At 42.1% G+C, this 57671-nt stretch carries 45 protein-coding genes (2 of these 45 running past the window's edge); 34 read left to right on the top strand and 11 right to left on the bottom strand.

Annotation, left to right across the window (positions count from 1 at the left end; genetic code table 11):
• The 3 genes in view from CK503_RS00720 to CK503_RS00710 are tightly spaced (at most 36 nt apart) and all read right to left on the bottom strand, a layout consistent with a single transcriptional unit that may run on beyond the window.
• On the bottom strand, positions 1-151 hold the start of the coding sequence (locus CK503_RS00720) for a SusE domain-containing protein (RefSeq protein ID WP_095604865.1). 920 nt of this gene lie to the left of the window's left edge; the window shows 151 of its 1071 coding nt (coding positions 1-151); its start codon is at positions 149-151; its stop codon lies beyond the left edge, outside the window.
• Between the two features lie 36 nt (positions 152-187).
• On the bottom strand, positions 188-1753 hold the full coding sequence (locus tag CK503_RS00715) for a RagB/SusD family nutrient uptake outer membrane protein (protein WP_217988288.1): 1566 nt from the start codon (positions 1751-1753) through the stop codon (positions 188-190).
• 26 nt (positions 1754-1779) lie between these two features.
• Positions 1780-4746: a SusC/RagA family TonB-linked outer membrane protein gene (locus CK503_RS00710; protein WP_095604863.1), complete on the bottom strand. Its 2967-nt coding sequence runs from the start codon at positions 4744-4746 to the stop codon at positions 1780-1782.
• Positions 4747-5094: 348 nt separating this feature from the next.
• Here CK503_RS00710 and CK503_RS00705 point away from each other — a divergent pair, with 348 nt between their 5' ends.
• The 3 genes from CK503_RS00705 (at position 5095) to CK503_RS00695 (ending at position 7755) form a co-directional block, all read left to right on the top strand.
• Entirely contained in the window at positions 5095-6591 is a 1497-nt protein-coding gene (locus CK503_RS00705; protein ID WP_095604862.1) for a sigma 54-interacting transcriptional regulator, read from the top strand.
• Positions 6592-6668: 77 nt separating this feature from the next.
• A complete protein-coding gene (rpmE, locus tag CK503_RS00700) occupies positions 6669-6887 on the top strand; it encodes a 50S ribosomal protein L31 (RefSeq protein ID WP_095604861.1) in 219 nt (72 codons plus the stop codon).
• A 232-nt stretch (positions 6888-7119) separates the two neighbouring features.
• Positions 7120-7755, top strand: a complete 636-nt coding sequence (locus CK503_RS00695; protein WP_095604860.1) for an MBL fold metallo-hydrolase — start codon at positions 7120-7122, stop codon at positions 7753-7755.
• A gap of 8 nt (positions 7756-7763) precedes the next feature.
• Here the strand turns inward: CK503_RS00695 and CK503_RS00690 are convergent, their stop codons facing one another.
• The 7 genes from CK503_RS00690 to CK503_RS00660 all read right to left on the bottom strand — a co-directional run bounded on the left by CK503_RS00690 (position 7764) and on the right by CK503_RS00660 (position 13834).
• Entirely contained in the window at positions 7764-8402 is a 639-nt protein-coding gene (locus tag CK503_RS00690) for a tetratricopeptide repeat protein (RefSeq protein WP_095604859.1), read from the bottom strand.
• Between the two features lie 85 nt (positions 8403-8487).
• Positions 8488-9006 (bottom strand): LPS assembly lipoprotein LptE, encoded by a 519-nt coding sequence (gene lptE, locus CK503_RS00685; RefSeq protein WP_095604858.1) that lies wholly within the window; start codon positions 9004-9006, stop codon positions 8488-8490.
• The gene (locus CK503_RS00680) at positions 8993-10297 is read right to left on the bottom strand and encodes a sigma-54 interaction domain-containing protein (protein WP_095604857.1); all 1305 of its coding nucleotides are present in this window, start codon (positions 10295-10297) and stop codon (positions 8993-8995) included. Before CK503_RS00680 ends, lptE begins: the two co-directional genes overlap by 14 nt.
• A 192-nt stretch (positions 10298-10489) precedes the next feature.
• Complete coding sequence (miaB, locus tag CK503_RS00675; protein WP_255233296.1) at positions 10490-11857, bottom strand: tRNA (N6-isopentenyl adenosine(37)-C2)-methylthiotransferase MiaB; 1368 nt, start codon at positions 11855-11857, stop codon at positions 10490-10492.
• Between the two features lie 200 nt (positions 11858-12057).
• On the bottom strand, positions 12058-12699 hold the full coding sequence (gene pyrE / locus CK503_RS00670; protein ID WP_095604856.1) for an orotate phosphoribosyltransferase: 642 nt from the start codon (positions 12697-12699) through the stop codon (positions 12058-12060).
• Positions 12700-12777: 78 nt separating this feature from the next.
• Positions 12778-13251 (bottom strand): phosphatidylglycerophosphatase A family protein, encoded by a 474-nt coding sequence (locus CK503_RS00665; protein ID WP_095605167.1) that lies wholly within the window; start codon positions 13249-13251, stop codon positions 12778-12780.
• Complete coding sequence (locus CK503_RS00660) at positions 13223-13834, bottom strand: CDP-alcohol phosphatidyltransferase family protein (RefSeq protein ID WP_255233295.1); 612 nt, start codon at positions 13832-13834, stop codon at positions 13223-13225. Before CK503_RS00660 ends, CK503_RS00665 begins: the two co-directional genes overlap by 29 nt.
• 127 nt (positions 13835-13961) lie before the next feature.
• On the opposite strand from CK503_RS00660, the gene CK503_RS00655 reads away from it, so the two are divergent.
• Genes CK503_RS00655 through CK503_RS00645 form a run of 3 tightly spaced genes read left to right on the top strand, consistent with a single transcriptional unit; the run spans position 13962 to position 18232 of the window.
• Positions 13962-15248, top strand: a complete 1287-nt coding sequence (locus CK503_RS00655) for a competence/damage-inducible protein A (protein WP_095604855.1) — start codon at positions 13962-13964, stop codon at positions 15246-15248.
• On the top strand, positions 15245-17332 hold the full coding sequence (locus tag CK503_RS00650; protein ID WP_141239845.1) for a putative porin: 2088 nt from the start codon (positions 15245-15247) through the stop codon (positions 17330-17332). The genes CK503_RS00655 and CK503_RS00650 overlap by 4 nt, the downstream gene beginning before the upstream one ends.
• Positions 17333-17347: 15 nt before the next feature.
• Complete coding sequence (locus CK503_RS00645; RefSeq protein WP_095604853.1) at positions 17348-18232, top strand: cell division protein FtsX; 885 nt, start codon at positions 17348-17350, stop codon at positions 18230-18232.
• Between the two features lie 415 nt (positions 18233-18647).
• Here the strand turns inward: CK503_RS00645 and CK503_RS00640 are convergent, their stop codons facing one another.
• The gene (locus CK503_RS00640) at positions 18648-19391 is read right to left on the bottom strand and encodes an NYN domain-containing protein (RefSeq protein ID WP_095604852.1); all 744 of its coding nucleotides are present in this window, start codon (positions 19389-19391) and stop codon (positions 18648-18650) included.
• A 314-nt stretch (positions 19392-19705) separates the two neighbouring features.
• Between CK503_RS00640 and CK503_RS00635 the strand changes: the two genes are divergently transcribed.
• The 28 genes from CK503_RS00635 to CK503_RS00505 form a co-directional block, all read left to right on the top strand.
• Positions 19706-20635, top strand: coding sequence for a PstS family phosphate ABC transporter substrate-binding protein (locus CK503_RS00635; protein ID WP_095604851.1), 930 nt, complete (start codon positions 19706-19708; stop codon positions 20633-20635).
• 67 nt (positions 20636-20702) lie between these two features.
• Positions 20703-21578, top strand: coding sequence for a phosphate ABC transporter permease subunit PstC (gene pstC / locus CK503_RS00630; protein ID WP_095604850.1), 876 nt, complete (start codon positions 20703-20705; stop codon positions 21576-21578).
• Positions 21571-22428 (top strand): phosphate ABC transporter permease PstA, encoded by an 858-nt coding sequence (pstA, locus tag CK503_RS00625; protein ID WP_095604849.1) that lies wholly within the window; start codon positions 21571-21573, stop codon positions 22426-22428. Before pstC ends, pstA begins: the two co-directional genes overlap by 8 nt.
• Positions 22429-22461: 33 nt before the next feature.
• Positions 22462-23292 (top strand): phosphate ABC transporter ATP-binding protein PstB, encoded by an 831-nt coding sequence (gene pstB / locus CK503_RS00620; protein WP_095604848.1) that lies wholly within the window; start codon positions 22462-22464, stop codon positions 23290-23292.
• Positions 23293-23331: 39 nt separating this feature from the next.
• A complete protein-coding gene (gene phoU, locus CK503_RS00615; protein ID WP_095604847.1) occupies positions 23332-24027 on the top strand; it encodes a phosphate signaling complex protein PhoU in 696 nt (231 codons plus the stop codon).
• Between the two features lie 132 nt (positions 24028-24159).
• The gene (locus tag CK503_RS00610) at positions 24160-25194 is read left to right on the top strand and encodes a hypothetical protein (RefSeq protein ID WP_141239844.1); all 1035 of its coding nucleotides are present in this window, start codon (positions 24160-24162) and stop codon (positions 25192-25194) included.
• 233 nt (positions 25195-25427) lie between these two features.
• The gene (locus CK503_RS00605; protein ID WP_141239843.1) at positions 25428-26447 is read left to right on the top strand and encodes a LacI family DNA-binding transcriptional regulator; all 1020 of its coding nucleotides are present in this window, start codon (positions 25428-25430) and stop codon (positions 26445-26447) included.
• A gap of 159 nt (positions 26448-26606) precedes the next feature.
• Entirely contained in the window at positions 26607-27827 is a 1221-nt protein-coding gene (locus tag CK503_RS00600) for a glycoside hydrolase family 53 protein (protein WP_095604844.1), read from the top strand.
• A 27-nt stretch (positions 27828-27854) separates the two neighbouring features.
• The gene (locus tag CK503_RS00595) at positions 27855-30461 is read left to right on the top strand and encodes a glycoside hydrolase 5 family protein (RefSeq protein ID WP_095604843.1); all 2607 of its coding nucleotides are present in this window, start codon (positions 27855-27857) and stop codon (positions 30459-30461) included.
• 13 nt (positions 30462-30474) lie between these two features.
• A complete protein-coding gene (locus CK503_RS00590) occupies positions 30475-32661 on the top strand; it encodes a glycoside hydrolase family 2 protein (RefSeq protein WP_217988287.1) in 2187 nt (728 codons plus the stop codon).
• Complete coding sequence (locus tag CK503_RS16210; protein WP_217988286.1) at positions 32654-32866, top strand: hypothetical protein; 213 nt, start codon at positions 32654-32656, stop codon at positions 32864-32866. Before CK503_RS00590 ends, CK503_RS16210 begins: the two co-directional genes overlap by 8 nt.
• A 226-nt stretch (positions 32867-33092) precedes the next feature.
• The gene (locus tag CK503_RS00585; protein WP_095604842.1) at positions 33093-34052 is read left to right on the top strand and encodes a glycoside hydrolase family 53 protein; all 960 of its coding nucleotides are present in this window, start codon (positions 33093-33095) and stop codon (positions 34050-34052) included.
• A 430-nt stretch (positions 34053-34482) separates the two neighbouring features.
• Complete coding sequence (locus CK503_RS00580) at positions 34483-37443, top strand: SusC/RagA family TonB-linked outer membrane protein (protein WP_217988285.1); 2961 nt, start codon at positions 34483-34485, stop codon at positions 37441-37443.
• A gap of 20 nt (positions 37444-37463) precedes the next feature.
• The gene (locus CK503_RS00575; RefSeq protein WP_095604840.1) at positions 37464-39017 is read left to right on the top strand and encodes a RagB/SusD family nutrient uptake outer membrane protein; all 1554 of its coding nucleotides are present in this window, start codon (positions 37464-37466) and stop codon (positions 39015-39017) included.
• An 82-nt stretch (positions 39018-39099) separates the two neighbouring features.
• Positions 39100-40089 carry a glycoside hydrolase family 43 protein gene (locus tag CK503_RS00570; RefSeq protein ID WP_095604839.1) on the top strand — a complete coding sequence of 330 codons (990 nt, stop codon included), beginning with the start codon at positions 39100-39102 and terminating at the stop codon, positions 40087-40089.
• A gap of 142 nt (positions 40090-40231) precedes the next feature.
• The gene (locus tag CK503_RS00565; protein ID WP_217988284.1) at positions 40232-41932 is read left to right on the top strand and encodes a glycoside hydrolase family 2 protein; all 1701 of its coding nucleotides are present in this window, start codon (positions 40232-40234) and stop codon (positions 41930-41932) included.
• A 51-nt stretch (positions 41933-41983) separates the two neighbouring features.
• A complete protein-coding gene (locus CK503_RS00560) occupies positions 41984-43051 on the top strand; it encodes a glycoside hydrolase family 43 protein (RefSeq protein WP_095604837.1) in 1068 nt (355 codons plus the stop codon).
• On the top strand, positions 43042-44817 hold the full coding sequence (locus CK503_RS00555) for an exo-alpha-sialidase (protein ID WP_095604836.1): 1776 nt from the start codon (positions 43042-43044) through the stop codon (positions 44815-44817). The genes CK503_RS00560 and CK503_RS00555 overlap by 10 nt, the downstream gene beginning before the upstream one ends.
• A complete protein-coding gene (locus tag CK503_RS00550; RefSeq protein WP_217988283.1) occupies positions 44790-46424 on the top strand; it encodes a glycoside hydrolase family 43 protein in 1635 nt (544 codons plus the stop codon). The genes CK503_RS00555 and CK503_RS00550 overlap by 28 nt, the downstream gene beginning before the upstream one ends.
• A gap of 15 nt (positions 46425-46439) precedes the next feature.
• On the top strand, positions 46440-47573 hold the full coding sequence (locus CK503_RS00545; RefSeq protein ID WP_095604835.1) for an endo-1,4-beta-xylanase: 1134 nt from the start codon (positions 46440-46442) through the stop codon (positions 47571-47573).
• A gap of 75 nt (positions 47574-47648) precedes the next feature.
• Complete coding sequence (locus CK503_RS00540; RefSeq protein ID WP_176466171.1) at positions 47649-49694, top strand: glycoside hydrolase family 172 protein; 2046 nt, start codon at positions 47649-47651, stop codon at positions 49692-49694.
• A gap of 105 nt (positions 49695-49799) precedes the next feature.
• On the top strand, positions 49800-50900 hold the full coding sequence (locus tag CK503_RS00535) for an aldose epimerase family protein (RefSeq protein WP_217988282.1): 1101 nt from the start codon (positions 49800-49802) through the stop codon (positions 50898-50900).
• Between the two features lie 32 nt (positions 50901-50932).
• The gene (locus CK503_RS00530; protein ID WP_095604832.1) at positions 50933-52570 is read left to right on the top strand and encodes a sodium/sugar symporter; all 1638 of its coding nucleotides are present in this window, start codon (positions 50933-50935) and stop codon (positions 52568-52570) included.
• A gap of 27 nt (positions 52571-52597) precedes the next feature.
• On the top strand, positions 52598-53779 hold the full coding sequence (locus tag CK503_RS00525) for a galactokinase (protein ID WP_095604831.1): 1182 nt from the start codon (positions 52598-52600) through the stop codon (positions 53777-53779).
• Between the two features lie 24 nt (positions 53780-53803).
• Positions 53804-54847, top strand: coding sequence for a UDP-glucose--hexose-1-phosphate uridylyltransferase (locus CK503_RS00520; RefSeq protein WP_095604830.1), 1044 nt, complete (start codon positions 53804-53806; stop codon positions 54845-54847).
• 132 nt (positions 54848-54979) lie between these two features.
• Positions 54980-55426, top strand: coding sequence for a MarR family winged helix-turn-helix transcriptional regulator (locus CK503_RS00515; RefSeq protein ID WP_141239842.1), 447 nt, complete (start codon positions 54980-54982; stop codon positions 55424-55426).
• 54 nt (positions 55427-55480) lie between these two features.
• Positions 55481-56668 carry an efflux RND transporter periplasmic adaptor subunit gene (locus tag CK503_RS00510; RefSeq protein ID WP_176466169.1) on the top strand — a complete coding sequence of 396 codons (1188 nt, stop codon included), beginning with the start codon at positions 55481-55483 and terminating at the stop codon, positions 56666-56668.
• A gap of 44 nt (positions 56669-56712) precedes the next feature.
• Positions 56713-57671 carry the start of an efflux RND transporter permease subunit gene (locus CK503_RS00505; protein ID WP_095604827.1) on the top strand. 2194 nt of this gene lie beyond the right edge of the window, so only the first 959 of its 3153 coding nucleotides appear in the window; its start codon is at positions 56713-56715; its stop codon lies beyond the right edge, outside the window.

Genomic DNA, 57671 nt, shown 5'->3' with positions numbered 1-57671 from the left:
CCAGCAACGTATAACTTTGTCCAGATTCTGGGGCAGTAATAGAGGGAGACCCTGGATCAGTTGTATTTGCTACTGGCCCCAATTCACCTTTGTCACAGGATACAAAGGTGAACAAACCGAGTATCGATAGTATTATAGTTAAATTCTTCATTGTCTTAGTCCTTTAAAATTCGAATTGTGTATTAATTTAGTAACCCGGATTCTGTGTTAAATTTGGATTTGCATTTATATCAGAAGATGGGATTGGGTAGAGGTTGTATATTGCATCTGTAGCGGTACCATCTTTTTGTTCACCTTTCCAGGACCAGATATAGTCAGAACCAGTAAACATTCCGAATCTAATAAGGTCTGTTCTCCGGTGATTTTCCCAATAGAGTTCTCTAGCTCGCTCATTAATTAAAAACTCGAGGTCGAGCTCTGAAGATGTAATATTTCCTGAAGCGTCACCATAAGCTCTTTCTCTGATATCATTAACCAAGCTTAATGCTTCGCTATTATCACCACCTTGCCCACCTCTTTCGATGGCTTCTGCATACATGAGATAGACATCCGCCAATCGGAACATGGGAAAGTCAGTGTCTACAAATGCAGGGCGACTACCAGGTTCGCCATTAGAAGTTATATTCTGCCATTTGGTTACAGCATATCCATGCTGAAAGTTAATAGGATCTTCGATATCCAAAGTTTGACCATCTGTAAAGAACATAGCTCTTGAATCATTATCCAGATCAAACTTATTAACAAATTCTGGAGTAACCCGATTGCCAGCCCAAGGGCCATCAATTCCGAAGTTACTTGCACTCATATTACCGCCTACTGAAGCATGTATAATGTAGTTAGTATTACCGTATGATTGCATGTTTTCACCGTCACTAGGAACCGCGAAAATTATACCATTTGCAGTATGGTTGTCTGCCAAGAATAAATCTTGGTAATTATCTTCCAATTGGTATCCACCTTGGTCAATGACCCGCTTGGCATAAGTAATAGCCTCAGTGTAGTGGGGTTCGCCAATATATACTTCAGCATTTAAGTAAAGCTTAGTAAGGAGAGTCCATGCTGCTGCACGATTAGCACGACCATATTCACCTTGACCAGGTGCTGAAAGTTGATCTTCAATAGCAAGTAATTCATTTTCGATATAATTAAATAAGGAATCACTGCTAATTGAAGGAGGATTGTAAGCTCCTACACCGTCATTTTCAGTTACGAAAGGTACTCCACCACCATATAGGTCAAGTGCATGCCAATAACTTAAGGCCCTTAAAAACCGTGCTTCGGCATTATAAGTTTGAATGGTTGGATCATTATTACCTTTAGCATTGCGAATAAATTCATTGGCAAGTGCAATCTCATAATATACACGACTGTACATCATGAACACAAAGCTGTTTGAAGCACTCCAGCTTTGAAAATTGTAGGGTTGAAAGTTTGGATTATCCCAAGCCACAACCACCTCATCGGTAGACACGACTTGTGCTGCAAATAATTGTCGCATATAGTTTGAAAACCCCTCGTCATCACTTTGAATGTCAGGAGCTCCTGAACCTCCTGACTGACCAGTGAGAGCAAGGCCAGCATACAATTTTGCTAATACTTGCTCATAGTCTCCTTGGGTTTCATAAACTGATACCGAAGTTTGTACATCATTATCCAACGGCGTAGTACTTAAGTCACCTGTACATGATGACATAAAAGCCATCAAAGAGGTGAATACAAGTATTGATAGAATTTGGTTTTTTATATTAAACATAATCTTCACCATTTAAGAAATTCCGATTAGAAATTGAGACTTGCACTCAGAACAAATGTTCGTGGGCGTGGATAGATATTACTATCAATTCCCCCAAATATCTCTGGATCAAGTCCATCATAATTTGTGATTACAAAAGCATTTTGAACTGTTGCTGCAAGACGCAATGATTTTACAATGTCTGGCAGCTGGCTGAATGTATATCCTACTGTGATGTTATCCATACGGAGGAAGGATGCATTTTCAACAAAATGATCAGATAAGAAACGAGAACTCCAAAACTCAGTATTTTCGAGTTGAGTACTAGTATTACTTAGATACCCAGTAGAGTTGTATAATCCTATATATGAGGCTCCTGCAGCAACATTGTTGAATACATAATTCCCAATTTCTGCACGAGCAGAGAAGGATGCATCCCAATTTTTATATTCATATCGAGATGAGAACCCAAAACTTACATCTGGATCAGGATTTTTATGACGGTATAGATCACTACTATTAATAACGCCATCATTGTTTTGGTCCACATACACTCCCTCGATTGGTTCTCCATTCTCATTATATACTTGCTCATAAACAAAGAATGAACTTCGGGGATGTCCGACACTATGAACTTGGATAGTATTACCTAAGGAAATACCACCGTGCCTTACACCAAGATAATCTGGGTTACTACCAGTAGTTAATTTTGTAATCTCATTAACACTGTGAGTAGCATTAAAGCTAACCTCCCAATAGGAATCTTTAGTAGATAGTGGAATGCCTGTTATATTAAACTCAAGGCCTTTAACTTCAAGAGATCCAATATTGGAAAGTATACTGTTAGTAAGGTTAGTACCAGCAGGTGGAGTGACAAGATTTAAAAGGTCTGTAGTCTTACGATAGTAACCTTCCACTGTACCACTAAGTCTACCATCGTATAATCCATAATCTAAACCAATATTATATGTGGTCGTTTCTTCCCACTTAAGGTTTTGATTATATCCTTCAGGTCTCAATGTTTGGATATACTCATCACCGAATAAGTAAGCTGCATTTGGCTGGCTTTGAGTATATGTTCCCAAATAAGGATAGTCACCTTGATTAATACGTTGTTGCCCAGTTACACCATATCCAACTCGAAACTTGAGTTGACTTAGTTTTTCAAACTCTGAAAGAAACGGTTCTTCATGGACTTTCCATGCCAAAGCAAGAGAAGGGAAAAGCCCCCATCGATTGTCTTCTGAAAAGCGTGAAGTTCCGTCATAGCGGATGGTACCAGTAAGAAGATACTTATCTCTGTAGCTGTAATTTAACCTCCCAAAGGTAGAAAGTAGATAATTTTCAGTAGCGAAATCAGTATCTGAATAAACTACGGTTGTGTCTTGTCTTAGTCGGTTGGTGGAATAATTGGAACTCTCCTCTAAATGATGCTCCCACGAATATCCAGCTGTGAAATCGATTGAACTCTCAATTGAAGGAAAGTCATTTTGATATTTGACATAAAAATCTAAGAGTTCATTTTCTTTTCGCTGATTATAATCAGTCCACAGTCCACCTATTCCACTACCATCATATTGGAAAGCTGCATTTTCCTGTACTCTTACTTGGCCTTCTCCTGTATCAGAATAGTCATAGCCAAGATTTAGAGTAGCAGTTATATTGGAAAAAAAGTCTGGAGTATAGTCCAGTTTTAGCTTGCCGATAGACCTGTAAATCGTAGAAATATCATTTTGTTGTTCAAGCATTGCTACAGGATTTGCTGGTGCAATTGGGATAGGATTTCCCTGTGAATTTGTCCAAGTATAGTAACCGCCCCACGGATCATCTTCATTTCCTACCATAACTGGTTGTGTAGGATCGAAGTAAACGGCTGAACCGATAGCACCTCTGTTGGCAAAGAAGTTGTCAACACGCATACCCTTAAGATTTAGGTTGACTTCCAGATTGTCATCAAAAAAGGAAGGGTTAAGTGTTACGGACCCTGTTAGACGTTCCATATCAGAAGTCTTGAGAATACCTGAATTGCCACTAAAACCTAATGAAACTCTGTATGGGAGGAATCCAGTGGATCCCGCTAAGCTTAAATTTTGATCTTGACTGAAGGCCGGATTATAGATTTGGTCTTGCCACTTAGTATTTGAGTCTCCAAGTAAGTCAACAGCATTCTGTCCGTGTTGTTGCCCTATAATGTTTTTGAATTCATCAGCCGAGTAAACATCTAACATTTTAGGGATTGTTTGATAGGAAGCTTTACCTGTATAGCTAACTTGTAAATCCTGCCCCTGTTCGGCAGTCTTTGTTTCGATAAGTACTACACCGTTGGAGGCTCGAGAACCATATATTGCGGTTGCAGAGGCATCTTTTAAGATAGTGATTGACTCAATGTCATTCGGGTTAATTGTATTGAGTGGGTTTCTCATTCCTGCGACGCCTCCACCGTCGAGCGGTACACCATCTATTACGTATAATGGGTCATTACTGGCTGATAGGGAAGAACCGCCGCGAATACGGATAGTAGCTCCGCTACCGGGTGCACCGTCTCCTGAGGTGACGGAAACTCCCGAAGCCTTGCCTTGGAACAACTCTTGGGCAGAGGTGATAGCACCTTCATTAAAATCTTCTGTACTTACAGAAGTTATAGAGCCAGTTTGATCTTCTCTCTGCTGCGTTCCATAACCGATTACAACTACATCTTCAAGTTGTTGCACATCGGGAGAGAGCGATACATCGATTGTTGTGCGTCCATTAATGGGAACTTCTTGTTTAACGAAGCCTACGAAAGAAAATACCAACGTATCTTGCAACGAGGGTACATTTAAATTATAGGTTCCGTTTGCATTGGTAGCAGTTCCGCGTTCGGGCATGTTTTTAACAGTAATATTAACGCCCGGCAGTGTTTCTCCGCTTTGAGCGTCCGTTACCGTTCCCGATACGGAAGTCTGTGCTAATCCCGGGAACGAGAGTCCCAGTACCAGACATGACGTAATGAGTATCTTTTTGAGTGGTATCATAGAGGTTGGTTTAGATTATTGTGGGTATGTCTGAACATTTTTTTAGTAAAATAGAATGCGTTGATCATTACTTTTCTTGTGGATGAAAGCGCTTACATTGAGTGTTAAAAAATTTAGATCGCTGTTGGGTATGTAAGCGCTTTCATCACACCTGATATCTAACAATTTATGAGGAGAGATTCAAGTAAATACATACTGCTTTCGGAATTTTTTTTATACTATAGTTGAGCTGTTTGTTTTAGCAACGTATGTATACACAAATGATATTCTATGTCGTTGAAATGAAATGATTCTGCTTGTGAATGGGTTATTAATTATTCTGAATTGCAAAAACTATTTATGAGATCAATGGAAAAGCTGAAAAATACTGTTCACACATTAGGCGCATTAAAGGAGTCAGGTTGGGAATCCATTCCAGTTAAAGAGGAATTACGACAAAATGTAATTGAGAAGATAAAGTCTGGTGAAACACTTTTTCCCGACATCATGGGATACGATAAATCGGTGATTCCCCAGCTGCAGCATGCCTTGCTGGCTAAGCACGATATTATATTGTTGGGCTTGCGGGGACAAGCAAAGACCAAAATACTGCGTCAGCTGAGCTCTTTTCTGGATGAGTATATGCCTGTTATTGCGGGATCGGAAATTAATGATGATCCGTTTAATCCCGTATCAAAACACGCGAGAGAATTAGTAGAAGAAAAGGGGGATGATACTCCTATCCAATGGGTGCACCGAAGTGAGCGGTATGGTGAAAAGCTGGCAACGCCTGATACGGCTGTGGCTGATCTTATTGGAGATATTGATCCCATTAAGGCGGCAGCTAAAAAGCTTACGCTGGCCGATGAGAATGTGATAAACTTCGGGTTGATTCCACGTACAAATAGAGGGGTTTTTGCCATAAACGAACTGCCCGATCTGCAGCCACGTATTCAGGTGGCTTTGTTGAATATTATGCAGGAGCGTGATATTCAGATTCGCGGCTTTAATATTCGCATTCCGTTGGACGTGCTGATGGTGTTCTCTGCCAACCCGGAGGATTATACGAACCGGGGAAGTATTATTACACCGCTGAAAGATCGTATCGATTCACAAATTTTAACGCACTATCCCAAAGAGTTGGAAACGGGAATGAAAATAACCCAGCAGGAAGCCTGGATTTCGCGCGATGGGGCTGTGGAGGTGACGATTCCACCGGTAATTAAGGAGCTGCTGGAGCAGATTGCTTTTGAAGCCAGAGAATCAGAGTACATCGATCAAAAGAGTGGTGTTTCTACCCGGATGACCATTACAGCGATGGAGCAGCTCATCTCTGCTGCTGAACGTCGGGCGCTTGTGAATAATGAATCGGATACGGTGGCTCGCATCACAGATCTGTTTCATATTGTTCCTGCACTAACCGGCAAGTTGGAGCTGGTGTACGAAGGCGAACAGGAGGGAGCTACAAATGTTGCAAAACATCTTATTGGACAGGGGATAAAGAAAACCTTTGCTCAGTATTTTCCCGATCCCGCCGAGCAAAAGAAAAGTGACGAAAATATATATCAACCGGTGCTTGATTGGTTTGCTGATGGTAATACTTTGAATATCAGTGACGAAATGAGTCAAGAGGAGTATGAAAAACTGCTTAATGACGTTGACGGACTCTCATCATTAGTAGCGAAAAATTCGTTGCTTGATGAAGATAACGATCAATATGTAGTTATGGATTTTGTTGTTGAGGCCCTTCATCAACATTCAATGGTAGGTAAAGAGGATTTAGATGATGCTCGCAGCTATTCCGATATGCTGGGAAGTATGCTCGGTTCTATCGATGATCTGGACGATTTCGAGGATTTTGAGTAATGATTTAGATTGCAAGTAGGCTCCTAAGCCCTTATATTTACCGACCGAATTAAGCAATAAAGAAATTTAAAGATCCCATGAAAGACGGAATTCACCCAGAGTACGAAGAGATTACGGTTGTAATGAGCGATGGTACGGAATTTAAAACTCGTAGCACGATAGATACCAAAGACGGTGTGTATCGCAGCGAGGTTGATTCTAAAAATCATCCTTTCTATACCGGCAATATGAACTTCCAGAAGAAAGCTGGTCGTATCGATCGCTTTAAGAAGCGTTACGGAAAACAAGACGACTAACATTTTTTGGAAGGCTAAGGAATCTGGGGATGCATTTCGTAAGGAGATGCATCCCTTTTTTGTTTAGATGTATGACTGACCCGCTTGATGGCGAAACCAATCGTCAGGTAGGTTTTTAATTTAAATTATAGCTTCGTGTCATTCTGAAACAAGTTCAGAATGACCCTTGCTTATAACATAGCTGAAGAGTCATTTTCTGAGATTGCTAATTTTGATTATTACAGAGTTATTTATGCAGGTTAATCAATATACTGTCGGTCCGTTCGCTGAAAACACTTATCTGCTTATCGAAGAAGGGCAAGCTTTGATTATCGATCCGGGTTTCTTTGATGATCCGGAATATCAAAAAGTGAAAAGACAGATTGATAATCAGAATATAGATTTGATTGCTGTTGTTTTAACGCACGCTCATGTAGATCATGTGCTGGGATTACAAAAGGTTGTTGATGACTTTGATATTCCTGTATATTTGAGCGACAAAGATCGGTACTTATGGAATAACTTTAGTTCCCAAGCAGCTATGTTTGGATTTCAGTCCGATGGCTTTGCTTTTGATCCCGATGTTTTGCCGGTTAGCAATGAGTGGACCATTGGTAATTTTTCTTTTGATGTGCAATACACACCGGGACATGCGCCCGATCATATATCTCTCTACAGTAAATCTGATGGGATTGTGATTGCGGGGGATGCACTTTTTAGAGAGGGCATAGGTCGTACTGATCTGTATAAAGGAGATTTCAAGGTGCTGGAACAATCCATTCAGGAGCAGTTATATTCGCTACCTGATGATACGATAGTATATCCCGGTCACGGAGAACAGACAACGGTCGGTCATGAAAAGAAGGCTAATCCTTTTGTAAAGGGGTAGGCAGGGAATTACTCTTCTTCGCTGTTGTTTTGCTCCTTTAAGGCTTTGAGTCGAATAATCTCGTCCTGATACTCTTCTCTTTTCTGTGGTCTCAATTCTTTAAGTCGTTCATAGGTATGAATGGCAGCATCCAGCTTGCCCTGTTTTTCGTGTATTTCTGCAAGTGTCTTAGATACAATATCATCAACACTATCTGCCGAGACCTTCTTTTTCTTTTGGTCCTTGGATCCTTCTTTCTGGTCGGGACGTATCCGTTTTGATTCAACCGAAGAAAGCTTTTGGATCAGTGAATCCAGATTTAAAACAGGTCCGGGTTCATCGATCGACTGGGTACTTTTTTGAGAGGATCCCATTTCAGATTCGGGGGTCCAGGCTTCAAGCGTATTGGGATGGCTCAGATAATAATGCAGCTTCTCAAAAAAGGGGCTGCCGGGCGCAAAAATACGGGCTTTGAGAGCTTCATCAACAGCTTGGTCATCCATATCCTCCAGGTGATAAAACCATGCGAGCAGAAAATGCCCCACGGCATCGGGGCCGCGTTTTTTGAGTTGCTTTTTTAATCGTTTGGTAGCTTCGATCGGCTCCTTATCAAAATGTTCGGCGTAAGAAGCCAACGATTTTGGAATTTTAAACGGTAACTGAGGCATCTGTTAATTTTTACTGATTCCCGGCCAATTTTTTACGCTTATTATATAAATAGATTTGTGCTGCCCATCAAAATATTATTCAATACTACCAACCACTTACCGCATCGTTAAACATGTTGTCGGCTACTTGACTGAGTGCTGCGGTAGCTGCGTTTGTTTCTCCTTCGATAGGGTTTTCGTTGGTATCGTATGTTTCTGATCCGCTGAAAGTACTGCTCCACTCGGCCTGCTCTTTATCGGTATATTGAAAGGTTGCCCGTACCGATATAGACACTTCATTTAAACTGCTTTGCCCTTCGCCGGTTACACTAAACGGTTCATTGGCATAATTGACGATGGATCCTTCTAAAACGGCATCGGCGTCAGTACGGGAATTAGAAAGCTGTAGTCTTGTTTGATTGATAAATCGGTCAACGAGGGCCGTATTAAGGTGATCACTTAAATTTCCAACACCGCCCGAGGATTGATCGGCAAAGAAAGGGATATAAATGGAGTTTACATCATCGGGGATCGAAGTACCTGTAAAGCTGTATCGAAAGCAACCGCTCAGGACAAAAGCAATAAGCAGTATAGCAAGTATTCCCTTTTTTTTATTGCAGATCATATTGGTCCAACTTGCGATAAAGAGTTCGTTCACTAACGCCCAGTGCTTCGGATGCCTTCCGTCTATTGCCGTCGAACTTTCTGAGTGCTTGTTCAATTAGAAACTGCTCTGCTTTTTCTATAGATGGAACTTCATCCTCATTAAAAAATTGATAAAAGATATTGTCATCATCGGATTCCTCTTCCGAAATATCGGCTTCAGCGAATGATTCTACACCGCCGATTTCCTCATCGGCAGCGTTACCGATATCGACATCCATATCCACGTCAGACATATTACTCTGGCTAAACTCATCCTGGATATTTTGGGGAAGGGCCTTCATGTTTTTTTGCGAAAATGTTGAATAGAGGAAGGTCCCCAACATCTTTTTTAAATCCCCGATATCGCTTTGCAGCTCAACAAGAGCCCGGTAAATAAGTCGTTGATCGTCATTCCCGAACGCTCCGTTTGAGCCCCCTTGGGAATTCTGGTCAGCAAGTACAGGCAGATTATCGGCCGAGCCTTCGTGTTGTCGCCCCTTGAGATATTTCTGAAGCTTTTCGGTATCGATAAACTGAGATTTTTCGAGCACTACCAGTTGCTCCGCAACATTGCGGAGTTCTCGAACATTACCCGGCCAGCGATACGAAATCAAAAGTTCTTTGGCATCATCAGAAAACCCCTTGAACACAGAATCATATTTGGCTGAAAATTCAGTAACAAACTTCCTGAAAATAGGGATGATGTCATCGGGACGCTCGCGGAGCGGAGGAAGTTTAACTTTTACGGTATCAAGCCGGTAATACAGATCCTCGCGAAAATCATCGTCCTGAACCAGCTGCCATAAATCTTTATTGGTAGCAGCTAACACCCGAACATCAGTTTTCCGGACATCACTTGATCCTACCCGAAAGTATTCCCCCGTTTCGAGCACCCGAAGCAGTTTTACCTGGATGTTAGGAGGGGTATCGCCAATTTCATCCAGAAAAATAGTGCCTCCGTCGGCTTTCTCAAAATATCCTTCGCGCGCTTCGTGGGCCCCAGTAAAGGCTCCTCTTTCGTGTCCAAAAAGTTCGCTTTCAATAATACCTTCCGGGATGGCACCGCAGTTGACGATCACCATGTTGTTCTTGCTGCGATGGCTTATTTCGTGGATGGCTTTGGCTGTTACATCTTTACCTACACCGCTTTCGCCTTCCAAAAGCACCGTAATATCGGTATCTGCCACCTGTATAACTTTGTCAACAACCTGCTTGAGCGCGGCAGATTCTCCAATAAGTCCAAATCGTTCTTGAAATGCTTCACGATCCATAGGGGAGAAGCTCGGTTAAAAAAATTTGTGTTAAAACTGTTTTATATAAGTATAAGGTAATAATTACTGCTTTAGATACATAAAGATTCAGCAGTAATTATTATAACGGGAGCAGCTTTACAAGTGTTTCTCAGGGTTTATGTAATGCTACCTATGTGACCCGGTTAATTGAAAGTGGTTCGGTCAAGAAAACTATGCAGCAACTGTTTCCCGGCTATACTCCTGAATGCTACTTTTTTTGATGAGATCTCCCATCAAGGTAGCAGAAGTACAATCGGTGATTGTTACTTCAACGTAATCGCCTTTTTCGATATGTTCTTCGCGATCAAAGACAACCATTTTATTGGTATCGGTACGTCCGCACAGCTGCTCATCAGACCGCTTGCTGGTGCCTTCAACGAGTACCAGGTGGCGACGCCCAATTTCTTTCTTGTTGAGTTCTTCCTGTATATTCATCTGCTGTTCAATGATCTCAGAAAGACGACGTTTTTTTACGTCTTCCGGCACATCGTCTTCGTATTTTCGCTGTGCCAGCGTACGTCCCCGTTCGGAATAGGCGAACATATAGGCCAGATCATACTTCACTTTAGCCATCAGTGACATCGTATCCTCATGTTCTTCTTCTGTTTCGCCACAGAAACCGGTAATAATATCAGTCGAAAGTGTAACACCGGGAATGATCTCTCGCATCTTTTCAACGAGTTCTAAATACTGCTCACGGGTATAGGGGCGTCGCATGCGTTCCAGTACCTCATTGTTACCCGATTGCGCAGGAATGTGAATATAATTGCAGAGATTCGGTTGCTCGGCAATGATTTCCAGCAGCTCTTCAGGGAAATCTTTGGGATGGGGAGAAGAGAAACGAATACGCATCTCCGGATCAACCTGACTGGCTTTATACATCAGGTCGGCAAATGAATGTTCCCCGTCATCATAAGAATTTACATTTTGGCCCAGCAGGGTAACTTCTTTATAGCCCTGATCGCTGAGCTCTTGCAGTTCTTCGATAATACTTTCGGCCGTTCGGCTTCGCTCACGTCCACGGGTAAATGGTACTACACAAAACGCACACATATTGTCGCAGCCCCGCATGATGGTAACAAATGCGCTAACACCGTTGTCATTACGACGCACCGGTTTGATGTCGGCATATGTTTCTTCGAGTGAAAGAATAGTGTTTGCAGCCTTTTGTCCATCATCAACATCAGAAAGTAACTTGGGCAGATCACGATAGGCATCAGGTCCCACAACGAGATCAACAAGTTCTTCTTTTTCCATGATCTGCTCGCGGATACGCTCAGCCATACAGCCCAGCACACCTACCGTCATATCACGATCCTTTCGTTCTCTTTTGAGTGCTTTAAATTCCTTAAGGCGATTCCAGACGCGTTCTTCGGCATTTTCACGAATGGAACAAGTGTTGATAAAAATAACTTCGGCCTCTTCGGGCTCGTTGACCGGTTGCATGCCTTCCTCCATCAAAATGGAGTTGACGATCTCTGTATCAGAGACGTTCATCTGGCAGCCGTAAGTCTCAATGTAAAAATTGCGTAGATCCACTGTGGACAATGTTTTATTCCTGATTATTTAGACTGATGAATATAAGGAGAGTTTCGCTCTTTATGAAAGATTTGAAGTTGCAAGTTGAATGTTTAAAAGTTGGATATGAATCTAAAGGACAATTATTCGATTTTACGATGTACCGCTAAACATCCCAAAAACCACAACCTGCAACTTTCAACCTACAAACTTTAACCAACCTAATTAGGCCAGGTATCAGGCGTTTTGCGCCATTCGGCCAGTGTTTCGAGATCCGATTTATTCACATAATCGTTTTCACTGGCTACATCGATAAGCGTAGTATAATCAGTGAGCGTAAATATGGGGACCCCCGCTTTGTCAAAGCGCTTGTTGGCTTTATCGAACCCATAGGTAAAAATACTCAGTACGGCTTCTATTTCTGCGCCAATAAATTGAAGGGCTTCAACTACCGAAATAGCGGAACCGCCGGTAGAAATCAAATCCTCAACTACAACTGTTGTTTCTCCTTTCTGGATGCCGCCCTCAATCTGGTTTCCAAGTCCGTATGCTTTGGCTTTGGCGCGAACGTACGAGAGGGGTTTGTCCATATTTTCGGCCACCCAGGCAGCATGGGGAATACCGGCTGTGGCCGTACCCGTAATAACATCAGTATTGGGATATTCCTTAGCAATAAATTCTACAAAATTCTTGGCGATCTTCTTGCGTATTTTAGGGTATCGCATCGTCAGGCGGTTATCACAATAGATAGGTGAATTCCAACCCGATGACCATGTAAACGGGTCGTTGGGGCGGAGGATAACTGCATTGATATCCAGTAAGTCGAGTGCAATTTCTTTTGAGAATGTTTGATCAATAATCATATACAACAATTTAATAGTTCATGTGCTGATCAACGTCAATAATAATAAAAATGTAGTTACTGATTGATTAGCATATTGTTAAATAATATCCAAAATATATAAAAGTCCCTGCATACATATCAGGGCGTATACCCCGGCCAGCAGGTCATCAACAAGAATTCCCCACCCACCGGGAATTTCCTGCAATTTATTAACGCCAAGCGGTTTTTGTATATCAAAAAACCGAAAGAAGATAAATCCAACGAGTAGCAAAAGCAGATCTTGTGAAAGAATTCCGCTAAAGGGAATAGCAATGAACGTTACGGCCTGTCCGGCAAATTCATCCATTACCAGTGGAGAGGGGTCGCCTCCCCATTCTTTTTCGCACTCCTCGGATACCCAGACGGTGATATAGGAAAATAGTATTGCTAATAAGACCATCCCGTACCACGGGCTATATAATCCCACAAAGTAGATAGGGAAAAGTGCAAAAAAGCTGCCCCATGTTCCCGGGGCGTTTGGTAAAAAACCGGCGTTAAAGAAACTACCGAGTATCGGTTTCAGTTTTGCCATTTTTCTGTTTTGAAAATATTGTTCTGTTGATAAAAATGTATTCTATTCCCGAGTAAACGGTTATGGCTACAATAAGCATCATCAGCCAGCCTAAAATTCCAGATTGAAGGAGTTGTATACAGTAGCTGCTGAGCCATACATCGGTTTCGATAAAAACCCCGACTAAAAGTACTAAATAAAGAAAAAACATCTGGCTCAGGGTTTTTGCCTTGGCTGTCAGGCGGGTATCCATTGTGATATTACGATAATCGGCCAGGATACGCATTCCTGTGACTAAAATATCCCTGAAAACGACAACAGCAATAGCCCACCATGGGAATTGCGCGGGATCAATAAAGGGCAAACAGATAAAACCTGCAAAGGTTAAAAACTTGTCGGCCAGGGGATCTAAAAACACCCCGTATTCTGTTTCGGCGCTGTACATACGGGCGATGTATCCGTCAAAAAAATCGGTAACCACTGCCACGGCAAAAATCCCCACGCTCAGGGCACGCCATACCACTTCATCCTGCACATACAGGATTAAGAAGATGGGAGCCAGGATAATACGGATAGTACTTAATATGTTAGGTATTTGACTCACGACCCAAAGATAGTAATTGTTAAAGAGAATTAAATGTTTTTTGTAGTTCAATAAATAGCTTCGAAAAGCTGCCAGAGTTTGATATTTTGATCAACTATTTTTGCTGAATATTAAATATCGATGCTACATGCAGTGCCGCGTTATATCCATTGGAAATGAATTACTTATTGGTGATACGGTGAACACCAATGCCAGCTGGTTGGCTGATTTGCTTACCGAAGCGGGGATCGATGTGACCCATATTTATACCATCGGCGATGATTTGGATACGATGAAGGAGATTTTATCAGAAGCTTTGTCATCAACGGATCTTATTATAACGACCGGCGGACTTGGTCCCACCCACGACGATATAACAAAACGAGCAGTGACCGAGATTTTTGATTGCGAACTGGTGCTCGAAGATTCGGTGCTGGAGTTTATCAAAAAGGTATTTAAGAAGCGTAATATCCCTTTTAGCAAGTCCAATTACCATCAAGCCGAGGTGCCGGATTGTTGCGAAGTGCTATTTAATACGCAGGGTACGGCCCCGGGCATGTGGTTTGATCGCGGATCGGTTAAGCTGGCGGTGTTGCCGGGGGTGCCACACGAGATGAAACACCTGATGAACGAAAAGGTAATGGCTAAAGTGAAGGCTATTAATGGCGACACGGAATTTCGACGTTCGTACTACATTACCACTGCTGGGATTGGTGAAAGTACGCTCAGCGATGAAGTGATTGGCCGACTGGATAATATATTGCCTGAAGGCGTAAGCGTAGCCTATCTTCCGAGTCCACAGGGGACCAAAATAAGAATTAGTGCATACGGCAGCTCGAATAAAGAAATTGATGAGCGAATAGATCTTGTTCGAAATCACATCAAAAGGAAGGCCGAAACATATATTATCGGAGAAGGTAAAGATCTCAACCTGGCGAAAGCGGTCGGAGAATTATTGGCCGAGCGTGATTTATCATTAAGTGTTGCCGAAAGTTGTACTGGCGGTTACCTGGCAAATGCGATCACGGACATCCCCGGTAGTAGTCGCTATATGATGGGCGGCCTTATTGCGTATGCAAATAAGGTTAAAGAAAATCAGCTTGGGGTTTTGCCGGATGATCTGAATGGCCATGGTGCCGTAAGTAAACCGGTAGCGCTGCAAATGGCCAAGGGCGTTGCAAATAATTTTGGAGCTGACATCGGCGTATCAACAACGGGGATTGCTGGTCCGGGCGGGGGAACTGAAGAAAAACCAGTGGGTACGGTTTGGATTGGATTCTGGAGCCGGGATGAACATTTTGCGCTGAAAGCTCGCTTTACGAATGATCGCCTTATCAATAAAGAGCGTTCGGCAGCCGTTGCCTTAGAAATTGTTAGACGATCGATTCTGGGAATTGCAGAAATGCCATACGGACTCAAAAAATATCCGGCTTGAAATTATTACGCATTACATACTTGCTTTTACTAATGTTTGCGGCTTGTCAGTCTGCGGCTCTTGCACAGGTTGACTCAACCACAGTCGATTCTGTAGCCCTCGATTCTGCTACAACGGATACGCTCTTTCTATATCCGCCGGAGTTGCCGGACGTAGCTGTTGATATCACTTCGTTAAATACTGGGGCAACAGACACGCTTTTTCGTTTTTCATTGAGTTTAACTGCGTTTCAAGATACGACTGTTCAATCTGCCAGGGGAGAAAAGAAAAAGGAACTTTTTAAAGTGAATCCCTGGGAGTTTCATGCGCCACTGGGAGCTGAGCGTACGGCAACCGACAGCACGTTGCGATGGCAATATTGGTCGGATTGGACCTATAAACTCAATCGAGAGCCGGGTGTTATCAGCTATCGGCTGGGGACAAACATCCGTTCAAATGCCGTACAGCGAAATGCTCACGAGCCGCGTCACCAGCAACTGTACTGGGAGGATATTTCGTTAAATGATCCGGTATCCGGAATTGTCAACTGGGAGCTGATTCCTCAAAATAAAATTGCCGATTTTTATACTGATGATTTGGGCACGGTGCACGAGTCAAGATTTTACCATCACCAATATTACATAAACAAGCCACTTTCAAGGCTTATATACAGTGAAAGTCAGTTTAACTATCGCAACCTGGAATTTGAAATCAGCCATAATTTATCGCAGCGAACGAATATAGAGTTGAGTTACTGGGATCGGCGCTCCGGCGGAGAATACAAGAACTCTGAAATTACTGGGCGCCAAATTTATCTAAAGGCCAGTCATCATTTAGACCAAAACAAATACCTGAAGCTCAACTATATCACGAACAATTATGATATCGGTCAGCCTTTTGGTTACAGCATGAACAATATGTTGGCCTTTAATTTTGATCGATATTCAGCTTCGCCCGTTCAATCTTCGGCTACAACAGAGCAAAAGAATAATATACTGACTTTAAATTATTATCAGCGTAATCCCGACAGCACACAAACAGAAGACAATTTCAGGGCAGGTCTTTTCCAAAGAAGCGATGAGCGACTAATGACATCTACGAGTGATAGTACGGGTTATAGTTTGAAGTCAGTAGGAGCCAACGCCCGCAAATGGTGGCAGTGGGGAGGCCTGCATTTGGAGACCGGGGCGAAGGCCGAATATTCATTCAATCAAACGCCGGAGAACAACACTTTGCCTGCTGAAAATTGGGCAACTGCAAAAGCCGACGGGAGTATAGTAATAGATTTTGTACCGCTTATCGATTTAATGGGAGATGCTGAACTGCAGATGCGATCAGATGGATTTCAGTCGTATCAAATGAATGCCGAGGGTAAAATTCCCATTGGTGATTTTAGCGTAACGGTGGGGGCATCGTCAGGAACTATTATGCCGACACCGCAACAGCTGTATTGGGATTCAGACCAGTTTAAAGGAAACTCAGATCTCGAAAATGAAAAGGTACAGGACATTCGTGGAACACTGAGCTATCATTTTAATCCCGATACAGAAATTGGAATTCGGGGGCAGCACAAAGAGGTGACCGATGGCATTATGGTGGCAGACAGCCTTTTTACCAATGTAAATAATTATGCGTCGCAATCCGCCACCGCCTTTTTTGAATGGGATTTGACAAACTTCGAATTTGAGGGATCGGCTGTATTTCATCGTTTTGCAGATAGTTATGTATCTCCATCCGGCACCATCCCGATGTCGCCTCAGGAGCGGGTTTGGCTTAAGGGAAGCGCCTATTGGAAGGGGTACCTGTTTGATCGCGCAACCTATGTGAAGGCCGGTGTTTCAGGAATGGCGGCCCCGTTTCGTTATCAGCCTGATCACTATAATCCCGAGCTAAATTACTGGCAGCCAATGAGCGCTGATCAACAGCTGCCGAGGTTTAACAGGCTGGATGTGGATATTTCCGCAAGAGTGCGTTCGATTATGTTTATTTTGCGATGGGAAAATGTGCTTGACGATGTTAGTCAACTCGGCTACTTTGAGACTGCTCAGTATCCCATGGCGCAGCGCCGGTTTATTTTTAGCGTGCGGGCACTTTTTAGAAATTAAAAAAATAAGAAAAGGATGAGTTTAGGTTACGTCGTTAAGGAAGGTATGGCCGGAATCGGCCGAGCAAAACTTGCTGCATTCACCTCAATGTTCTCATTGTTTATTGCGGTATTACTGTTGGGATTACTGGCTCGTTTGGGATACAACGGTTACGAGGTGGCTCAATCTCTCAAAAAGTCGATTGATGTGGAAGTGTTTTTGATGGATTTGGATGAGCGGACGACGAATGAGCTTTCGGATCGGCTGAAAGAGGAGAAGCTTGTTCAGGAGGTTTCTTATATATCTAAAGACAGTGCGGCAGCTGTTTTTGAAAAGGAGTTTGGCTCTACCGGAAGCTCACTTGCAGATCTCAAATTTTTACCCGCTTCTTTTAAACTTAATATTGATCCCGATGCCCAGATTTCGCAGGTTGATTCGCTGGTTAATCAGATACAATCTTATCGAGGGGTAGACGAAGTACGGTTTAATCAGCAACTGTTGAAGCGAATAGAGGCTAATTTCGAGACTGCGGCAATGATGGGCGGGGGATTGGGTATTCTTATTTTGCTGGCTTCTATGATTCTGGTATTTAATACTATTCGTCTGACAATCTACGCCAAGCGGGACCTCATTAAAGCGATGAAACTTGTTGGAGCTACCAATGGATTTATCCGTCGCCCGTTTGTTGTAGAGGGGATTATTCAGGGATTAATTGCCGGGTTACTCTCGGTAGGGGTGATGTTTGTTACATTCCATTATTTACTTCCTGAATATATTTCTGAACTGGGTATTTTGGAATGGCCATTCGGTCGTTGGTATTATCTCTCTGGAGCGATGGTATTGCTGGCTGTATTTATGGGATTCTGGGGAAGCCAGTGGGCCGCACGCAAGTTTATCAAGAAGACATCCATATCTGAATAATTTCCCCATCGTATAGCTGTAGTTGGCTGCCTTCGCCGAAACTTTTAAGCGGGCATTGTACAAATATGAAAAGCTACGTGCAGGTAGGCTATCTGATGGATAAAACTTAGACCTTAACTTGTGAGAGGGTTAATCCCCTGAATAACAGGTGGTTGGATTGCTCAGGAGTACAACTCCTTCGCAACTTGGATGTTAAATGGGTTATCAGATAGGTAAACAAGTAGGTCTCTAAAGCTGTTCTAAAGTGGACGACGCAGAGCATCGTCACAAGAGATTACGTTAGATACTTGGATGTCATTTCGAACAAGCGTAGCTCCGAGAGAAAACATGGCTTGATGTTGGATAAAAACGATGGTCACTCACTTTACTTGAGGTAACATCATTTGAGTTCATAATAATTAGTAAAACCAGTGTCCTATTTCCGTTTATCTTTTACATAAATAGCTTTTGATTGTCCTTCGCCCGTTGAGCGTTCTTCAATCTCAAACAGTTCAATAGCTTTAACGAGATTGCCCAGTTTTCCGTATCCGTAATTTCGGGGATCAAATTCGGGGGACTGTTTGGCGATATAACTGCCCACCTGGCCGAGATGTGCCCAGCCGCTTTCGTCAGATGAGGCTTCTATGGCGTTACGTGTCAAATTGACCAGCTTAGTATCTTGCTTTAGCTCATTTGTTGACATACGTTGGATCGAGGAATCTTCGTCCGCTTCTTCCTCGCTGCGCAGTACCTCCGTATAGATAAACTTGTCACAAGCCGCCACAAAAGGGTCCGGGGTTTTTTGCTCTCCGAATCCATAAACGTATAAACCCTCTTCACGAATACGGGCTGCTAACTTAGTAAAATCGCTGTCGCTTGAGACAATGCAAAAACCATCAAACTGGCCAGTGTAAAGCAGGTCCATGGCATCGATAATCATGGCGCTGTCAGTAGCATTCTTACCGGTCGTATAGCCAAACTGTTGTATCGGTTGGATAGAGTGATCTAATAGATGATCTTTCCATCCGCGCAGTTTTGTGGAAGTCCAGTCGCCGTAAATGCGCTTTACGTTGGCGGTTCCATACTTCGCTATCTCTGCCAAAAGACCTTCCACAATAGAAGGTTGGGCGTTATCAGCATCGATTAAGACTGCTAATTTATTTGATGTATCCTGATCCATAAATTGAAATAATTCGAATTAAGTTTAATACAAATCTTAAAAAAAGATAAATAATAAGTTACGATATTCACGCATAACTTCAAGAAAGAGGGGAGGATACAGATTTACAAAATATATGAGGTTTGATAATCCAAATTAGCACAGGAATTTATCATGCGATTAAAGCAAAAGGCTTATTTGTAGTAATGGGAAAGGATTGGTACTCAAGAATTAACATTGAGTTAACAAAAGACTCTGATTTTTAAAATACCTTGATACATCGAATTTCAGCACACTAATCACATAGAAACAACCAATTCAAAATTACTGAGATAATGGTAAAAAAAATATTTGCACTATTCCTTTTTAGTGGTGTCTTCTTGTATTCATGTGGCTCAGGGGGATCTCAGAATGAAATAAAAATTGATGGATCCGGTACCGTATATCCCATAACCGAAGCCGTAGCCGAGGAATTCCGTAAGATAGAACCGAATATCAGGGTTTCGGTAGGATCATCCGGATCAGGTGCTGGTTTCAAAAAGTTTGTACGGGGAGAAACTGACATATCGAACTCATCTCGGAAAATATCCGAAGAGGAAAAAGCGTTGGCAGAAGAAAATGGCATTGAGTATCAGCAATTTTCTATTGCATTAGATGGGATTTCAATCGTTGCTCATCCTGATAACGATTGGGTTAAAACACTTACCCCTGAAGAACTTAATGAAATTTGGAAGGCCGACAGTGAGGTGCAGCAGTGGAGTGATATACGCGAAGGGTGGCCGGATGAAGATATTCGTCTTTATGGTCCAAATACTGCTCATGGTACCTATGACTTTTTTACCGAAACAATAAATGGAGAATCGGGAGCCAGCCGGACTGATTATAATGCGGTGGCTGATTATAACGTAGCTGTACAAGGGATTTCGTCAGATAAATATTCGCTCGGATATTTTGGATTGGCTTATTATGAAGAAAATGCTGATCAGCTGAAGCTCATAGGTATTGATACCGGGGAAGGTGTTGTTGAACCTTCTCTCGAAACCGTAAAAGACGGTTCATATAAACCGTTGTCACGATCACTTTATATTTATGTTACCAAGAAGGCAGCACAGCGTTCTGCTGTTCAAAAATTTGTTGAATTTTACTTTGATAACGCCGGTGAACTGGCAAAGGATGTGGGATATGTGCCTATGCCCGAAGAGGATTATGAGGAGCAAAAATCCGCATTCCACAGCTTTGCATTCGATACGTTAGAAGCTAATTAACTAACCTATTTTCTCCACTTGCCGGATGATTATAGGTAAGTGGAGAAAACTACCATTATCCTCTTTCATGAATATTAAAGAGAAAATAATTGAGAAGGTACTGGCCTTCTGCGCTCTTCTAACCATTCTGACCACTGTTGGTATTATTGCCGTCCTATTGTTTGAGGCGATCGGATTTTTCAGGGAAGTATCTATTGTCGATTTTCTGACAGGTACCGAATGGACCCCGCTTTTTGCAGATAAAAACTATGGGATTCTGCCGTTGGTATCAGGAACACTGCTTACCACATTCATCGCCATTGCCGTTGCACTGCCCGTTGGGCTTACCATTGCAATCTATTTGAATGAATACGCCCCCAAGCGCTTTCGTAAGGTTTTGAAGCCATTGCTGGAAGTCTTGGCGGTTGTTCCTACGGTGGTGTACGGTTTTTTTGCTCTGATGATTGTAACTCCTTTTTTAAAAGTGTTCATACCGGATTTGGCTGGATTTAATGCGCTTTCGCCAGGTATTGTGATGGGAATAATGATTATTCCATTTGTCTCCTCACTTAGCGAAGATGCGTTGGCGGCTGTCCCCGATTCGCTGCGAAAAGCGTCATACGGAATGGGTTCAACACGATTTCAAACAGCTTTTCGGGTAATGGTTCCCGCTGCCTCGTCAGGTATCATGGTTTCCATAATATTAGCGCTTTCACGGGCGATTGGGGAGACCATGATTGTAGCAATCGCTGCGGGACAGACGCCCGTATTTACATTTGATCCTACTGTGCCTATCGAAACGATCACCGCTTATATTGTAAAAGTAAGTTCGGGAGATGTTCCGCAGGGCACTATTGCATACAAAACGATATTTGCGGCGGGTATCACCCTGTTTGTGGTGACATTCATTCTGAATAACATCAGCTTTTGGATAAAAAACAGGTATCAGGAAAAATATGAATAGAGCAAAGATAAATAGGTTAAAAGACAAGGCTTTTAAATACTTCGGGATCTTTGCCAGCGTGATAGGAATTGTAATCCTGGCTATTTTTATTGGTTTTGTCATCTATATGGGTATTCAACGTCTCAGCTGGGATTTCATGGTTGAACTGCCATCAAGATTTGCCGAAAATTCAGGTATCTATACGGCCTGGATGGGTACGGTTTGGATTATGGTTTTTACCACATTAATCTCCTTTCCGCTGGGAGTAGGGGCAGGAATTTATTTAGAAGAATATGGCAAGAAAAACCGGTGGAGTTCTTTTCTTGAAATCAATATTTCCAATCTGGCCAGTGTGCCATCCATTATTTATGGTCTGCTGGGATTGGGAGTATTTGTAAGGATGATGCAGATGGGGAATAGTATTTTGGCTGGTGCTTTAACACTTTCACTGTTGATATTACCCATTATTATTGTTTCTACACGAGAAGCCATTAAGGCAGTTCCAAGTTCTATTCGGGATGCTTCCAATGCGCTCGGTGCCTCAAAATGGCAAACGATATGGCATCAGGTATTGCCGGCATCGTTTGGGGGAATTCTAACGGGTGTTATACTGGCTCTTTCACGGGCTATTGGAGAAACGGCGCCTCTGATTGTAGTAGGAGCTTTGGTATATGTGCCTTTTGCTCCCCAAAGTCCCCTGGATGAATTTACAGTATTGCCGGTACAAATTTATAATTGGGTGTCACGTCCACAGGAAGAGTTTGTTATCAATGCGGCGGCAGCTATTATTGTACTGTTAGGAATTACCTTTATTATGAATGGGATAGCGGTGTACTTTCGTAATAAATGGCAAAATAAAATGCAGTGGTAGGCAAAAATTTTCATTAATCAGTTAGTACTAAGAATGGATTCACAAACTAAAAGCAACCAACCGAAGACTTCACAAGTGAAAACCAAGCCGAAGCTTAATTCTAAGAATCAATCATTTAAGCTGCAGGCTAATAATGTGGATGTTTTCTATGATGATTTTCAGGCTATCGAAAATATCAGCTTGGATATTGTAGAACAATCCATCACTGCTTTCATTGGTCCTTCGGGATGCGGGAAGTCAACATTTTTGCGATTGTTTAACCGTATGAATGATTACATAGATGGATTTCTTATGAATGGAAGTATATTATTGGATGGCAATGATATATATGATTCATCTATAAATGTTGAAGAGCTACGTAAAACGGTGGGAATGGTTTTTCAAAAACCCAATCCGTTTCCAAAATCAGTTTATGAAAATGTAGCTTATGGTCTGCGTATTCAAGGGATTAAGGACGAAGAATATATTGAAAACCGAGTTGTTGAATCCTTAAAGCAGGCAACACTTTACAATGAGATTGAAGGAAACCTGGAGAAACAGGCGCTGGCCCTTTCGGGCGGACAACAGCAGCGGCTTTGTATTGCCCGGGCACTGGCTGTAAAACCGTCGATACTATTGATGGACGAACCTACCTCGGCACTTGATCCCATCTCATCAGGTAAGATTGAAGATTTGATTCATGAGCTTAAAAAAGAATTCACGATCGTTATTGTAACTCACAATATGCAGCAGGCGGCACGCGTAAGTGATAATACCGCGTTCTTGTATATGGGAAAATTGATTGAATACGGTGATACCCAAAAAATATTTACCAATCCGGAAAAAGATCGCACGCAAAACTATATTACCGGACGGTTTGGATAAAAATTCATCAGTAAGTAAACTATTTAAAATTCTGTAAAAATGGCACCACAACACTTGGACAGCGAACTTAAGCTATTAAAAGATAACGTTTTGGAGCTGATGTTTTTGGTTAAAAATCAGCTCGAAAAGGGACAAAAAGCGCTTGATGATTTTGATGAGGAGTTGGCTCACGAGATCATGGCCAACGAGAAAAGGGTGGATAGCCTTGAACTTACCATCGATCGGGATTGTGAGAACCTGTTGGCGCTTTATAACCCGGTAGCTGTAGATTTGCGTTTTGTAATGGCTGCTTTTAAGATAAATTCTGATCTGGAACGCATCGGGGATCACGCTAACAGCATTGCCAAGTATATTGCTGATTTTGGTCGTAAAATTGATGAGGATACATTAGAAACCATGCGGCTGGACAAAATGTATAATACGGCTAACGAGATGGTGAGTAATGTTTTTAATGCCTTTATTACTGAGGATACCGATCTGGCCAGAAAAGTTTTTCGGCTGGATAAGACGTTAAATAAAATTAACCGAGAGGTGTCGGGGGCGACGGCTGAACTTATTGAAGCGGATATAAGTCAGACGCAAAATTATCTATATTTGTTTTCTATCATCAGAAAGCTGGAACGGGTAGGAGATCTCACCAAGAATATTGCCGAAGAACTTATTTTCTATATTGAAGCAAAGGTCCTAAAGCACAAAAAAATGAAGTCCAAAAATAATAACGGAAACGATAAATAAGATAAGTCGTAGCTTTATTTTAATAGGGATTTAAACTGCAGTTTTACAAATTTTATCGCAAAGTACCTTACTATTATCTGCAGTTATATTTATCACAAAAATTGATCAGCACACATAATTAAAAAATCAGTTATGAAACGGATAGCACTACTATGCTTATTATTTCTATGTCTTTTAATTACTGAATCCAGGGCACAAATATCACTGGATAATAACGCAAGTCTGAGTGGAAGGGTATACAGTGATTACTATTGGATGGCCCAGCATCACAACGAAGATATAGAAGGGGAAAACGGGTTTTGGTTTCGTCGTATTTATATGACTTATAGTCGGGATCTGAATGAAGCTTTTTCTACAAGGATTCGCCTTGAGATGAATTCAGCAGGGGATTTTCAGTCCGGCACGGAAATGATACCCAACGTGAAAGATGCATATTTAAAGTGGGAGAACGAAAACCATCAGATTTTAGCAGGTATATCAGGATCGCCTCTATTTGGATTGAGCGAGGATGTATGGGGGTATCGATCCGTCGAAAAATCCCCACAGGATTTATACGATTTCGGCAGTTCCCGCGATTTTGGATTGGCTTTTAAAGGACAGCTTGGTCAGGCAGGGAATCTCACTTATCACTTATTTGTCGGCAATGGGAACGGCAATAAGCCCGATGTTGATAAAGGCAAAAAAGTGAGTCTGGCATTGGGGTATTACCTAACTGAACATTTTGTGATTGAAGGATATGGGGATGTAAACAGCAAAACCAATGATCCTAACAGCTATACTGCTCAACTTTTTAGCGGATACCAATCGGAAAAGATTAATATAGGTGCTCTTTATTCTAATCAGTATGAGGAGGGACAGCTTGGTTTAGCAGCGCGGAGTCTGGATCTCGTATCCGTGTTTGCTAATTTTAAAATTAGTGATAAAACTAAGGGATTTTTGCGGGCGGATCACCTTTTTGGCGGATATATGGGAGGTAGTGAAAATTCTTATATACCATTTTCTGAAGATGTTGAATCGACCTTTATGGTGGCAGGAGCGGACTTCTTTCTTTCTGATCAAGTTCACCTGATGCCCAATATTGAAACGATAGTATATGGCGAAAATAATCAGGGTATTTCACCAGATACTGACATTATTCCTCGCTTAACGCTCTTCTGGAATTTTTAGTTAAAAAATTAGCTCTTCATTCTCTTCTCCTGACCAAAAGTTATAGCTCTGCAGTAATACCCAATTAATGAATTCTCGGAAATTATTTTTAAAAGAGAAGATACAAGAGCGAAGGCTGTTGGAAATCTATCTGGAATGGATATTAATTAATACACTTATCCACATGGTATTAAGATTAATCCGTAAAGCTGCTTACATTAGCGGGTCGATCAACTCTAAATAATATTGATATCTTGAGCTCAGAAGTTACTCTTAAACAAATAGCTGAGGCGCTGGGCGTTTCAGCGATGACCGTTTCCCGCGCTTTAAATGATCGTGATAATGTGGATGAAAAGACTAAGCAGCGCGTCCGTAACAAAGCAGAAAGTATGGGTTATACCCCTAATCGCGTGGCCAAAAGTTTGGTGTCACGCAAAACGCATACGCTTGGAGTCGTTATCCCTGAAATTACCCATGCCTTTTTCCCCGAAGTAGTTCGTGGTATTGAGGAGGTTGCTTATAAATCAGATTATCAGCTTTTTCTAACCAATGCCAATGAGCTATTCAGTCGCGAGAAAGAGGCCATTGAGACGTTACGTAGCCAGCGCGTTGATGGATTGCTTATTTCATCATCGTTGACTCACGAAGATTATTCATTTTATGAGAGCATTATTGAGGGGGGAGCAAAAGTAGTATTTTTTGACCGCTGTATTGAAGATATCGGAGCCAGCTGCGTTAGTGTAAATGACCGGGAGAGCAGCCAGAAAATTACGGAACATTTAATCACTGAGCATGGCTATACCCAAATAGCCCATTTAAGTGGACCACAGAAAGTATCTATAGGTAAAGAACGCTTGCAGGGGTACAAAGATGCTCTCGAAGCTCATAATTTAGAACTAAATGAAGAGTGGGTCATTCAGGCCGAATTTAAAGAGGATACCGGTTATGACGCAATGATCAAACTTCTGGAGAAGGGAAGGGAGGGGCATCCTGATGCGGTTGTTGCGGTGAATGATCCTGTTGCCATTGGTGCTATTGAAGCCATTAAAGAGCACGGGCTGACAATTCCTGATGATATCGCTATTGTTGGTTTTACGGATGATATTCGCTCTTCTTTACTTGATGTACCATTGACAACAGTACGTCAGCCAGCCTATGAAATGGGAGAACAGGCTGCCGAGAAGCTCATTAATGTTATTGAAGATGAAGATGCAACGGTAGAAAAGATCGAGGTACCCACGACGCTGAAAATACGCTCTTCCTGCGGCTGTTAAATTTCCTCTTGGTATTAATTTTGCTAAAGAATGGACATCAAGTTTAATTCTGTTTGATAAATTCTTCGATTGTATTATATTTTTAATTGATAATGTTATCGTTAACATACAATGTAGGTGTCGGTCTGTAACCGGTTCCAATATTTAGTGAGTATTTCCATGACTCAGAAATATATTTTTCTCATTATTTTAAGCTTGTCAATATTGTCCTGTCAGGATAATTCGCCTACCAATGGTGACAGTGATGGAAATGATGATCATGGTTCTACCCCAGAACAAGAGGAAACAAGCGGTGACTTCGTTATGGGAGCGGACCTGTCGTATGTTAACCAGATTTTGGATAAAGGAGGCACTTACCGCGATTCTGGCACGGTCGAAAATCCCTATAAAATATTTAGCGATTATGGGACTGATGTTGCCAGATTTCGCCTGTGGCATGATCCTGAGTGGACGGCCAATGTCTATGAAGGAGAGGATAATCCGATGTACAATGATCTTGCTGATGTTAAGCGTGCCATACGTCAGGCCAAGAAGCATGGCATGGGCGTGAATCTTGATTTTCATTATTCGGATACTTGGGCTGATCCCGATCACCAAAACATTCCTGAGGCGTGGAGAGATATTACTGATTTAGAGAAGCTGAAGGATGTTGTGTACAACTATACCAAAGAAACCTTGCAGCATTTAGAAGGTGAAGGCTTGATGCCTGAGTATGTACAAATCGGCAATGAGACGAATTGCGGACTCATGTATTCTAATGCCCCGCAGGATTTTCCGTCACTTAACGTCTGTGATGGTCATTGGTCTAATACCGGAGAAGTAATCAACAGTGGTATTGAAGCTGTTCGAGAGGTGTCATCCAGTTCGGATGTGGACACAAAGATTATTCTGCATATCGCTCAACCTGAAAACGTAAGCTGGTGGTTTGATAATTTAACGACAACCGGGAATGTGACTGACTTCGATATTATTGGGTTTTCCTATTACACTCCGTGGTCGGATGTTTCGTTGAATCAAATTAGCGATCATGTCTCTGATTTCCGGGATGCGTTTGATAAAGAAGTGATGATTGTAGAGACAGCCTACCCGTGGACGATGGATTATGCTGATGACTATAACAATCAATTTGGGTCAAATGCGCTTGTGGACGGATACCCTGCTACTAAAGAGGGGCAGCGTGATTTTATGATTGATCTTACGAAGGAAGTCATGGGCGGTGGCGGTAGTGGACTGATGTACTGGGAGCCGGCCTGGATTACATCGAACATGAAGGATCAATGGGGTACGGGCTCATCATGGGAAAACAATACGTTGTTTGATTTTGAGGGGAACGTCCATCAGGGCATTGAATACATCAATTATGATTACGAAAGCAATTAGCGGATAAAAAATTATAGATCAGATTTTATGAATGTAGTTGGGAATTCATTATTAAAAATTCTTCCTGTTGGCTTTGTTTTTCTGTTGGTTCTTGGCGCTATACAACATGTAGAGGCCCAGCAGCAATCGTTGGTTGAAGTGGATAAAGAGGGCGTAATGCGCCTTTTGAAATCGGGAGAAGAAGCTGCTTTCTTTGGTGTAAATTACTCTCCACCATTTGCGCATAGTTATAGGACTACCAATCGGTTAGGGGAAATACATAAAAAAGTTATAGATCAGGATACTTACCATTTTACTCGTCTTGGTTTTGATGGATTCCGCCTGCATGCATGGGATACCGAAATCAGTGATAGTCTCGGACATTTGGTCGAAAACGAGCACCTTGATTTGCTGGATTACAAGCTGGCAAAATTAAAACAGCGAGGCATTAAGGTAGTGCTTACGCCCATCACCTATTATGACAACGGCTATCCTGAGCCACCGACAGAGACGGATGGCTTTGCTAACTATATCTCCAAAGAAGAAGCACCTGAGAATCCTGATTTTTGGCCGGTGATCAAACAGTATCTCAAAGAGTTTATGAGTCACAAAAATCCGTATACCGGACTAACGTATCAGGAAGATCCCAATATCATTGCCATTGAAATCGACAATGAACCAACGCACAGCGGCAGTCAGGACTCGTTGACCAACTATATAAATATGCTGACGGATCACCTGCGCGACAATGGACTGGAGAAGCCAATCTTTTATAATATTGCTCAGAATCCGTCGATGGCTGAAGGCGTTATGAATGCCAATATTGACGGAACGACCTTTCAATGGTATCCCGGTGGGTTGGTAGGCGGGAAAGAGATCACGAAAAATTATTTGCCGTATATCGATGAATATTCCATTCCGTTTGCGGATAAGGAAGCATTTAAAACAAAGGCACAGATGGTCTATGAGTTTGATTCGGCCGATTTTCTGAAGCCTTACACTTATCCTGCTATGGCGCGTAGCTTCCGGGAGGCGGGTTTCCAGTGGGCTACGCAGTTCGCTTATGATCCCATGGCCATGGGGCACGTCAATACGGATTACCGCACGCATTATTTGAATATGGCTTATACGCCTGCTAAAGCAGTTAGCATGAAAATTGCCTCGGCGGCTTTTCACCAGCTTGACCGTAATAAAAGTTATGGGCGGTATCCGCAAAATAATATGTTTGGGGATTTTGAGGTGAACCACGAAAAGGGATTGAGTCAGCTTAATGCTGATACGGCTTTTTTCTATTCCAATGATACAGAAACTGCCCCAAAAGACGCTCAGGCTTTAAAACATATTGCTGGGGTTGGCAACTCTTCGGTAGTATCGTACGATGGGACAGGCGCTTATTTCTTGGATAAAATAAGTGATGGTATTTGGCGGCTCGAAGTAATGCCCGATGCTATTCAAATCCGCGATCCCTTTGATGTAGTTTCACTCGATAAATGGCTGACATGGATTGACTGGAAACGTCATAAAATGATTATTGACTTACCTAACCTCGGTAACCAATTTCACTTAAAAGGGATTAATACCGGTAACGACCAAAAGATGACGGCAAGCAATGGTTCTTTTGCTGTTTCGCCCGGGGCTTATTTAGTCTATCGGGACGAGCAAACCGAAAACCTTCCTGCTAATGATTATAAGATGGGCAGTATCCGGATTAATGAATTTGTAGCTCCGCCCGAAACCGACAGTGAACCGATGGTTCGACATGATTCCCCAACCAGTGTCCGGTCTGATAAATCCATCTCCATAAAAGCTAAAGCAGCTGCGCTAAAAGATGGTGACAAAGTAAGTTTAGTGGTGCAGAATGGCTGGCAGACCAAAGATATTCCGATGGAGAAAGCTTCGGCCTATTCCTATGAGGCGACAATTCCGGCCGATGACCTATATCCCGGAACAGTGACGTACTGGATAACAATAGATCAGGAAAATAAAACACTCACCTTTCCGGGCGGACATGAAGGTCATCCCGGCGACTGGGATTATTATCACGATCGTCAATACAGTATGGAGGTTTATGAAACCGATGCCGCAATTGCTCTTTTTGATGCCACTGACGGCATAACAGAAGTAAATTATGCTTTTGAAACGTGGAATAGTGAAAACGGAGTAGAGGTGGTTTCTTCAGACCAAGCCGGTCAACGGGCATTGCAGGTGTTTGCCGGAGACGATCTGACCAAAGACAATGAAACGCTTGGATGGAATTTTATTCTGGGAGATAAATTGGAGCACGTGACACAGTCGGTTGATCAATCTGACTTGTTTGCTGTAAAAGCCAAAACCGGTGAAGAAGCTGGAAATTTAAAAGCTATTGTGGTGCTGCAGGATGGTACTTCGTATAGTGCGGAGATAGAGTCATCTAATGAATTTGAAACATCTAAAGTACCGTTTTCTGAATTTAAGCAGGATCCTATGATGCTGTTGCCCCGACCGTATCCCACCTTTTTACCGCTTTGGTTTAAGGCGGAGGTCGATGGTACCCTTAATCCCACTGATATTGAAGAAATACAATTTATGTTTGTCCCGGCTGATGAAAATGAAGTGGTAAAAGAAAATACCAGCTTTGCTATCGAATCGGTTTGGATTGAAAAAGCCAAAAATTAATCAACAGATGATTATGAAAAAACTTCTACCATTGCTCCTCATTTTAACCGTTTTGGGATGGGGTTGTGAACCTTCTGAACGTTCAAAAAAAGGATTCCAGGACAAGACGACCCTCAACTTTAATAAAGATTGGCAGTTTGCCCGGGGCATAGATACTACGGTTGTAGCAGATTACTTTGAAAAGGAGAGTAGTGTGGAATGGGAAAATATTTCGTTGCCCCATACCGCCCATATTGAGCCGCTGGTTATTGAAGACCAGCAGTGGCAGGGCACTGCATTTTACCGCAAGTTTTTTGAAGTAAAATCCAAAAATAGCGACAAACGTTTGGCCGTGAAATTCGGAGCAGCCATGCATGAGGCAGACGTGTATCTCAACGGCGAAAAGCTGATGAAGCACAAAGGAGGCTATTTGCCATTTGTGGTGGATATTACAGATAAGGTACAATTCGATGAGGAAAACGTACTGCTGGTTAAGCTGAACAATGAAGACAACCCTACCATCCCGCCGGGAAAGCCGATAGAAAATTTGGATTTCAATTACTTTAGTGGACTCTATCGGAACGTACATCTGTTAATTGATGACAAACTACATATTTCTGATCCCATTGCGGCCGATCGTGTCGCCGGCGGTGGACTGCTGGTTCGAACCTCCGACGTGTCTGATAAGTCAGCGATTGTTAGCCTGCAGACAGATATTTTAAATTCGGATGACGCTCCGCAACAAGGTTTGCTTAAAACGACCCTTTGTGATCAGGAGGGAAATGTTGTTGCCGAAGGAGAAATATCCACCGAAGAAATTGAAGCAGAAACGTATAAGAAAATTAAGCAAGAGTTTACGGTAAAGAATCCTAATCTGTGGTCACCTGATAATCCATATCTCTACACGATGACCGTAGAGCTGGAAAAGAATAGAGAAGTGGTCGATTCCAAGCGGGAGAAAATCGGCATTCGCACCTTCCATTTTAATGAAGGTAATCAGTTTGTACTCAATGGGGAGGTGCTGCATCTTCGGGGCACCAATCGTCACCAGTCGTATCCGTATATTGGCTACGCTCTTTCGGATAATGCCCAGTATCGCGATGCCTACAAGATAAAAGAGGCCGGATTTAACTTTATTCGTACGGCCCACTATCCCCCGTCGCCCGCTTTTCTGGATGCGGCCGATGAGATTGGCTTGTTGTTTATGAACGCCATCCCCGGCTGGCAGTTTTTCGGGGATGAGGAGTTCCAGCAGCTTGCCTACCGTGATATCCGTCACATGATTCGCCGCGACCGTAATCATCCGAGCATTGTACTTTGGGAGGCATCACTCAACGAGTCGGATATGCCGGAAGCTTTTATGGATAGTGCACATGCGATTGTTCATGACGAGCTTCCGTTTACCGATACCTATTCCACAGGATGGATGGATTATACCTATGATGTGTTTATTCCTGCCCGTCAGCACGCTGATCCACCGGAATATTGGAACGATTACTCTAAGGATAAGCCGTACTTCATCGCCGAATATGGTGATTGGGAATACTATGCGCATAATGCCGGATTCAATCAGGATGAATTTGAAGATCTGACCGAAGATGCGCGTAATTCTCGTCAGCTGCGTGGCGACGGTCAAAAACGGTTGGCCCAGCAGGCACTCAATTTCCAGGAAGCACATAATAGCAATCGAAAAGGGGACTCTTTCGGGGATGCCAACTGGGTGATGTTTGATTACAATCGCGGCTATGCCGATAACTTAGAAGCATCGGGTATTCACGATATTTTTCGTGTTCCCAAGTTTGCCTATTACTTCTATCGGAGCCAGGCCAAACCTAATTTGGAGCCTGATGCTCGGTTTAACAAGCCGATGATTTATGTGGCGAACTTCTGGTCTGATTCTACTTTTAAAACGGCCAAAGTGTACAGTAATACGGAAGAAGTAGAGCTGTTTTTGAATGGTGAATCGCTTGGACGAAAATCCCCCGACAGTGGGCGCGTTTCATCCCATTTGCAGCATCCGCCGTTTACTTTCGAAATAGATGAGTTTGAACCAGGATCCCTGCGTGCCTTCGGATATATTGATGGTAAAAAGGTTGCCGAGCACACCCAGGCCACGCCCGGGGAAGCGAAAAGTATTGAACTGGATGTAGATTTAAGTAACAAACCGCTGGAGGCCGGACAAAAAGATGTGGTATTTGTACTATGCTTCTTTAGTGGATGAAAACGGAACGGTCGTTCCTGATGCTTATCATGAGATTCATTTTGAAGTTAAGGGCAATGCAGAACTCGTTGGGCAGAATCCTATAAGTGCCGAAGCCGGTATTGCCACGATATTGCTCCGTGCAGGGGATAAGCCAGGAATGCTTTTAATTACCGCCACAAATGAAGATTTAGAACAGTCAACTAGTCAGATAGAAATTCAATGATTATTTAACATGGCCCTCTGCTAACCCGTGTCACCCTTAATCTATTTCAAGATCTATTGTAACGGATGCTAAAACAAGTTCAGCATGACATGGTAGGGGTGCACAAAAAGTTTTTAATAAAAGATGGTTAGTCTTAACTGGAATTAGAATTTTCTAGCGGCTTTAACGACCCATTTTGTTACGATAAAAATGGGACATCAATCAAAAAGATTAGTTAAACCTAAATATGATGAAGACATTTTTAATTAAATTTGTAGGGCTCATTTTTGTCTCGGCAATTTTTGTTACTCATAGTTTTGCCCAAGACTCCACAAAATCCGAAGGCACGGTCGACATCACCTATGCTGTAGGTGCCGATATGTCGTTCCTAAAAAGTGCTGAGGATAATGGCCGAGCGTTTAAAGACAATGGGGAAGTAAAACCCGGTCTCGATATTTTTAAGGCTCACGGTTACAATTGGATACGCCTGCGCCTGTTTCATTCCCCTGATGAGCTGCCCAACGATTTGGAATATACTATCGAACTGGCGCAGGAAGCAGAAAAACGGGGATACAAATTTTTACTTGACTATCACTATGCAGACAGCTGGGCTGATCCCGGCAAGCAGCCAATACCTGCCGCATGGAAAGGATTGTCGGTAGATGTATTAGCTGATTCGGTCTACCAGTATACGAAGAATACGATACAAGCTTTTCGCGAAGCAGGAGTAATGCCCCAAATGGTCCAGATTGGCAATGAAACACGTAACGGCATGCTGTGGCCGACCGGTAAACTGCCCGATAACTGGGATAATTTTGCCAAGTTGGTAAAAGCGGGGGTCGACGGGGTAGATGCCGGACGGGGACAAGCCGCACGTCCGCTGATTATGATTCACTATGATCAGGGCGCCGATGCGGAGGGCACCAAAAAGTATTACGACAAATTTAATTCCTATAATATTCCCTACGATATTATCGGACTGTCGTACTATCCGTGGTGGCACGGAAATCTGCTGGAGCTTCGTGAAAATCTGCTGTCACTGGTTGAAAATTTCACTAAAGATATCATTCTGGTAGAAACAGCCTATCACTGGCAGACATCCGAATATGAAGATATGATTCCACCGTATCCAGAGACCCCGGCCGGACAGCGAGAGTTTTTGGAATCCGTAAATGAAACTTTGCTTAATATCTCATCCTCAAAATAAAGGAGATTTTCTGGTGGGAACCAGCTGTAGAGGGTGGATTGGGGGCCCGTAGTTATTTCGATGAGGAGGGCAATATGCTGCCCGTGATGGATGTATTCGACAAATACTGGCTGGGACATCAAAAGGAAGAAGGAACACCCGACTAGGTTTGAAAGAAGAAACAATTTATTTGGTATCACATTGGCCTGCAATCAATTAAAGAAACGTGAATAAAGAAAGTTAATTTAAACTTGATACTTGATAAATAATTCCTGACATTATTATCAATGTTATCGATAACATGAAGGCTTATTTTTTTTGTTCTTAGTGTTATCGATAACATTTTGGATGGTCAGTTATAATAAAAATAAATACAAATAAGGGATACAATGTTATGAAAGTAAGCCACATAATAAGCCTAATGCTTTTCTTTTTTTGTGTAACCGGTTTCATGAGTGTTCAAGCACAAGACATGGAAGTTTCTGGTACTGTTTTCGATGGCCAAACTGAGGGAACGTTACCAGGGGTTAACATTTCTGTTAAGGGCACCACACGTGGAACTACAACAAATGCTGAAGGGAAATACCAGTTATCTGTAGAAAGTTTATCGGATACATTGGTTTTTTCTTTTGTTGGGTATGAGGTGCAGGAAATTCCAATTGACGGCAGAAACTCAATAAACGTCACTATGAATCCGACTACTTTACTTGGTGAAGAGGTTATTGTGGTTGGATATGGTCAACAGAGAAGTCAAGATGTAACAGGTGCAATATCGACTGTTAGTCCTGATGATATTGACGATGTTAATACGGCCAATTTTGGTGATGCAATTCAGGGTTTAGTGCCAGGTGTAAATGTTAGTACAACAGGTGCGCCAGGTTCTGAGCCATCAGTCGAAATCAGAGGTTTGGGAAATTTCTCTAATAATGAGCCTTTATATATTATTGATGGTGTGCCCACTTCTGCTAATCGAGACTTTAATGTAAATGATATCGAGTCTGTTCAGATTCTTAAGGATGCATCAGCAGCTGCAATATATGGTTCTCGTGCTGCTAATGGAGTTGTTATTATTACTACGAAAAGTGGTCAAGAGGGGCCAATGAAAGTAGAATACTCAAGTCAAATCGGAAGAGAATGGTTACCAAGATTTGATTTGATGGATAGGGAACAATGGATCGATTTCAACAATAGAGCTTATGATAATGCTATTGAAGCAGGTGTGACCGGGGTAACATCTCGTCAAGACCATATGGACGGAAATACTAATTGGCAAGATGAGACTTTTGAGCCGGCATGGAGTTATGACCAGAATCTAACCTTGTCTGGTGGAGGTGACCTCGGTACGTACTTAATTTCTTTAAACACCTTACGTAATACTGGTACAACCATAGGTAGCGGTTCCAGGAGATATGGTGTAAGAGTTAATACTGAGGGATCACAAGGAATATTTACTTTTGGTGAAAATCTGGCAATTACAAGTTTTCAGGTTGATGAGCTTGATACAAATCCGATTGCAGATGTGACAAGAATGCTACCAACAATTCCTGTTTACGATGAGGATAATCCAGGCGGGTATGGTTATGGTGATGAAGATCAAGCCCGAACTTTTGCAACAAACCCCATTGCCAAAGAAAATCTTGAGAATAGAGAAACTGAGAATGTTCGAATAAGAGGTAATATTTTTGCTGAGTTAGACTTTACTGACTACTTAAATTACCGCTTAAACTACGGATTGAATTATAATTCAGGTTCTCATAATTACTTGAGGAAAGTAGGGAATTGGACACTAAATCAGCCGTACGATCCCTCAAGATTATATGATGAAAGGAGTGAGTTTCAATCTCATTTGATTGAAAACACCCTAACATTTGATAACGATTTTGGTAATCACAAGGTGAATACTGTCTTGGGTCAATCATTTCAAACTTTCAGAGAAGATTTTTCTTGGGGTGAGGGGACTGATCTGACAAGAGTTGGGGATGATTACTTTACAGTATTAGACGCAGCTACGGAGAATTATCGAACCGGTGGCTATCTTAACGAGGCGGCTATTTCTTCCTTCTTTGGTCGGTTAAGTTATAATTTTGATGACAGGTATATAGCTGAATTCACAATGCGTTGGGATGGTACCTCGCGTTTACCAGAAGATAATCGTTGGGGCAGTTTCCCATCTGTATCGGGTGCCTGGCGAGTTAGTAATGAGAGTTTCTTCGATGTTAATTGGATCGATGATTTGAAGCTGAAAGCAAGCTGGGGACAGCTGGGTAGTTCAAATATTGGTTATTATGATTATCAAGGGGTACTTAATATAAACCCACAAGCTGTTTTTGGAGAAGACCAACAAATAAGAAATGGTGTTACTCAGGTAGAGTTGGTAAACCAAGATCTGAGGTGGGAAACACTAACACAGACCAATATCGGTTTTGACGCAAGATTGTTAGATAACCGCTTAACATCTTCTGCTAATTACTATATCTCAGAGACAGAGGATGTACTTACTGAGATGCCCATTTTGATGACAACCGGTAACGATGGTGGAAACCCTCTTGTCAATGCTGCAAGTCTTAAGAATACTGGTGTTGAGATATCAGCTAAGTGGACCGAAGATTTCGAAGAAAGTGATTTCACTTATTCGATAGGTGTTAACTTTAATAGATCCAGGAATGAGATCTTAAGTTTAGGTTTTGATCAGGTAGAATTTTATACCTGGCAAACAAAGAATGAAGTGGGTGAGCCTATTGGTATGTATTACTTAATTGAAACCAATGGATTATTTCAAAGTGATCAGGAAGTTCAAAATCATACCGATAGTAATGGTGATGTAATACAACCTGATGCTGAACCTGGTGATATAAGATATGTTGATGCCAATGATGATGGTCAAATTACCAGTAATGATCGTCAAATTGTTGGTAGTCCATGGCCAGATTTTGAATATGGGCTTAATGTAACAGCAGGATATAAAAACTTTGATATACGCATTCAAGGTTTTGGTGCTCAAGGGTTCGATATTTTTAATGGCCCAAGAAGCGTGATGGATCGATTCGATGATAATTCTAACTATCGTAAAGGTATTGATCCATGGACACCACAAAATACCAATACTGATTTCCCTCGAATTATTTATGCTGATCAAAGAAACTCCCGAGGAGACCAGGATCGTTGGCTGGAAGATGGTTCGTACTTCAAAATTAAAAACATCACACTAGGTTATACGGTGCCTAATAGCTGGGTGGAAAACTGGTTTGATAGACTCCGAGTATCGGTTACTGCTCAAAATATGATTACTTTTACCGGTTATAGTGGATTAGATCCGGAGTTTTCAGCGCCAAATATATTTAGGAGAACACATGATGATTACATGTATCCTACTCCCAAAAACGTAACGTTCAATCTCCAATTGTCATTTTAATTTAAGAAATCAACTCTGTTATGAAACGTTTATATCTACTTTTTATCGTATCAGTATCGTTAGTGATTTTTGTTGCAGGGTGTGAGGATATGTTAGAACAAACAAATCCTAATGTTCCAACTACAGAATCATTTTGGAATTCACCTAGTGAAGCAGAAGCCGGTTTAACAGCAACCTATCATCAATTGTATCAGATAGGAAATTATTCAAGATGGATCTTTTTCCGATATGATTTAGCTTCTGATGAAGGGTATAGCCAAAGCCCTTGGACAGAATTGGCCGATTGGACTCGATTCAATTATGTCAACTACAATTTTTGGGAAGGAGGAGTCCAGATATGGAGAGATCATTATAAAGCCATATTTAGGGCTAACCAAGTAATTGCAAATGTGCCTGAGATCGAATTTGAGGATCAAAATAGAAAGCAACAAATAATTGCTGAGGCAAAGTTTTTGCGAGGTCTTCATTACTTTAATTTGGCCGTTCTTTGGGAGGAAGTCCCACTTGTACTTGAACCCTCAAGTCCAGATGATCAACCCGAGCAAAAATCTCGTGAAGAGGTATGGAACCAAATCAAAACCGACCTGCAAGATGCTGCTGACAATTTACCCCCGGAATGGCCTTCAGAAGAGGTCGGAAGAGCTACAAAAGGTGCAGCTTTAGCTCTTTTGGGAAAAGCTCATATGCAAAATCAGGAGTGGGACCAAGCTCAAACAGCAATGGAATGGCTGGTAGAGGGCAATGGAGCCCAGTATTATGGATTGGTTGATAACTACCACGACAATTTTAAGCATACTACAGAAAATAATATTGAGTCTGTATTTGAGGTACAGTTTTCTGAAGAGAATCGTGGTGACAAAGGAGATGGTAGCAATTCTTCTTTAGGTCTTGAGAGAACTCAGTTCTTTGCACCGAGAGGAATAGGTTGGTCAGATGGTCAAGCCCGCAAATGGTTGATTGACCAGTTTAAGGAAGAAACTGATCTTGATGGTGATTATGATTCTCGATTAAGACATAGCATCTTTTATAGAGAAATGTCACAAGATTTTGAGAATAATGATTTGGTGTACGGAGAACCATGGAGAGAAGGTGATTGGGGAGATGAGGCATTTATTGCCAAGTACCAAGTTGATTATTACCGGGATAATGTTGATTACTATATTCCAACAAATTTTCGGGTAATTAGATACGCCGATGTATTACTAAGCTACGCTGAAATCATCAATGAGATTAATGGACCTACACAAGCGGCGCAATATGTCGACAGGGTTCGTCAGAGGCCATCAACCAATTTACCGCCTTTAGCAAGTAGTCAATATTCAAGTGCTTTGAATTCAAAAGATGATTTCCGTGAGAGATTAAAGATGGAAAGAACCTTAGAACTTTCTTTTGAAGGAGTGCGATGGATGGATCTTAAGCGATGGGGTATGCTCGAATCGCAACAAGGTATTAATACCCTTATACAGCGAGATCCAGATTTCGAAAACTTTGACTTAGGAAAGAATCATCGCCTGCCAATACCACAAAGTGAGGTTGAGAATAACCCAAATCTTGACCAACATCCTGAATACTAAAAAGTCGAAATAATTATTGTGGATAGGGCCGGTTAGTTTCGTACTGCCGGCCTCTTCATTAAAATATTAGATAGATGAAATAATGGAATATAAAATTCTCATTGTTGCTTTTATTTTCGTGGCGTTTGGATGTCAGTCCGAACAAAATACCAGTCAATTTGCTGATCAAGCACCTCCTGAAATAAACGTGTTCTTTGGCGACCCCTATATTTTAACAGTTGGGGATACCTATTACATGTATGGAACTAGTAGTGATACAGGTATTGAGGCATACAAGTCTGAAGATTTGCAAAACTGGGAGGGACCAGTTGGAGCTACAGGCGGCTTTGCTCTTCATAAAAGTGATGTATACGGTGAACAATGGTTTTGGGCACCAGAAGTATATCATATTGATGGCAAATACTACATGTTTTTCAGCGTGGAAGAACATATGGCTATTGCAACAAGTGATAATCCTGAGGGTCCATTTACACAGGAAGATCCGTCAGTATTAAGAGACCATAAATCAATCGATCATCATCTTTTTGTAGACGAAGACGGAACTAAGTATATCTATTTTGCCAATTTCAAAGATGGATTAGAGATATGGGGCGCAGAATTAGAAGATGATTTTTCTGCAATTAAAGAGGAAACATTAACGAAGGTGCTTTCTCAATCTCAAGATTGGGAAAAAAGTAAAAAAAAGCCTGTAGGAACTGTAAATGAAGGTCCTTATGTACTCAAAAAAGATGGTCGGTATTATATGAGTTACTCGGCCAACCATTATGCCAGTCAAGATTATGGAATAGGTTGGGCTTATGCTGGTGAACCCTTAGGTGATTGGACAAAAAGTGATGAAAATCCCATTATTCAAAATCCGGATAGTTTGGTCGGTACTGGACACAGTGCTTTTTTTCGGGATAAAAATGATAAACTACATATAGTTTATCATGCTCATTTTGATACAACTGAAGTGCATCCCCGAAAGGGTTATATAAATGAAGTTGAACTTGTTAAACAAGAAGAAAGCGATATACTTATTCCTCAAATTTTATCTCCAAAAATTATTCCAAAAGTTCAATCGGAAAAGTAAACAGAGCTATTATTTAATATTTAAATTCATTGAAAAAATGATTAAACAATTGCTTAGTAAATCCTTATTCGTTGTCCTTTTCTTTGCTTTACCAGCGATTGCATTTAGCCAGAATGGCTGGGAGGCAGAAGAATCACCTTTAATGACTAAATGGGCAGACGAGGTGAGTCCAGAAAATGCTTTGCCCGAATATCCACGTCCTATGATGGAACGAGAGCACTGGAAGAATCTAAATGGATTGTGGGATTTTAAAATTACCGGCAAAGGAAATTCTGGTGAGGATTATGATGATCAAATTTTGGTTCCCTACCCAGTAGAGTCGGCTCTGTCTGGCATCAAAGAGACGGTGGGAGCAGAGAATCGGGTTTGGTATAAGCGTTTATTCGAGATAGATAATCCCCACGAAGATGGAAGAGTACTATTACATTTTGGTGCAAGTGATTGGGAAACGGATGTTCGTATTAACGATAAGTACGTGGGCAAACACCGCGGGGGATATGATCCATTTACTTTTGATATAACAGATCAGGTATCAGGTAGTGGTGAACAGGAGATTGAAATAACAGTTTGGGATCCTACTGATTTAGGAAGTCAGCCGGTGGGCAAGCAAACGCATGACCCGCATAGCATTTGGTACACAGCAGTTACGGGTATTTGGCAGACAGTATGGATTGAGTATGTGCCGGAATCATATATCAAGGATTTGAAGATTACTCCTGATGTTGATAATAGCAGGGTCAAAGTAGAAGTTGAGGGTAAGAATCTGTCTGATGATTATCAGATTCATATAAAAGCGAAAGAGGAAGATAAGTTAGTTGGAGAGTCTACAGGCTTTCACAAACAGGATTTTTATATAAGCTTAGATGATCCGCAATTATGGACTCCTGATAATCCATTTTTGTATGATTTAGAAGTTGAATTGCTTGGTGAGAATGGCAATACCGTTGATGAAGTTTCGAGTTATTTCGGGATGCGTAAAATTAACATTGCCAAAGCCGACGACGGTCATATGAGGCTATTTCTGAATAACGAACCGCTTTTTCATATTGGTCCATTAGACCAGGGGTGGTGGCCGGATGGATTGTACACGGCCCCTACTGACGATGCCTTAAAATACGATATTGAAGCAACTAAAAAGCTGGGTTATAACATGCTTCGGAAGCATGTGAAAACTGAACCCCAACGGTTTTATTACTGGGCTGACAAACTGGGTGTTCTTGTCTGGCAGGATATGCCAAATGGGGATATGCGTCCGGGAGAAATTGGTAAACCCTCCAAAGAAACTGCAAAGCAGTTTAAAAAAGAATATAAAGACATGATTGATACTTTCTACAATCATCCCTCAATTGTGATGTGGGTGCCTTTCAATGAGGGTTGGGGACAATTTCAAACCAGGGAAATAGTGGAGTGGACTCAAGAATATGATCCCACGCGATTAGTCAATAACGCCAGTGGGTGGACTGATCGTGGAGTGGGTGATGTAATTGATATGCATGCCTACCCCGGTCCGGATATGCCGGAAACAGAAGATAATCGAGCGGCGGTATTAGGTGAGTATGGGGGTGAGGCTTTAGTGGTCAAAGATCATCTCTGGGTGCAGGATTTTAGTCGCGCTCCGGATCACTATGAAACTTCACAATCTGAGACCCAACTGCATGAAACGTATAGTCAGATGATGCAGGAGCTATACGATTTAAAAGATAACGGACTTTCTGCCGCAGTATATACCCAAACTACTGATGTTGAATCCGAAGTAAACGGATTAATGACATATGATCGAGAAGTAATAAAATTTAATGTGGAAGAATTAATGAGACTCCATAAAAAATTGATCGAGGAATAGGCTTGGTATTTTGTGCTGGCTGCTATTATAAATCAAAGGAATAATATGACTATGTATCGAATTATCGGCATCGGAATAACTTTGGGCTTCTTATTACTTGTTGGATGTGGTGCAACATCTCAAGATGATGGAAATGGTTATGATGAACCTGAACCATGTTTGTTTACCAACCCGGTAGCTGATGGAGCGGATCCTTGGATCATAAAGCAAGATGATACCTATTATTCTATTGAATCAAGAGGGGGAGAAATTTTTGTTTCTGAAACGGATGATCTTATCGAGTTAGATAGAAACGAGCAAAAGGTATGGACGCAGCCATCAACAGGATGGAATCGCTCAAATTTATGGGCCCCTGAACTTCATCATATCGATGGCAAGTGGTATGTTTTTTACACGGCTGGGGATACGGATGGATCACCTTTTTTGAAGCAGCGAAGCGGAGTACTGGAAGCTAAAACGGACGATCCGCAGGGAGAGTATGAGGATAAGGGAATGCTCTATACTGGGGACAATATCGAGGATCAATCGAATAACAAATGGGCAATTGATATGACTCCGTTGGAGCATAACGGACAGTTGTATGCAATATGGTCTGGCTGGGAAGAGAATGAGGATACGGATCGTACTCCTCAGCATCTGTATATCGCTGAAATGGAGAACCCTTGGACCATAAGTAGTAATCGTGTTCAAATTTCATCACCGGATGAAGATTGGGAAAAGAGTACAGAATTAGCCATCAATGAAGGACCGGAAGTTCTAAAAAATGATGAGCAGACGTTTGTTATTTATTCTGCCAGTGAATCTTGGTTACCCGCCTATAAATTAGGTCAGCTGCAGTTGGTGGGAGATGATCCCATGAATCCTGATAACTGGGAGAAAAGCGGACCGGTTTTTCAGGGAACTGAGGAAGTTCATGGGGTAGGTCATGCAAGTTTTACCACCTCTCCTGATGGCACTGAGGACTGGATTGCCTATCACACCAAAGTGAGTACTGAACCCGGATGGGACCGTGTAATTCATCTGCAGTCTTTTGAATGGAATGAGGATGGAAGTCCTGATTTTGGGACACCCGTTCCAGCCGGAGAAACTAATTCAAAACCTTCCGGTTCATGCGACTAACAAAATTCATAAAGTATATTGTTTTTTTTAGCTTTTCCATTGCAGCTGCTTTTCTTTTTATCGCTTGTGAGGTTGCAGATTCCGAGCGTGAGGAGAATGACGTAGTAGAAAAGACAGTCGTGCCTTATACCGAGGGGGTCCGCATTGCCTGGGATTATCGGACGCTAACTCAGGTATTTGAAGAACAGGTTTCCTATCCGCGAATAATACGTCTTTCCAGCTGTGAGTTGTTAACGGCTTTTGAACATCAGGGAGAGGTTTATGTGAGCCAGAGCTCTGATGATGGAAAAAGTTGGACGGAAGCTGAACGGGTTGCTCCAAGAGATGGAGACATTATTTCGGCGGTACCAGAACTCATCCAACTTGAAAATGGAGATATCCTTTTAGCATATAACACACGTGCACCACAGTATAATGAAGATCCCGAAAAACGGTTTGGAATAAAATTACGAATCAGCAATGATGGCGGAGGGACTTGGTCATCCCAACAAAATGTATTTGAAGGAGGATATGAGTGGAATCGTGGTGTCTGGGAACCTGCGATGATTCAGCTTTCGTCTGGTGAAATACAACTCTTCTTTGCCAATGAATACCCATATAAAAACAGCGAAGACCAAGAGATCAGTATGGTCCGCTCCGCGGATAAAGGTCAAAGCTGGACAGATCCCGAAACAATTAGCTACCGTGAGGGACATCGCGATGGGATGCCCGTTCCGCTTATATTGGATAACGGAGAGGGAATAGCTGTCGCTATAGAAGACAACGGACTGCATGGAAGTGAATTTAAACCTTCTATAATCTGGACATCTATGGAGGATAACTGGGAACAGGGCGCGGCAGGAGGTACGTCGGACCGTCGATGGGGTGCTTTGACTGACGAAAGTCAACTGCCGGCTTCGGATTATGGCGGTGCTCCGTATTTACAGCAATTTAGTAGCGGGGAAACGATCCTTTCTTTTCAAAGCACTGAAGGGAGGAACGTAGAATGGCATCATTCTACAATGACCGTAGCCATTGGTAATGAACAGGCTAAGAATTTTTCCCGAAAGTCGGAACCATTTGAGGTTGCCGAAGATCGTTATGCGCTTTGGAGCTCCCTCTTCATTAAAAATGATACTACGGTAACAGCTCTATCAGCTACGACTGCATATAATGCTGCTCACTCACAGCTTTATACAATTGATGGATATCTCATTGAAGAGATGGAAGCCTTTAATGGTCAGGTTGAGGTAGATGGCAGGAGCGATGAGGAAGCCTGGAATCGATCGACGGACAATTTCATAGGTGCTTATAGCCCGGTCAACGCTGAAATTTCAAGCGCTTGGGACGAAAACAACCTCTATGTGTGGGCCTCGGTAAACGATTCTGATTCTTACGATTCCTCCGATTCAACCAAAAATAGTCCCGGAGTGGCTGTGATGGTAGCGCCGGAAAAGCTAAGTGATAATTCACTGGTAGAAGGGACGTATAAAGTTTTCGCCACTCCATCTGAAGATCTGTTAACACATCAGGGCAGTAGTGGGTTATGGACCGAAAATATAATGGAAATCGAGTTAGTAGCAAATGAACATCCCACCGGTTATCAGTTGGAAATAGCTATTCCATGGGCGGAAATTGGTGGAAGACCTGAGAATGATCAGGGTATTGGATTTAATATCGAACTGCAAAGCCGTAGCGAATCAGACGGCACACTGCAAAAAGAAACACTGTCAGGTAATCGAGTTAAACATCCTTCAACGTGGACAAAAATAGAATTAAAGCAATAACGATGGATAAATACTTTTTATATAACACTACGGTTGGAAAATGGACAAGTCTGATAGTCCCGATAATGATTATGATTCCGCTTTTGTTTTCGGGATGCGAAAGCAGTGCTGAACAAGGTGAACAAAAAATTGAGATTACCAATCCTGTTTTGCCGGGGGATCGACCTGATCCTACTGTTATAAAAGTTGGAGATACGTATTGGGCATCAGCTACTTCCAATGAGTGGGCGCCACTGTTCCCAATTTTTAAATCGAAAGATCTGGTGAATTGGGAGCTGGAAACGTATGTATTTCCCGGTGGTGCTCCGGATTGGGCTTATAAAAATTTCTGGGCTCCTGAATTGACTTATGATGAAGAACATGATAAAGTGTATGCCTATTACACCGCCCGGGATGAAGATTCAGATCGCCTGAGTGTTGGTGTCGCAAGTGCGGATAGCCCTGAAGGACCATATGAAGATCATGGTCCGCTCGTGGCACAAGAACTTGGTTCTATTGATGCGTATGAAGCTCGTGACAGCGATGGTACCTTGTATATGTTGTGGAAGGAGGACGGAAATAGCCAGGGAGAACCCACTCCGATGTGGGCTCAGGAGATAACCGAGGATCGGACGGAATTAGTGGGTAAAAAGTATGAACTATTTCGGAATGATGAGCCTTGGGAAGGACATCTCGTTGAGGGAATCAGCATTTTCCAAGCCAATGATTATTTCTATGCCACCTATTCAGCTGGCTCATGCTGTGATGTAGCCTGTGATTATAAAACGGGGGTTGCTCGATCCAAAAACTTGTTAGGGCCCTGGGAGAAATATGATGAAAATCCGGTGATAACTGATAATGATGATTGGAAATGTGCAGGACACGGATCTGTCGTAGAAAATAAAGGTGACTTTTATTTTCTCTATCATGCATATAGCAGAGATGGTACCGTATATGTCGGTCGTGAAGCTGTACTCGAAAAAATTAAATGGACCGAAGACGACTGGCCGGTTTTTGAAAACGACGCCGAATACAGCCGCGAGCGTGCTGCTTGGGATTTTACGGATAATTTTGAATCTGGTTTGAATCCACTTTGGCAATGGCGGGTTACACAGGATATTGATTATGAGACAGGTTCCGAGGGGTTGAAGGTTCGAGCATCCCGCGAAAACGAGGACTTGGGAACACTGTTGGTTCAACCTACCACTTCACCAAATTATGAAATGACTGCCACTGTTGACCTCCAACAAACAGAGGGCGATGCAGAAGCTGGTATTGCCTTGATAGGAGGAGCCGACAACAGCTTTGGTGCTCCTGTAGCGGGAATCGGGATCTCAGCTGGAAATAATTCGGTAAAGGTGTGGAAAACCGTCAGAGAGGAAACTGAGATCATCGAAAAAATTCCGGTCGACCAGCCTGACGAATCCAAGGAGCTGAAAATAGAGGTGTCTGAAGGATATTTGCTTGACTTAGCTGTAAAAGAAAACGGATCGTGGAATATAATTGCCGAACAAGTCGATGCTTCAGCATTAGTTCCATGGGGTATGGGTTTCCGTCTCGGGATGATCGCAAAAGGAGATTCCTCTGACTATGTCAATATCAAAGAATTTAATTTAATCAACTACTAAACTAAGCTATCAGCTATGAAAAATATATGGAGTTTATTTGTTATAGGATTATTAACGGCTGTGCTTTCTGCCTGCTCAGCGCCGGCTGAAAAACCGGAAACAGGAGAGCAATGGTCGGTGGAAAAAGCCAATGAGTGGTATGAAGATCAAGGAGTCTTGATAGGAGCTAATTATACACCTCGGACAGCTATTAATCAGCTCGAAATGTGGCAAGAAGAAACGTTTGATCCCGAAACGATAGATCAAGAGTTGGGATGGGCAGCTGACCTTGGCTTTAATTCAATGCGGGTATATTTGCACGATTTAGCTTGGAAAGCGGATCCCGAGGGGTTTATCCAGCGTGTAGAAAAATTTCTGGATATTGCCGAAAGTCACGATATCGGCATTATGTTCGTACTATTTGATGGCGTTTGGCATCCGTATCCGGAGATCGGTGAACAACCCGAGCCCGAACCCCATGTTCATAATTCTGGCTGGGTACAAGGTCCTTCAATCGACGTACTAAGTGATACTACCCAGTGGGGCTATCTGGAAGACTATCTCAAGGATGTGATGGGGCATTTTAGTGATGATGAACGGGTGCAAGTCTGGGATATCTACAACGAACCGGATAATGACAATGAAAGAGCTTATGGAGATATAAACCTTGATAACAAATTTGAACACTCCCTGGGACTATTGAAAAAAAGTTTTGCCTGGGCCAGAGAAGTCAATCCAAGTCAGCCGATTACATCTGGATTATGGCACGGTGATTGGTCCGATACTGATTCCATGTCTGAAATGGATATCTTTATGGTCGAAAATTCTGATGTGATAACATTCCACTGTTATGAGGGACCGGAAATTATGAAGGAGCGCATTCAAGCGCTTAAACGTTACGATCGGCCAATGTTTGTCACTGAATATATGGCACGTCCAAGAGGAAGTACCTTTGAAAACGAGTTGCCAATATTAATGGAGCATAATGTGGGTGCATACAACTGGGGTTTTGTCAATGGCAAAACGCAAACGATCTATCCCTGGGATTCTTGGGACAAAGAATACACCTCCGAGCCTGACCCTTGGTTCCACGATGTATTAAGGGCTGATGGAACTCCTTATAAGAGTAGCGAAGTAGAACTTATTAAAAAATATACGAGCGAATTATAAAAGGTTGAGATAATACCACTGATGAAAGCTTTTAAATTTATTCTCCTGTGTGTTTTACTGTGTTCCGCTTGGAATGTGAGCTATTCACAATCCAATGTTATTACATTGGAAAGCTTGTTAGAGGAGATGGTTGACAGGAAAAGTTTAGCTGTTTATCCCGAACCTTATTATACCACACGTCAGTTTAGTAGTTATGACCGGAATTCCACCCAGCCGGGAGATTCAACGTGGTTTGCCAATTGGGATCGAACACAGTTTATTCGCTCCGAAGTAAATAATGGAAGAAAAGAATATGTCATGTTGGAAACGGATAAACCGGGTGCAATTGTCCGTTTCTGGATGACCTTTGCAGGAGAAGGAAGTGGAGAGGGAACGCTCCGGTTTTACTTTGATAACGAAAAGGAAGTTACTATTGAGGGGACTGCATTTGAGGTTTTGAGTGGTGGGCAGTTGGTGGGGGCACCTCTTTCAACTTCTGTTTCAAAAAAATCGGATTATGAAATAAGAGGTCATAATTTATACTTGCCCTTACCGTATGCCAATCATTGTAAAATTACTTATGAAAGTGAAAATGTTAAAGCTGTTGGGGCTAAGGATGATGAGGGAGAAAGTGTCTACTACAACATCAATTACCGTGAGTATGAAAAAGGAACAAAAGTTGAAACGTTTTCTAAAGATAAACTTCGGGAACTCGAAAACCTTGTTGATGAAGTACAGCACCAATTAAATAAGAGCGGGGAAAACAAGCTTAAAAAATTAGTATTAAGCACTAAGGATTACAGCACTACTCTTTCTCCAGGTGATTCACATACATTATCCTTAGAAGGCTCTTCAGCAATCAGGAAATTTACAGCTAACTTAAAGGCTAAGAACGCAACACAAGCACTTCGTTCTACGGTTTTAGACGTATCTTTTGACGGAAAACGTACGATTTGGGTGCCTATTGGCGATTTTTTTGGAACCGGTTATCAGTTTAGAAAATCAGAAACTTGGTACAGCAGTATAACGAAAGACAATAAACTTTCGGTCTATTGGGTAATGCCTTTTAAAGATAAGGCAACGGTAACATTTAAAAATTTTGGAAATCAGGATGTTACTCTAAAAGGAGTCGTATCATTATCTGACTGGAATTGGAATGATCAGAGTATGCACTTTGGGGCTTCATGGCATCAATACACAGATTTATATACCGGAGAACAAAAGAATATGGAGGGCGGTGGAGATCCATTCGATATAAATTATACTCGTTTAGATGGAGAAGGGGTATATGTAGGAGATGCACTAACTCTTTTTAATACTGCCTACGACTGGTGGGGAGAAGGAGATGAAAAGATTTATATAGATGGTGAAGATTTTCCTTCTCATTTCGGTACCGGTACAGAGGATTATTATGGATATGCCTGGGTAAGGCCTGAGAAATTTGCAGATCACCCTTTTATATCACAGCCGGATGGAAGTGGTAATATAACCCCCGGATTTACAATTAATAAGCGTTATAGGTCTTTGGATGCCATCCCCTTTAAGCAAGAGCTCATTGTTGATATGGAGATGTGGCATTGGACAAAAACAAAGATAGACTATGCTCCAACTACATTCTTCTATCTCAAACCGGATTCCAAAACTTTAGTTCAGCCTGATGTTGAGAATGCAAAAGAAAAAGTATCCTTAAAAAGAAGTGATATTATTCCACCACGAATCAAAAATGGAAGATTGGAAGCAGAACATATGGTGATTGAGGATATGGATGGCGGAAAAATGAGGTTTCAGTATTTATATGAACCTAATATCAGTAACGATAAGCAATTGTGGTGGCATGAGGCGCAGGTGGGAGATAAATTGGTTATTTCTTTTATTGCAGATGAAAAAGAAAGGTATAATGCTCAAGCTCAGTTTGTTACAGCTCCAAATTATGGGAGAGTGAAAATTTTATTTAACGGTAAAGAAATTGTTGAAAGTTTTGACGCTTCAAGTGAGGAGATTTCAACCCGTCAATTAGAATTAGGATCGTTGGATTTAAACGAAGGCAAAAATCAATTTGAAATAGCATTTGAAGGAATAAGTCCCAATGCTGATCAAGCATTTTTTGGATGGGATTACATAGACTTTGAAAAACAAAAATAGCTTAGCCAAGAAATTGCATTTAAAATAATTGTCAAAATGATTAACAAATCAATTTATACAATAAGCACATGTCTTTGTTTGCTTGTTGCTTTATCAGCTTGCGAAATGAAAGAATCTGAAACTACTAATTTGCAAAACCAATCTTCTGTGGATTTAAATTCGACAAAATTTCAAGAAACTATTAATGGGAAAAAGACTGATTTATTCACCCTCCAAAACGAAAAGGGGATGAAAGTTGCCATTACCAATTACGGCGGACGCATTGTAAGCTGGCTGGCACCCGATAAAAATGGAGAGTTTGACGATATCGTGCTTGGCTTTGACAGTATTCAAGGATATCTAAACGCCAATGAAATTTACTTTGGTGCTTTGATTGGCCGTTTTGGTAACCGAATTGCCGATGGAGAATTTAGTCTTAATGGTCAGAATTATGAGCTGGCTACCAATAACGGACCTAATCACCTGCATGGTGGACCCGGCGGTTTCCATAATGTGGTCTGGGATGCAAAGCAATTGGATGACCAACATTTGGTTCTGACTTATTTCTCCGAAGATGGTGAAGAGGGGTACCCTGGAAATCTCAAAGTAAAAGTCCACTATATTCTTACTGATGATAATGAACTTAAAATAGATTACACCGCATCATCAGATAAAGAAACGCCTGTAAATCTTACCAATCATGCGTTCTTTAATTTGGCAGGAGCGGCCAGCGGTACGATCAATAATCACGAGCTATTGATTGAAGCTGATAATTATACTCCTGTTGATTCTACACTAATTCCCACCGGGAAGATAGCATCAGTTAAAGGTACGGCATTTGACTTTGCAAATCTTAAGTCGATAGGTGAAGATCTTGATAAAGAGAGCAAACAGCTTGAGTACGGAAAAGGATATGATCATAATTTTGTACTTAACAAAGAGCATGATAATAAGCTGACTCGGGCTGCTCAAGTTCATGATCCTGAATCTGGGAGAGTAATGGAGATTTATACTACAGAACCGGGCATACAATTTTATGGCGGCAATTTTATGGACGGTTCAGATGTGGGAAAAGAGGGAGAACCTTATGAACATCGGACGGCTTTTTGCTTAGAACCACAACATTTCCCTGATTCACCAAATCAAGAAAATTTTCCATCTACAATATTGGAGCCGGATAGCGTTTATCATTCATTTTCATTATATAGGCTTTCAACCAGCAAGTAAGCTATTATAATTAAATAAATAAGTTTATTTACATGGAATTTACTTTAATTGATACAATTGTTTTTTGTGCCTATGCCTTAATGATTGTTGGGCTGGGCCTTTGGGTGTCGCGCGATGAGAAAGGTCATCAAAAAACTGCTGAGGATTATTTTCTGGCCGGTAAATCATTGCCGTGGTGGGCAATTGGGGCATCACTCATAGCCGCCAACATCTCAGCTGAGCAGATTATCGGAATGTCCGGTTCGGGCTTTGCCGTGGGATTGGCTATCGCTTCTTATGAATGGATGGCCGCAGTTACACTTATTATTGTGGGTAAATACCTGCTGCCGATCTTTATCGAGAAGGAAATTTTTACGATTCCGGAATTTGTAGAAAAACGTTTTAATACTACGCTAAAGACGATTTTAGCCGTTTTCTGGATTGCCTTATTTGTCTTTGTGAATCTTACTACTGTGCTCTATTTAGGAGCCTTAGCACTTGATACCATTATGGGTACCGGGGATGGCAGCATGATGATGTATGCTCTCATTGGTCTCTCGGCCATTGCCGCTGCATATTCACTGTATGGTGGGCTTTCGGCCGTTGCCTGGACGGATGTTATACAGGTTGGACTCCTTGTTTTAGGAGGCTTTGTCGTTACCTTTGCTGGACTCTACAATTTAACTCCGGAAGGAGGTCTTCTGAATGGAATAACACATCTGTATGATGTGGCGGGAGACAAATTTGATATGATTCTTGATCAATCGAACCCTGAGTTTAGCAACTTGCCGGGTATCGCGGTATTAATAGGAGGAATGTGGGTAGCCAATTTATACTACTGGGGATTCAATCAGTATATTATTCAGCGGACATTGGCCGCCAAGTCACTAAAGGAATCACAAAAGGGAATTATTTTTGCCGGTTTTTTGAAACTGATTATTCCCCTTATTGTGGTTATCCCGGGAATTATTGTGTACGCCTTGTTTACTCAGCCCGAGGGAACCACCCAAATTTCCGGGGTCGTGGATGTCTTTACGAAATCAGATGGAAGTATTCAATATGATAATGCCTATCCATGGCTGATGAAGGTATTTCTGTCGCCCGGCTTTCTGGGATTAGTAGTTGCAGCTCTTGCTGCAGCTATTGTTTCGTCCATGGCGTCAATGCTCAACTCGGTGGCCACGATATTTACGATGGATATTTATATCCCGTATTTCAATAAAGATGCCACGGATAAACAAACCGTAAATATGGGTCGAATTTCAGCTTCTGTAGCGCTTTTAACAGCCATTATTGTAGCCCCGCAGCTCGATAATGTACCCCAGGTTTTTCAGTACATCCAGGAATACACCGGTATGGTAAGTCCGGGTATATTAGCGGTCTTTTTAATGGGATTATTCTGGAAGAAAACAACGTCTAAAGGTGCTATTTATGGAGTACTTTCTTCAATTGTGATTGCGGTATTTTTGAAAACACCGGCCGTACAGCTCCCATTTCTGGATCAGATGTTATATACGCTCATCCTGACGATTGTAATAATTATGGGCGTAAGCTTGACGACGAATCCGCATGATGAAGATCCCAAAGCGATTCATACCACGTCTGAGATGTTTAAAACCAGTCCGGCATTTAATATTGGGGCATATATTATTCTGGTGATTGTCGCTGTGCTATACGCTGTTTTCTGGTAATAAGTTTAATGTTTTTAATTTTGAAAGATGGAGCAATTGATTCAACAGGTCGAAGAGGAATTTCAAAACCGCTTTGGCGACAATTATAAGCTTATAAAGTCGCCGGGGCGGGTAAATCTTATTGGCGAACATACCGATTATAACGATGGATTTGTTCTGCCAGCCGCGGTGGACAAAGGAATTTATTTAGCTATGAATGTTAACGGTACCAATAGCTGCCGGTTTTATGCAATAGATAAAGAGGAATCGTTTGAAACTGAAATTATAGGAGAATTCCAGAAAAGTGATCAAGGGTGGCCGAACTATCTGTTGGGGGTGGTCGATCAGCTCCAAAAACACGGCTACGAAGTAGGAGGATTTGATTGCGTATTTGGCGGGAATGTGCCTATTGGAGCCGGAATGTCTTCATCAGCAGCGCTTGAAGGTGGAGTGCTTTTTGGACTGGCTGAGCTCAATAACTGGGATATTCCGCCCGTTGAAATGGCGCAGATCGCCCAGAAAGCAGAAAACGATTTTGTAGGTGTTCAGTGTGGAATCATGGATCAGTTTGCAAGTTTAAACGGTAAGGAAGGCAATGCTTTGAAATTGGATTGCCGCAATCTCGACTATGAATATTTTCCGTTTAACCGGGATGACATCCAGATAGTATTGTGTGATACGCAAGTGCGCCGAGAGCTGGCTTCATCAGAATATAATGTGCGCCGGGAACAGTGTGAGCAGGGTGTGGAGATCTTGCAGCAGTGGGATTCCGAAATTGAAAGTTTGCGTGATCTGGAGCTTTCTTTACTGTTACGGCATGAGGATGATATGGATCCGACTATTTTTAAGCGGTGCAAATATGTGGTTGAAGAGAATAAAAGAGTGATTCAGGCTTGCAGTGATCTACACCAGGGGGCGATGGATTCCTTTGGTCAGCGTATGTATCAGTCCCATGCCGGACTTCGTTACGAATATGAAGTAAGCTGTGAGGAGCTGGATGTGTTAGTTGATATTGCCCGTAACCTGAAAGGCGTATTTGGCGCCCGCATGATGGGCGGTGGATTTGGCGGTTGTACTATCAATATAGTTCAGGAAGATCATGTTGATTCATTTACAAATCAGATTAAAGATAAATATCAGCAGCAGATGAATAAGGAAATAAAAATCTATCAAACTAAAGTATCTTCCGGCACACATTTGATATCCAGTCAGAAGATAACTTCGTCCTAACTTTCAATAGATAAAAGTAAATCTATGTCACTTGATCTTGATAATCATTCACATCGTCGCTGGAATCCGTTAACCGGAGAGTGGGTGCAGGTATCTCCGCACCGTGCCAAACGTCCGTGGCAGGGACAGGAGGAAGAAACGCCGGGCGATGAGAAACCTGAATATGATCCCCAATGTTATTTGTGTCCCGGAAACGATCGTGCGGGCGATGCCAGTAATCCGGAATACGAGTCGACATTTGTCTTTACTAATGATTTTAGTGCGTTGAAGCCTGATGTACCTTCGGAGGAAATGAATACGGATAATTTGCTTGTAGCCAAAGGGGAGAAGGGTATATGTCGGGTGATCTGCTTTTCGCCCCGACACGATTTAACGCTGCCCGAGATGGAGGTTTCGCAAATCCGTGATGTGGTGGATTTATGGACGAGAGAATATATTCAGCTGGGGGAAAGGGACTATATAAACTACGTGCAGATTTTTGAGAACAAGGGGGAAATCATGGGATGCAGTAATCCTCATCCGCACGGACAAATTTGGGCACAGGACACCATCCCCGATGAGCCTGCCAAGGAACTTACCCGGCAATCCGAATATTATAAAAAACATGGCAATACATTGCTTTCGGATTACTTGGATCTGGAATTGGAGCGTGATGAACGGGTGGTTGTCTCCAACGAACATTTTGCAGTTGTGGTCCCTTATTGGGCATTTTGGCCGTTTGAGACGTTACTCATAAGCCGTCGTCCATTTGGACGCTTTACCGATATGACCGAAGCTGAAAAAGACGGGTTGGCTGATATCGTAAAACAGATTACGGTGAAGTATGATAATATCTTCAACATCTCTTTTCCTTATTCAGCTGGATTCCATCCGGCCCCGACCGATGGGAAAGAGCATCCGGAATGGCATTTTCATATGCACTTCTATCCGCCGTTGTTGCGTTCGGCCACGGTTAAAAAGTTTAGGGTAGGCTACGAAATGCTCGGAACGCCCCAGCGGGATATTACTCCCGAAGCCAGCGCGGGACTTATAAAAGAGTTGTCTGAGGTGCATTACAAAAAAGAATAGCACTTATTAATACATAATATATTTTCGAAGGCCCAGAACTAACTGGGCCTTTTGTTTTAATAATAAATAGTTGACCTCAACAACTAATTTTTATTATCTTTGCCAATCTTATATTCAAAAGGAAATATTTCTATGAATTTACATCAGAAATTGTACTGTGAAACTACGGGATGCCGGATGGCATACGTAGTCAAAGAAATTATCCGGAGCTTAAAAAAACGATTTGTGGAAGAAGATATTGATTTGACTGTCGAGCAGTTTTTTATTCTCAATATTTTGGATAATGAGGATGGTCTTATTTTACAAGAATTGGCAGAAATAGTTGATAGAGATAAATCAGCAGTACTTCGGCATATTGATGGTCTGGAAGAGAATCATTTCGTGACTCGGGTACAAGATGAGTCTGATAAGCGCCAAAAAATATTGCTTATAACCAAGCCCGGTATGAAAACCTTGGAAAAGGCAAGGGCTGTAGATCAACAGCTTGATAAGGAAATCAACGCCGAAGTTGAAAATATCGAAACGAAAGAGTTTGAAGATGCGTTGGCAAAGATGTATCAATTTTTAAGTAATCAATAGTTGATGTTATCAACTAAAGGGTGTGAATTATCAATTGTAATTAGTAACAGTAGAATGAACAAGTCGTACAGTTCGGGGATTACCTATTTATTTATCATAGCAGTACTGCCATTTTTTATCTTATCATGCGGGGATGCGAATCAGCAGCAGGGACAACAGCAGGTTGAAGAGTATCCTGTTCTTGAGCTACAACCGCGAAGTATTGAGTTGACAAGTAGTTATCCTGCTACGCTGGAAGGGAAACAAACCGTAGAAATTCGTCCCCGGGTACCTGGATATATTATCGAGATGCATGTAGATGAAGGCGATTGGGTATCCAAAGATCAGGTGCTGTTTACGCTTAATAATGTGGAGTATCAGCAGGAGGTACGGTCGGCAAAAGCTGATATTCAAGCGGCAAAAGCCCGCGTAAGTACCGCTGAAGATGAGGTTGAGCGTCAGCAAAGCCTTGTTGATAAAGAGATTGTGAGTCAATATCAGCTTCAATCGGCCAAGAATGAATTGGAGTCGAATCAGGCGGCGTTGGCTCAAGCCGAATCCCGGCTGAAAAATGCGCAGGTTAACTTGGGCTATACCGAGGTTAAAAGCCCTGTTACCGGAATTATTGGAACTATCCCATACCGGATCGGGAGTTTGGTAAATAGCTCTATATCACAGCCGATGACTGTTGTTTCTGATATCTCTGAAGTGTATGCCTATTTTTCTATGAGCGAACGCGAGCTGTTAGAGATGGCACGAACGGTATCCAGTGATGGAGAAGATCAAACCATTCAGCAGCGAGTAGCAGAAATGCCGCAGGTTAATCTGCTGCTTGCCGATAATAGTAGATATGAGCACCAAGGTACGCTTAAACTGGCCAGCGGATTAATAGACAAAGAAACGGGATCAGCTTCTTTTCGGGCTACTTTCCCAAATCCTCAGGAAATTCTGCGAAGCGGCGGATCGGGAAATGTGGAAATCCCTTTTAACCAAGATGCGGCTCTTGTCATCCCAAAGAAAGCCACCTACGAAATTCAAAATAAGCGATTTGCGTACGTTGTGACGGATAGCAATACGGTGGAAAGTAGAGAAGTCTCATTTTTACCCGTTGATACCAAGCAGCTGTTTGTCGTTAATGAGGGGATAGCAGAAGGTGCACGTATTGTTAGTTCTGGAATCGGTCAATTAGATGATGGTACTAAGATTAAGCCAAATACCGTCGATGCAGACAGCTTGTATCAATCCCTTACGGAGTCTGAGTAATCGCTTACGAAATTAAAGTATTGTTAGTTTAGAATTGAGATATAATGATTAAACGATTTATACAGCGACCGGTTTTATCTACGGTTATTTCTATCATTCTTGTGATTCTGGGATATCTTGGCTACAACGCGCTGCCTGTTTCTCTATATCCCGAAATTGCTCCGCCAACTATTCAAGTATCGGCCACCTATCCCGGGGCCAATGCTGAAACGGTATTGAATAGTGTTGTTGCTCCACTCGAGGAGCAGATAAACGGGGTTGAAGGTATGACATACATGAGTTCTACGGCCAGTAACAACGGACGTGCTCAAATTCAGGTTTATTTTGAGCTGGGTACCGATCCTGATATTGCTGCTGTGAATGTACAAAACCGGGTTTCACAGGCTTCAAATTTGCTCCCTCAAGAAGTGACGCAGACGGGAGTTACCACGCAGAAAGAGCAGACGAGCCGGCTGTTAATTTTTACGATGTATAGTCCCGATGGGACTCATGACGGCACATTTTTAGAGAATTATGCCCGCATCAACCTGATTCCACGCCTGCAGCGAGTGAATGGCGTGGGTACGGCCGATGCATTTGGGGCCAATACCTATTCGATGCGTATATGGATGAAGCCGGATAAAATGGCGTCATATAACTTGGTGCCCTCAGATGTCATTGGAGCGTTAAATGATCAGAGTTTTGTAGCAGCACCCGGGACCATTGGTGAAAATAGCGGACAGGCTTTTCAATATACGATGAAGTACAAGGGACGCCTTTCAACGGCACCGGAGTACGAGAATATTATCATTCGTGAGGGATCGGAAAACGGGGAGATCCTTCGTCTTAAAGATGTGGCCGATGTAGAGCTGGGTTCCCAAACCTATAGCGTGCACAGTACGGCCAACGGCGGACCCAGTGTGGGGATGTTTGTCTCCAAAACGGCGGGAGCCAATGCTCAGGAAGTGGTCGAAGATGTGAAGGCGGAAATTGAAGCGGCATCCCAAAGCTTTCCCGACGATAT

The sequence above is a fragment of the Fodinibius salipaludis genome (genome assembly GCF_002287075.1).
In the GTDB taxonomy this organism is placed as follows: Bacteria; Bacteroidota; Rhodothermia; order Balneolales; family Balneolaceae; genus Fodinibius; species Fodinibius salipaludis.
The sequence above is the reverse complement of the archived record's forward strand: the minus strand, read 5'-3'. Positions and strand labels throughout refer to the sequence as shown.

Bases quoted from the DNA above. Each gene is read 5' to 3' on its own strand.
- CK503_RS00715 (WP_217988288.1), bottom strand. From the start codon at position 1,753: ATGTTTAATATAAAAAACCAAATTCTATCAATACTTGTATTCACCTCT.
- CK503_RS00710 (WP_095604863.1), bottom strand. From the start codon at position 4,746: ATGATACCACTCAAAAAGATACTCATTACGTCATGTCTGGTACTGGGA.
- CK503_RS00705 (WP_095604862.1), top strand. From the start codon at position 5,095: ATGGAAAAGCTGAAAAATACTGTTCACACATTAGGCGCATTAAAGGAG.
- rpmE (WP_095604861.1), top strand. From the start codon at position 6,669: ATGAAAGACGGAATTCACCCAGAGTACGAAGAGATTACGGTTGTAATG.
- CK503_RS00695 (WP_095604860.1), top strand. From the start codon at position 7,120: ATGCAGGTTAATCAATATACTGTCGGTCCGTTCGCTGAAAACACTTAT.
- CK503_RS00690 (WP_095604859.1), bottom strand. From the start codon at position 8,402: ATGCCTCAGTTACCGTTTAAAATTCCAAAATCGTTGGCTTCTTACGCC.
- lptE (WP_095604858.1), bottom strand. From the start codon at position 9,006: ATGATCTGCAATAAAAAAAAGGGAATACTTGCTATACTGCTTATTGCT.
- CK503_RS00680 (WP_095604857.1), bottom strand. From the start codon at position 10,297: ATGGATCGTGAAGCATTTCAAGAACGATTTGGACTTATTGGAGAATCT.
- pyrE (WP_095604856.1), bottom strand. From the start codon at position 12,699: ATGATTATTGATCAAACATTCTCAAAAGAAATTGCACTCGACTTACTG.
- CK503_RS00665 (WP_095605167.1), bottom strand. From the start codon at position 13,251: ATGGCAAAACTGAAACCGATACTCGGTAGTTTCTTTAACGCCGGTTTT.
- CK503_RS00655 (WP_095604855.1), top strand. From the start codon at position 13,962: ATGCAGTGCCGCGTTATATCCATTGGAAATGAATTACTTATTGGTGAT.
- CK503_RS00645 (WP_095604853.1), top strand. From the start codon at position 17,348: ATGAGTTTAGGTTACGTCGTTAAGGAAGGTATGGCCGGAATCGGCCGA.
- CK503_RS00640 (WP_095604852.1), bottom strand. From the start codon at position 19,391: ATGGATCAGGATACATCAAATAAATTAGCAGTCTTAATCGATGCTGAT.
- CK503_RS00635 (WP_095604851.1), top strand. From the start codon at position 19,706: ATGGTAAAAAAAATATTTGCACTATTCCTTTTTAGTGGTGTCTTCTTG.
- pstC (WP_095604850.1), top strand. From the start codon at position 20,703: ATGAATATTAAAGAGAAAATAATTGAGAAGGTACTGGCCTTCTGCGCT.
- pstA (WP_095604849.1), top strand. From the start codon at position 21,571: ATGAATAGAGCAAAGATAAATAGGTTAAAAGACAAGGCTTTTAAATAC.
- pstB (WP_095604848.1), top strand. From the start codon at position 22,462: ATGGATTCACAAACTAAAAGCAACCAACCGAAGACTTCACAAGTGAAA.
- phoU (WP_095604847.1), top strand. From the start codon at position 23,332: ATGGCACCACAACACTTGGACAGCGAACTTAAGCTATTAAAAGATAAC.
- CK503_RS00610 (WP_141239844.1), top strand. From the start codon at position 24,160: ATGAAACGGATAGCACTACTATGCTTATTATTTCTATGTCTTTTAATT.
- CK503_RS00600 (WP_095604844.1), top strand. From the start codon at position 26,607: ATGACTCAGAAATATATTTTTCTCATTATTTTAAGCTTGTCAATATTG.
- CK503_RS00595 (WP_095604843.1), top strand. From the start codon at position 27,855: ATGAATGTAGTTGGGAATTCATTATTAAAAATTCTTCCTGTTGGCTTT.
- CK503_RS00590 (WP_217988287.1), top strand. From the start codon at position 30,475: ATGAAAAAACTTCTACCATTGCTCCTCATTTTAACCGTTTTGGGATGG.
- CK503_RS00585 (WP_095604842.1), top strand. From the start codon at position 33,093: ATGATGAAGACATTTTTAATTAAATTTGTAGGGCTCATTTTTGTCTCG.
- CK503_RS00580 (WP_217988285.1), top strand. From the start codon at position 34,483: ATGAGTGTTCAAGCACAAGACATGGAAGTTTCTGGTACTGTTTTCGAT.
- CK503_RS00575 (WP_095604840.1), top strand. From the start codon at position 37,464: ATGAAACGTTTATATCTACTTTTTATCGTATCAGTATCGTTAGTGATT.
- CK503_RS00570 (WP_095604839.1), top strand. From the start codon at position 39,100: ATGGAATATAAAATTCTCATTGTTGCTTTTATTTTCGTGGCGTTTGGA.
- CK503_RS00565 (WP_217988284.1), top strand. From the start codon at position 40,232: ATGACTAAATGGGCAGACGAGGTGAGTCCAGAAAATGCTTTGCCCGAA.
- CK503_RS00560 (WP_095604837.1), top strand. From the start codon at position 41,984: ATGTATCGAATTATCGGCATCGGAATAACTTTGGGCTTCTTATTACTT.
- CK503_RS00555 (WP_095604836.1), top strand. From the start codon at position 43,042: ATGCGACTAACAAAATTCATAAAGTATATTGTTTTTTTTAGCTTTTCC.
- CK503_RS00545 (WP_095604835.1), top strand. From the start codon at position 46,440: ATGAAAAATATATGGAGTTTATTTGTTATAGGATTATTAACGGCTGTG.
- CK503_RS00535 (WP_217988282.1), top strand. From the start codon at position 49,800: ATGAAAGAATCTGAAACTACTAATTTGCAAAACCAATCTTCTGTGGAT.
- CK503_RS00530 (WP_095604832.1), top strand. From the start codon at position 50,933: ATGGAATTTACTTTAATTGATACAATTGTTTTTTGTGCCTATGCCTTA.
- CK503_RS00525 (WP_095604831.1), top strand. From the start codon at position 52,598: ATGGAGCAATTGATTCAACAGGTCGAAGAGGAATTTCAAAACCGCTTT.
- CK503_RS00520 (WP_095604830.1), top strand. From the start codon at position 53,804: ATGTCACTTGATCTTGATAATCATTCACATCGTCGCTGGAATCCGTTA.
- CK503_RS00515 (WP_141239842.1), top strand. From the start codon at position 54,980: ATGAATTTACATCAGAAATTGTACTGTGAAACTACGGGATGCCGGATG.
- CK503_RS00510 (WP_176466169.1), top strand. From the start codon at position 55,481: ATGAACAAGTCGTACAGTTCGGGGATTACCTATTTATTTATCATAGCA.